This is a genomic window from Flavobacterium amniphilum (genome assembly GCF_023634845.1).
GTDB lineage: Bacteria > Bacteroidota > Bacteroidia > Flavobacteriales > Flavobacteriaceae > Flavobacterium > Flavobacterium amniphilum.
The window spans coordinates 1-57671 of the sequence record NZ_JAMLJL010000004.1; the positions used below are offsets into that span (position 1 = coordinate 1).

Genomic DNA, 57671 nt, shown 5'->3' on the forward strand with positions numbered 1-57671 from the left:
GTTCAAAGGGTTGGCAGAGGACTATTGCGCTATATAAGTAACGAGCTTGGCGGATTTGATAGTTCACCTCTGCTTTCCTTTGAAAAAGATAATCATTTTTTATCTAAGACAAAGTAAAGGCGGATTTGCACCCGAGCGTAGCGAACTGACGCAGTAATCCGTGTTTTAAAAAATAATTCCCTCTTTTAACCTTTTTGATTCAACGATGAGTCTTTTTGATTCAATGTTGAGCCTTTTTGACTCAATGACGAGTGTTTTTTACTCAACGACGAGTCTTTTTTACTCAATGATGAGTCTTTTTTACTCAATGACGAGTGTTTTTTACTCAACGACGAGTCTTTTTTACTCAACGACGAGTCTTTTTTACTCAATGACGAGTCTTTTTTACTCAATGACGAGCCTTTTTGATTCAATCAAGAACCCTTTTGATTCAATCCAGAGACTTTACCTTCCTGCAAAAAAGAAAACCTTATCTTTTCGTATATTTGATTCAACTACAAACAACAAACGAAACACATGATCCCTATTATCAATGCAGAAGAACTGCTCAAACGTTACAAACAGGAAAACATACTAATTTTCGATGTTACCAATGGAAAAGATGCCAAGTTAAATTACGATACCAAACATCTTGATGGCGCCCTATTTGTTGACCTAAACACCCAACTCGCTAACATAAAAGAAGATGCTGCAAACGGCGGAAGACATCCTTTACCCAAAATTGAAGCATTTGCAGAAACCTTATCCAATCTGGGAATTAAACCGCAAAGTCATGTTGTTGTTTACGATGATAAAAACGGATCCAATGCTGCAGCTCGGTTTTGGTGGATGCTAAAAGCCGTTGGCCACGAAAAAGTGCAGGTATTGAACGGTGGAATTCAGGAAGCAAAAAAGGCTGGCTTTCCTGTTAATTCGGATGTCGTAACTATAACAAAACCTGAATCTTATCCGGTTACCAACTGGAAACTCCCAATTACTGATATAAACGAAGTCGAAAACGTTTCAAAAGACACGAACCATTTAGTTATCGATGTCCGTGAAGCTGCAAGATACAAAGGCCAGACCGAACCCATTGATTTAATTGCCGGTCATATTCCCGGAGCCGTCAACGTTCCTTTTGCCGGTAATTTAGATGAAAACGGGTTGTTTCTTCCGTCAGAAACCTTAAAAGAAAAATACAGCCAACTCTTCCAAGACAAAAACTCTGAAAATATCATCATGCATTGCGGCTCCGGTGTTACAGCCTGTCATTCCCTTCTGGCTGTGGCTCATGCCGGCTTGGAAATCCCGAAATTGTATGTTGGTTCCTGGAGCGAATGGAGCCGTAACGATAAACCGGTTGAAACATCAGCATCCTAAAAACAGTTTATTTAAATTTTAAGAAATAACGCACAATTTCTTTTGAAAAAAGTAAAAAAACACTAAGTTTACGACTGAATGATTTTTTTAAAATCAACTGGTTTTTAGTAAATTTGCAGAAGGAAATAAAATTTGAAACAATTCAAAACCAAAACTTTATGATTTACACGCCAAGACAGATAGCAGATTTTTTTCTTTATGTAGGTAAAGATGATCAATCCATGACACCAATGAAAATAATCAAATTGGTATACATAGCCCATGGATGGAGCTTAGGACTTTACAATAAACCCCTCATTACCGAATCTCCCCAAGCGTGGAAATATGGTCCGGTTATCCCGAGTCTATACGATGAATTCAGACAATACGGGAACCAGAAAATAGACATCCCTGTTCCCGAAAATCCAATCCAGGATGAAAAAACAAACAAGCTTTTGGAGAAAATCTGGAATACTTACGGCAAATATACTGCCATTCAGTTAAGTGCAATGACCCACGAACCGGAGACACCTTGGTCGATTACATGGGAAAAGGCAAAAAAACAATACAAAACTTTAAATTTAACGATTCCGGACAATCTGATTCAGGAACATTATACGGCTAAAAAAGCATAATCTTTAAAAATGGAAGAAAGCTTATTAGACCGAATACCGGAAAATGTCAAGTCATTGCCCGACGTTAAAGCATCGGCTGAAGAGGTTAGCTATGCCAACAAATCTGACCAACGATCAGAAACAAAAGATGAATTAAAAAATGCTCAAATCAAGAAGCTTTTATCTGAAAATGAGCGCTACAGAGAGGACACCTCTCTCCGGAAAGCATTAGCAACTGCTTTTACTATGATTATCACGTTCTGGCTTTTAGCAGTTCTTTTAATTTTGATTGGAAATCACTGCAACCATTTCAATCTAAGTGACAATGTACTGATCACTTTGCTTGTTACCACAACGGCAAATGTAATTGGTATGATGCTGATTATCCTACGGAATTTATTCCCGTCAAGTGATGCTCCGAATGACAAGTCATAAAAAATGCACAAATAAATTCACTACCTAAAAATAATCAACTCCCCTATTGTACTACACAGTCGGGGATTTTTTATCTTTGGGTATGAAAAAAACATTCTTATTATTCCTGCTCTTTCTTCTTAATTTTTCAGCAACACAAATCGGTTCAATCGAAAAAAGCATTAAAGAGAAAGACATTACACTTTTCGACAAAAAAAGAAACAGGGAAATCCCGGTAACATTATACCTTCCGGAGCATACAAAAAATGCACCATTGGCCATTATAAGCCACGGATATAGCCAGAACCAACTTGGAGCCAACAAAGGCTATTCCTTTATAGGCAAATCATTAGCAGCAAAAGGTTATTTTGTTGCCAGCATCCAACACGAATTACCAACAGACGAATTAATGCCTACAACCGGTGAAATCAAAATAGTCCGGAAACCATTCTGGGAAAGAGGTTCAGAAAACATTCTCTATGTTATCAATGATTTCAGAAAAAGATATCCTAAGCTTAATTTCAATAAAAACACAATAATTGGTCATTCGATGGGCGGTGACATTTCGGTTACTTTTTCAATAAAACATCCTGAATTAGTTGACAAACTGATTACACTTGACCAGAGAAGAGTGGCTTTTCCAAGAGTAAAACAGCCTAAAATCTATTCCTTACGTTCGAGCGACCAACCGGCTGATGAAGACGTAATTCCGTCTGAAACAGAACAAAAAGAATTGGGAATAACGATCGTCAAATTGCCGAACACCATCCATAACGTAATGAATGACCATGCTTCTGCAGAACAAAAAAAAGAGATGTTGTCATGGATTTCCAAATTCATTACCGAATAAAATATGCTTTTCTGGAATTCAAGTATTCTTTTAGCGGATACAAAACCCAGATATACTATGAATACTGCAATAATAAGAGATTTTCTTATCTTTGATTATGTCTAAAAACTGTCCACTTTGTCATCATTCCAGTACACTCTTTTGTGAATACAAAACCCGTTTGTATTATGAATGTTCTGCCTGTAAGGGAATTTTTCTGAATCCGAATCAGTACATGGATTTTGAAAACGAAGAGAAACACTATCGTTTTCACAATAATGATGTCAATGACAAAGGCTATCAAAACTTTGTATCACCAATCACTACAGGAATTCTTGCTGATTTTACAGATAGTCATTCAGGCTTGGATTTTGGTGCCGGAACAGGTTCTGCGATTTCAAAAGTTTTACTGGACAATGGTTTCCAAATAGTGCAATACGATCCTTTTTTTCATAATCATCCCGAGTTACTGGAAGCTCAATACGATTATATTGCCTGTTGCGAAGTAGTTGAGCATTTTCATCATCCCGCAAAAGAATTTGAATTACTTAAAAAACTGTTGAAACCAAACGGAAAACTTTACATCATGACACATTTGTATGACAAATCTGTTGATTTCACAAACTGGTACTACAAAAACGACCATACCCATGTTTTCATGTATCAACAGGAAACGATGGAGTGGATTGCCAAAACTATCGGGTTTCGTAAGGTGGAAATTAAAAACCGGCTGGTTATTTTTTCGAATTAATTCCGTTCCGGTAAAATTTTACCCGGATTCATGATATTATTCGGATCGAAAATATATTTGATCTGTTCCATGATTTCCAGATGGCTTTTTGAAAATGCCATGTCCATGTAGTTTTTCTGAACATACCCAATTCCGTGTTCACCTGAAAGAGTTCCCTTAAGAGACAATGTCAAATCAAATATTTCACGGATACCTTTCGGTACTTCCGTTTTCCAGTTTTCATCGGTCATATCGCCTTTTATGATATTCACGTGGAGATTTCCGTCACCGGCATGGCCGTAGCAAACCGATTTAAATCCGTATTTAGCACCAATGGTTTTAATCCCTTTCAATAAAACCGGTAATTCATAACGTGGTACAACCGTATCTTCTTCTTTAAACACCGAATTGGACTTAACCGCTTCTGCCACTCCCCTGCGCATTTTCCACAGCGCATTTTTCTGATCATCTGTATCGGCGAATAAAACCTCATCGATTTCGAATTGTTCCACTACTGTCATGATTTTTTCAGCCTCCAGCATTAAAACATCCGGATAGTTACCATCCACTTCGATTAGTAAATGTGCCTGATGCTCCGGTTTGACTTCCACACTAACACCTTCAATAAAGCGGACTGCCCAGTCAATTGCATCACGTTCCATAAATTCCAGTGCACTGGGTACAATTCCCGCCCTGAATATTGCCGAAACCGCTTCGCAGGCCTGTTCTGCCTTGAAGAAAGGAACCAGCATTAATACATTGTGGGAATTTTTGGGCCATAACTTGAGTACAGCTTTTGTTACAACCCCCAAAGTTCCTTCGCTTCCCACCATCAGTTGTGTCAAGTTATAACCTGTCGAATTTTTAAGCGTATTGGCACCAGTCCAGATAATTTCACCGTTAGGCAATACAACTTCAAGGTTTAGCACATAATCTTTTGTAACTCCATATTTCACGGCACGTGCACCTCCGGCATTTTCGGCAATGTTTCCACCAATGAAACAACTTCCCATACTGCTGGGATCTACTGGATAGAACAAACCTTTTTCCGCGACAGCATCACGCAGTACTTGTGTAATAACACCCGGTTCGGTAATAACCTGTCCGTTTTTTTCATCAATTTCGATTATTTTATTCAGTCTTTCCGTTGACAAACCGATTCCTTTCAGTATACACAATGCGCCACCGCTTAAGCCTGTTCTTCCGCCAATTGGAACTACAGCAGTATAATGTTCGTTAGCCAGTTTCATGATAGCCGATACTTCTTGTGCTGTTCCCGGCTTTACGACAACTCCGGGAGGAAACACATAATCTTCGGTTTCATCGTGACCATAATGATTACGGGTTTCTTCATCAGTAAAAACATAAGATTCACCAACTATTTCTTTTAATTTATGTAGTATTTCGGATGTGATTGTCATTTTAATTTATGCGTTGATTTTTAACAAATTTAAGAAACTTACTCTACGGATTGCAAGAGTTTCCGTCAAATTTTACACACCCTAGCCCTGATGGAAACGGCATCCTTTTCCGGTGGCTGAGGCTCCGAAGTCACCGGAAAAGATATAGTGTACAGCAGGAAATAGCTCCTTCTAAACAAATTTCAACACATAATACCAAAAAACAAGCGTTAGAAATGATACCGGAATTCCAAAACCCACCATCATCGAACTCAGTTTAGGTTTCAAACCGTAAGTAGAGGCCACAATAGTTCCTGTAATCATGGGTGCCATAGCCGATTCGAATAAAGAAACCTGTATTTCCGGGCCGTTCGCTTTTAAAATCAAAACATACAAAGTATAAAAGAAAGCAGGCATCAGAAATAACTTGAAGAATAAACCAAGACTCAGGAATTTCCAATGTTTACTTTTAAGGTCAAAATCCAATTGCATTCCAACCGCTACCAAAGCAATAGGTGTTACTGTACTGCCCAAACGCTGAAAAACAGATTGCAGAATTTCCGGAAAATCCATAGTAATACAATTCAATAAAACAGCAAATGAAAATGCAATGAATGGCGGAAAGAGAAGTACTTTTTTCAAAATTTCGCTTGAACTTGTTTTTCCCCTCGAGAAAAGTGTTGCCACTAAAATAGCCAAAGTAGATACCACAACAAACGAACCGGGCTGATCAACAATAATGGCCGTTTTTAATCCTTCCTTACCATAAACAGCTTCCACCAAAGGAAATCCTACAAAAGATGTATTCCCCAAACCGGCAGTTATGATTAAACAGCCTGTCAGTTTTTTAGACCAATTGAATAATCTGCCAAAAACAGAAAAAAACACAAATGAAAGTGCAAATCCAAGCCATGCAATTCCTAATGGGAATAACAGTTTTGTGCTGATTTCCAGTTTTGGAATATAATACAGCGCAATCGACGGAAGTGATATATAAATAACAAACTGATTGAGTGTTTTATAGCTTAATGGCGGAAATGCCGGATTCTTTCTGAGGAAAAAACCCAAAAACATACACACAAAGACCAAGAGAATGTTATCCATAATTATTCAACTGACTGACAAAATTAAAGGTAAATCTTATATTATACTGTTGATTTTTAAATTTTAAGTAAATTTATGATGCAGATTGAAATCTCTTCTTATATTTGCAATATATTTTATTACAGTTATGATATCCGGCAAGTTTGCAATAACCACTCACATTCTTACGCTGTTAGCCAAATTCCCAAATGAATTTCTGGCTTCAGAATATATTGCGGGCAGTTTGAATATCCATCCTGTATTAGTCCGGAAAGAAATTGCCAACCTTAAAAAAAACAACTTAATAGAAAGTAAAGAAGGAAAAAATGGTGGTGTAAAACTTACTGTTTCACCCTCAAGCCTTACTTTGGAAAAAATATTCAAGATCACTTTTGATAAAGCTTCATTGGGATTTTCGAAAAATGACCCTAATCCGAAATGTCCTGTCGGAAAAAAAATAAATGACAATTTGAGCAATCTATATGAAGATTTAAACCAAACCATCAGTGAGCAGTTGGCAAAAATCACATTGGAAGAATTTACAGAAAAATTTTAGACTATTTTTTTATCTAAAACTGTAACTAATTTTATTACATAATAAATTTTAAAATCATGAAAGTAGCAATTATCGGAGCCTCAGGATTTGTAGGCTCAAGCATTTTAGAAGAAGTAAAAAACCGTAATCATGAGGTAACGGCGATAGCAAGAAACGCTAAAACTAAAGAAACTGTAAACTGGATACAGGCAGATATTTTTGATTCAGATCAATTGGCCGAAAACCTTAAAGGACATGATGTGATTGTCAGTGCTTACAATCCGGGATGGGCAAACCCAAACATTTATGATGATTTCATTTCGGGGTCAAAATCGATACTGGAGGCTGTAAAAAAATCAGGGGTAAATCGATACATTACCATCGGTGGAGCTGGCAGCCTATATGTAGCTCCAGGAGTACAGGCTGTTGACACACCTGATTTTCCGAAAGAATATTACAACGCAGCAACTGCAGCCAGGGATTTTTTGAATTATATTAAAGAAGAAAAAGAATTGGATTGGACACTGTTCAGTCCGGCATTTGAAATGTTACCAACGACAACAACCGGACGAACAGGAAAATACCGTTTGGGCTTGGAAGAACCAGTATTCAATGACGAACAACGCAGTATCCTTTCGGTAGAAGATTTAGCAGTTGTGATTGCCGATGAACTTGAAAATCCGAAACATCATCAAGTCCGTTTTACTGCAGCTTATTAAGAAATGAAAAAGAAATGTGGGCAATACGCATAAATTTTGAACATTGTCCACTTTTTCTTTACTTTTACAGGGATGAGCAAACCCATTAAAAAATCGGCTTTAACAGAAAATGACGGTATTGAACCGCCAGAAATCATTAGTGCAGTATCGGTTCAGCAAATCCAGAAATTCAGAAGAGCACAACCCACTGCAGAAGAGCTGATTGCAGATATCCTTAAAGGAAATAAAACCGCATTAAGCCGTGCCATCACTTTAGTTGAAAGTACCAGTCCGGTTCATTTGGAAAAAGCAAATCAAGTTATCCAAGGTTGTCTGCCACATGCCAACCAATCGGTACGCATTGGAATTACAGGAGTTCCCGGAGTTGGTAAAAGTACATTTATCGAAGCTTTCGGAAAATATTTAACATCCCTTGGAAAAAAAGTGGCCGTTTTAGCAGTTGATCCAAGCAGTTCCATTTCTCATGGAAGTATTTTGGGAGACAAAACCCGGATGGAAGAATTGGTCAAAGATGAAGATGCTTATATCCGCCCAAGTGCATCAGGAGAAAGTTTAGGAGGAGTAGCCCGAAAAACGAGAGAAAGCATCATGTTGTGTGAAGCTTGCGGTTTTGATACCATTTTAATTGAAACCGTAGGTGTTGGACAAAGTGAAACAGCCGTTCACAGTATGGCTGACTTCTTCTTATTGCTAAATTTAGCCGGAGCCGGAGATGAGTTACAGGGAATCAAACGCGGTATTATGGAAATGGCCGATTTGATTGTCATCAACAAAGCAGATGGAGACAATGTCAATAAAGCGAAACTGGCAAAAACCGAATACAACAGGGCCTTGCATTTGTTTCCGATGAAGAATTCAGGTTGGTCACCAAAAGTCACAACTTGCAGCGCCATAAAAAAAGAAGGAATTGACAACGTTTGGGAAACCATCAGTTCTTATTTTGAACTAACACAGGAAAATGGCTATTTCAGTCAAAAGAGAAAAGAGCAAAATCAATATTGGCTATTGGAAACCATTAATGATCAATTGAAGAATAATTTTTATAATAATCCCGAGATCATCAAATTATTAGAAGAAAACAAAAGAGCAGTGCAAAACAATGAAAAATCACCCTTTGCAGCTGCTCAAATGCTATTAGAGAACTATTTTAAATAAACCAACTTCCTCTCTATTTTAGTGAATGTATAATGATTCTCTTTGGATAGAGATGAAATTCAAAGTTCCGTCCATCATTCCAGGTACTACTAACTGGTTTCTGAACACTGTAAAATCAGCCGGACCGCTGATCAATTCTGATAATTTTATTGATGAAACCTTATTATCGGCTAACGACATGGTTGCAATGATTCCTTTTTTCTCAAAAGCAATCCAATTAGAGAAATAAAGAACCCCATCATAAGCCACCATTCCGTCGTAGTAACCTTCAATTGGTGTAATTTGGGTAAACTTGTTATTATCAAAGTTAATATAACCAACAATTCCGTTAGGATTTCCTTCTGTACCGAAACCGTTTACATACAAACGTGATGCTTTTTTATCAACGTATAGACCGTTAATACCAGCAACTTCTTTATCCATAACAACTTCAACAAAAGTTTTATCAACTAAGTTCACTTTAAAAAGCTTGTTTTTATCTGTAGCAGAAACGTATAAAGTATTCTTGTCAAAAACTGCAATATCATTTAAAAAGAATGATGCCCCATTAAATTCAATCTCATACAATTTGTTACCGGTTTTTAAATCAAAAGCTAACAATCTGTCTATATCAGTAGCAAATAACACATCACCGTCAACAGTTAACCCTTTAGGCGCATTTAAAATTTCCTTGATAAAATTGGCATCAACAACTTTTCCGTTTTTATCTAATTTCAAAATTTTACCGTCTCCATCCTTATTCTTAGGTTTTAAAGCCGTTCCGATATCACCCACGTAAAGAAAGGTACCGTCATTTGCAACACTTTCGATATGATTAAAACCGCTCACTTTTCTTACTTCCTGCGCGTTTGATACCGTAATACCCAAAACAACAGTTAGAATAGCATAAATTTTTCCCATTTTTTTCATTACATTTTGTATTAATTAATTTTTACTTGTCGTTACCCTGCCTGATAACTTTAATGCTTCAACTCTTTCTTCAAAAGAAGTCAATTCGGTTAATGGATTTTCGATTTCGGAGAAAAGTTCCATTAATTCGGCAGAATGTATTGTACTTCGGTTGATTTTCAGATCATAGTGTACCAATTTAGTCCACAATATTGCTTTAATGTGTGTTTTCTGTTCGTCCCACATAATCGCTTCAATCAACAGACTTTTGTCATCAAAACTTAATAATTTGGACTGAATGGTCACTTTTTCCATAAGCATGGCCGGAAGTAAATAGGCAATCTGGTTTTGTGCCACAACCCAACTTCTCCCTTGCTCTTTTGCCAACTTATAAATATCAAAATCATAAAATTCCAGCAGTTGGTCTTCCCTGGCATTGATGATATAATCGATATATTTTGAATTGTTCAGATGATTGAACGGATCACAGTCCGGAAATCTGATTCTGGTCTGACTTTCAATTACTTTATCTAGTTTTTTCATCTTCTTTTTATTTATAAAAAATACCAAATGGTATATTTTTGTCTAAATTTTTTTACTTTTTCAGTGATAAAATATAACGTTCCAGATAATCCATGGATAAATTCATGGATGCCATTTTACGCGTAACCTTCGCCTGCAAAATTCCTCCCTGAATAATGGAAATAAATACTGAAATGAACTCATGCACATTAACATCAGATTTTATTTCTCCATTATTGATTGCGTTATTCAAATGATTTTCCAGTGAATTTTTCCAGAAATTATAAGCTCCTTCCACTTTTGCAGCCAGTAAAGGATGCGTATCATCAGCTTCTGTTGATGTATTCGTTATGGGGCAACCTGAAATTAGAATGGGATTTGTTAAAAAATTACGATAGGTTTCAGGATATACCAGTAATTTTTCAATCACCGAATGCTTAGTATCCATTATACCTCTCATATAAGTAACCAATCTTTCGAAATTATAATCAAAAGCAGCCAAAGCTACCTGATCTTTGTTTTCAAAATTGCCATAAATACTTCCTTTCGTCAGTCCGGTAGCCGCAATCAAATCATTAATAGAAGTGCCGGCATATCCTTTTGTATTAAAAATACAAGCCGTCTTTTCTATAATATACTGTTTTGTACGATCCGCTTTAGACATAGTAAGTCACTCATTATGTGATACAAATGTATAAAAAATACCAATCGGTATTAAAAATATTTTTCAAAAAAATTCAATATAAGATTTCAAAAAGTACTGAATCCCCAGCCTACAAAACGCACATACTAAAAAAGAGGGTGTTTTTCCTATTAAACTTTCTAAACAAAAATTTTACTTTTGTACGTAAAATAATATAAACAACTATGAAAACAAATCGAATTATTTTACTAACGGGGGCTTTACTTACCTTAACACTCATTTCATGCGATGCGTTGAAAGGAACAACAAGTGAAGTAAGAGCACCCCACAATATTATCCCCGTCAACAAAGGGATAATGATGAAGGATACGTACAAAAATGATGTACAGGCCATTATCGAAAGAAACAGGGAACAGGGAACTTATCAAGCAACCGAATTTGCATGGGTCAACTTAGATTCTTTGAAAAAATATATAGCATTGCTGGATAAAGTTTCGGAATTAAACAATAAGAAAGTTACGGGAATCCGGATTTATTTTTCACAATATCCTTCGAATGCAAATTACAGTCAGGAAGAACGTGACAGACTGATTCCGGGAAGAGAAACTCTTTTCTTTGCACCCACTACCCAAATAGCATCAACAAGATTATCTAAAATGTTTCCTGTTTTAGAAAATGTTCCGTTTAGCATTCAAAGTACCGGTGCTAATCCATATGTAGGTAATTTCAAAGTAATTTCCAGATTATTGGGAAGTAACGAGCAAATGCCAGTTGATTCAACAAGAGTTAACCGAAGCCTTACTACTGAGACAGAAACAAGCATACTATTAAACGAATTAGCTATGTATCCGCCTCCTAAAAATTAACAGCCTATATGTTTTTAAAAAATATTACAACAGAGGATATTAAATATTTCATGATGCTGTTGCAATTTGTAACAGCAATTATCGGAACCGTTTATTACTACAAGTACAAAAATACAGTACTTAAGATTTTTTTATTTATACTTTGGTATACTGCACTAAATGATGTGTTGGGTTATTTCTACCAAGATTTAACAAATGCTTCCAACAATTATTTCATTTATAATTTTTACCAAATTTTGCGGTTTTGCATAGTTCTTTACATATATAAATTCTATGTGGAGAGTGTGAGTTATAAAAAGTTAATCATTGGTTTTATCAGTGTTTATTGTCTCTCTGTTGTAATTAATTTTTTTGTAGAAGATTTCCTGAGCAGTTATTTCCTCAATACATTTATAATCGGCGCAACATTTATAGCAACAGCCGTTCTTTTATATTTATTTGAAGTATTGAAATCAGACAAAGTTCTCTACGTGACCGAATCATTGATTTTTTGGATCAGTTTTGCCCATCTGGTTTATTTTGTTCCTAATATTCCGTTTTATATTGTCAGAAAATATTACTCAGATTCAAGTACAATTCCGTATATTTTCATGATTAATTATTTACTGCTTTTAATGTATTATTTAATTCTAATTTTGGGATTTATATGGAGCAAACCGGAAACGAAGGAGTAATTTTTGCCATACTGGGCCTTACCGGGCTCTCTTTTGTCATTGTGTTATTGATAGTTATTTTCCAGAAGAAAAAAAATAAACTTATCACCAAACAACTCGAAGCACAAAAACATTTTGAAAGGGAACTTGTCGAATCACAAATCGAAATCAGGGAACAAACGTTACGGAATATCAGTTGGGAACTTCATGACAATATTGGCCAATTACTGACTTTAGCCAAAATCCAACTGCAAAAAATTAGTGATCAGGACACTACAGAACTAAATGAAAATTTAACTAACATTTTAAATGAAGTCAGGGTTTTATCAAAAGTTACCAACCCCGATTATGTAAGTAAAATAAGCCTTGAAGAAGCAGTTTCATTAGAAATTAACCGTTTTAACCGCCTGAATTACATCGAATCGTCATTAACAATGGATGGAGAATCCTTTGTCATAAATCCAAAATCGGAGACTATTATTTTCAGGATTTTACAGGAATTCTTTTCCAATACCATCAAACATTCGAAAGCATCCAAACTAAGTGTTTCGATAAAATACGAAGAGCCTAAAAAGAAACTCACCATAACCGCCGAAGACAACGGAAAAGGGTTTGACCCAACTGCTACAAACGAAAGAGGGATTGGGTTAACCAACATGAAAAAAAGAGGACATTTAATTGACGCAGAAGTCAATATAGATTCAGAACCAAACTCAGGAACACGCCTATCCATTATTTATCATCAAAAATAATCATGAAAAAAAATACAGTTGCCATAATTGAGGACCACACTTTACTATCGGAAGCAATTGCAGGAGTAGTTGAAAAATTCGATCAGTTTGAAGTGGCCTTTTTATGCAAGAATGGGGCCGATTTAATAGAAACATTAAAAAAGAAGCCCTTACCAAAAATTGTTCTGATGGATGTTAACATGCCTATCATGAACGGAATTGAAACTACTAAATGGTTGACTGAAAATCATCCTGAAGTATACGTATTAGCCTTGACTGTTGAAGAAGACGAAAGTACAATTTTAAAAATGATCAGGGCCGGTGCCAAAGGATATCTATTAAAAGATGTTGACAAAAAAACACTCGAATTTGCCTTATTAAAAACTATAGAAACAGGATTTTACCATTCCAATATCGTAGTGGATGTATTGGTAAATTCGGTTACGGGAAAAAACGGTCATATGGAAGTATTGAAAGATACCGAAATTGAATTCCTTAAATTGCTTTGTACTGAAATGACATACAAGGAAATTGCCAATAAAATGAACCTTAGCCCAAAAACCATTGATGGCTATCGGGACAACTTATTTGTGAAACTCAATGTCAAAAACAGAATTGGGCTAGTCATTTATGCCATAAAAAACAAGATTTTCACTTGCTAGGATTATTCTTCGTATCGCTCCATTTCGCGGTCATAGAATTCACCGGCAAGTGTAATCAGGTGTTCCATTTCTGATTCCAATTCGTGTTCATCCTCTTCATCCAGTTCTTCTAGAAATTCAACTGAATCATCTTTAAGGTTGATCAGAAATCTTGGGTATTCTAAATGAATGATGAAAATATCGTCCGGATAATCAGAGTTATCGGCCAGTACAAATTTTGGTAATTCCATATAAAATTATTTGTGGTGAATTATAAGTTTTTTAGTCAGTTTATTAAAGCGAATATACAAAAATAAAGCAGCAGTGGTAAGACCGGAGAGTAAGCCAATCCAAACGCCCATTGCTTTTAACTCGGTATACATTCCCAGATAAATTGAAATTGGAAAGCCAATAAGCCAATACGCAACAAATGTAATATACATTGGTATTTTAACATCCTGAAGTCCACGGAGAGCTCCTAAAACAGCAACCTGGATTCCATCAGACAATTGGAAAACCGCTGCAATAAGAATCAGTCCCGATGCTATCGAAATAACTTCGGAAGTATCGGTGATGGTTTGCAAATTCTCCGAATTGACAAAAAAGCCCGGTAATATTTTATGAAAAGCCACAAACAGAACTGCAAATGTTCCCTGTACAATAATAGCCAGTAAAAATATCGAACGTGCTACAATCTGAAGCTTTCTGAAATCTTTAATACCTTTTTGGTTTCCAACGCGTACCATTCCGGCAACACTCAGTCCCGATACAAACATAAATGTAAACGTAGCCAGTGTCAATGCTATTTGGTTAGCTGCCTGACTTGCCGCTCCGATTTTTCCGCTTAACCAGATTGCTCCTGTAAATAATGCGACTTCAAAAAACATCTGCATGGCAGAAGGAAAACCCAACTCAATAATTTTTTCAGTCATATTACGGCCAATTGCTTTCAAACTGAATCCATCAAAATACGGTTTGAATTTCTCTTTCGATTTTAGTGCAAAATGCATGTAGATTACCATTACAAAACGTGAAATCACAGTTCCGTAAGCTGCACCGATCATTCCCATCTTTGGAAAAATCCACACACCATAAATCAGGACAATATTCAAAATGAGATGCACCACGTTACAAAGTAAATTAGCCCACATCGCATACTTCGTTTCACTCTTACCATCGGCAAATTGCTTGTATCCTTGGAAAATAACCAATGGAATTAAAGAAAAAGCAACCAAATCCAAAAATGGTTTGGCCAATTCGACTACTTCTTTAGGCTGTCCCATAATCACAATCAAGGGTTTCGCCAGGTAAATCAAACCAAAAAGCGTGAGTCCCAAAACAGTACATAAAACCAATCCATGGTGAAAAATACTCCTTCCTTTCACCAGGCTGTTTTCACCGTCAGCTTCGGCAATCAATGGCGTGATAGCAGTTGAAAAACCAATTCCAAGCGACATACCCAGAAACACAAAACTATTGGCAAGGGAAACAGCCGCCAATTCATTGGTTCCCAACCTTCCTACCATCACATTATCAACAATACTCACTAAGGTATGTCCCAGCATTCCTAAGATTACAGGGTAAGCTAATTTGATATTTTCAGGAAATTCTTTGGTATAAACTGACCACTTCATGGCAAAAAAATTTTGACAAAAATACAATAATAAATACCGAATACGAGTTTAGTTTACTACCAATCTACATTAAATCAACATGAATTTTTTAAAAAACAATCTCGTACTATTTACTTTGTTATTATGTTCAACAGCTTTCTTCGCCCAAAAAAAGGCAGGTGATATGCGTTTGGGTTACGGATTCAGTGGTGGTATCCCTTTTAATGATTACAGTGGTGCCGTAGGGGTAGACGGTCGCTTCCAATACGATATCACTTTAAAAACTTCTCTTTTGGGAACAGCAGGTTATACGCATTTTTTCAGTAATGAAATCCCTGATTTAGCATATGCGCCAGTGAAAGTCGGTTTTAAATCACACATTGGCGAACAGGTTTATGTTCTGGGCGAAATCGGTGCAGCCTTCAGTACAACCGGCATGGGAATTTCTCCGGTTTGGAATCCGGGCATTGGTATTGCAACTAAGCATATCGACATTAGCCTCCGTTACGAAAACCTGAATAAATTCGACACATCGCAGGTAGCTTTACGCCTAGCTTACGGATATAAACTATAAGTTCTATTCCAACTGCTTTTTATATTCGGCAAAATTGGCTTTTACTTTTTCATCCAAAGCCGGTTCTTTAATGTCAGTATACTTCTGCATCTCATCCCAGATAATTTTCCCAACCATATAACGCGCCATTTCCTTGTCATCAGCCGGAATGATATACCATGGCGCATTGGGTTTGGACGTTTTATTAATGGCTTCTTCGTAATAATTCATATAATCATCCCAACGCTCACGTTCTTTTAAATCTCCGGGTGAGAACTTCCAATGGTGCTCTTCTTCTTCCAGCCTGCGCAGTAATCGTTTACGCTGTTCTTCCTTACTCATGTAAAAAAAGAATTTTAAAACAATTGTTCCGTTTTGGGTGATGTGTTTTTCAAAATTATTGATCTGATCAAATCGGTTTTCCCAAAATTCAGGTGTAATATCTTCCACTTTTTCAATTCCGGGCAAATTTTCATTCAGAATATATTCAGGATGTACTCGGGTAACCAAAACATTTTCATAATGGGTACGGTTAAAAACCGAAAACTTTCCTTTTTCAGGCAATGCCAGATAATGTCTCCATAAATAATCATGCTCCAATTCGGTTGAATTTGGTGTTTTAAAACTATGCACCACCACTCCACGCGGATTAAATTCCTTAAAAACTTCACGGATCAGGCTATCTTTTCCCGATGTGTCCATCCCTTGCAGGCAAATCAAAACGCCATAACGGTTGTGGGCATACATCACGTCCTGCAATTCACTCAACGGCTGCTGCACTTCATCCAGCATTTTTTCTTTCTCTTTATCTTTTAAAGCCGTTTCGATTTCCGTTAGAAAATCAACTAATTTAAAAGGCTTCGTAATCTTAAAATCCTCGGTGTTGAATGCAGCCATATCTTTTTAAAGTATATTTGTTGTTATTTGTAGCTATTTCCCGCTATCCGTTCTATCTTTTTACGCAGGCTTCGAGAGCCTCAGCCGCCGTAAAAAGGATGCCACTGCTATCGGGGCTAGGCCTTATCGTAAATATATGGAAAAAATTCAACTTATTGCTTTTCTTACCATTCAGGGCATCGGTGCCGCATCAGGATTGGTATTTCACAACAATTCATTATTTATTGTCAGTGACAATTCCGGTTATTTGTTTGAACAAAAACTGGATTCACCTCAATTAATAAAACATTCACTGGTAAAAGACGCATCAGTCAATATTGAAAAAAAACGGAAACCTGATTTTGAAGCCATAACCATAAAAAATAATAAACTTCACATATTCGGTTCCGGTTCTACAACAAACCGGAACCGCATGATGGCTTTCAACCTGTCAACAAATCAGGCAATTGAAAATGATTTTTCAGAAATCTATCAAAAATTAAAAAATCAGGCGCATATTTCTGACGACGACCTGAATATTGAAGGCGCTTTGTATTTGAATGGCAATTTGCATTTATTCCAACGCGGAAACGGCCTGAATGCACAAAACGGAATTTTCATAATTGATTCAAATCAAAACATACAATACCACCCAATAAAGCTGCCCAAAATCAAACATGTTGAAACCAGTTTTACAGATGCCATCGTGTTTGAAAATAAAATTTATTTTCTGGCAGCAGCCGAAGACACCGTATCGACCTATGAAGATGGTGAAGTTCTGGGAACCATTATGGGAGTAATGAATTCTAAAACATTTGAAATTGAAAAAACAATTCAGTTGTCACCTACACACAAACTGGAAGGATTAACACTATTTGAAAAACAAGGCGACGACCTTACTTTTCTTCTTTGTGAAGACAATGACACAGAAGATTTGAATGCCACCATCTATAAACTGAAAATAAATTTTAAAAAATTTCAATAGCTTCCCAACCTTTTTATAAAAACTGTTCTCTTTAGTATAAAGACATTGATTGTGATAGACGAAAAATTAATACAAGCCTGTAAAAAAATGCACCGTGACGCCCAGCGTCAGGTGTACGAAATCATGGCGCCCAAATTATACCGGACTTGTAAACGGTACCTCAAAAAAGAGGAAGAAATAGAAGAAGTACTTGCTGATGCCTTTTATACCATTTTCACCAAAATGGATCAATTAAAGGAAGCGGGCGCTTTTGAAGCATGGGCCAGAAAAATAACAGTGAATCACTGCTTGTATCAATTGCGCAAGAATGTAAATTTCAACCTATACCTGGAAGATACCAAATTGCAGATACAGCCACAAAGTGCAGAGGAAACACCTTTGGAAGAAGAAGATTTGCTCAAATTACTCAATTACATCCCGGAAGGATGCAAAACGGTTTTCAATCTGTTTGTAATTGAAGGATACGGACATAAAGAAATTGCTGCCATGCTGAATATTTCAGAAGGTACATCAAAATCACAATTGAATGCAGCAAAAACCAAATTGAAGGACTTGATCAACAATTTGTATTATCAACAAGCAAGATAAGTAATGGAACATCAGGATAATATATTCGAAAAGTTTAAAAAAGCGGCAGAAAATTCAGAATCGAACGACTTCCCGGGGTTGGAAAAAGTCTGGTCCCGTGTGGATGCGAAATTGAATACCCAAGCCTATCAAACACAGAAAAAAGCAAATTCAAGTTGGAAGAAATTTGCAGTAGCAGCATCGGTAGTGGTTGGAACCGCTTTTGCCTATCAGTTTTTTGGTTACCGTCTTTTTAAAGAAGCAAAAATCAAACCAACAGTCGAAAGCACTGTCAAAGCTGTTGACCGGGTTAACAAACAATCCATAGATACAACTGTAGCCTCAAATGACACTATTGAAACAACAAAAGCAGTAACCATTGTAACTTCAAAAGAAGCTAAGAGAATTCTTGAAACACATGTTAATTCACTCAATCAGGTTGCAGTGAAAGAACCTTCCGGAAGTACTATAAAACACGATACAATTACACTTCTGAAACAAGCAGCAATCTCAAAAACGACTATTGAGACAGAGAAAAGAAATACGGGAAGAATGCTTAGGGAAAAAGCGTTTCAGTCAACTGGGGTCAAACGCTATAAAATTGAGGATGATAACGAAGAAGAATATCCAATTAAACAGGAAACAACCGAAAGTAAAAAAGTAACATTAAAAAAAGCTCCACCCTTAATTGTCGTTGACGGTAAAGTGGCCAAAACACTCAAAGACGCAGAAGAAGGTGAAACCATCATGGAACTGGAAGAACCGTTATATATAGTAAACGGTGTCGAATACAGCGAAAAAGAAATGTTTGGTCCTAATCCAACATCACCTTATTACCCGTTAAACAAGCAGGATATAGAATCAGTGGTGATATACGAAGGAAAAGAAGCTATTGAACGTTTTGGTCAGAAAGGTGCAAAAGGAGTTGTTATTGTCAGAACCAAAGACGGAAAACCTGCAGTTTTAAAAAAATAGGTTAAAAGAATCATTTCAAACATCTTAAAAAACAAACTATGAATAACGCTAAATGTATTTCATCAGGTATTCTTATGCTTTTTTGTTTTACATTATACGGTCAGAAAAATGGCTGTATCCCAAAAAATGTAGTAATGCGTTGTACATTATCCATACAATCTCAAAAAGACACTATATACACTCTAAATAATATTATTGTTGAAAAAAATACAATCAACAAATTAAACCCAGAAGATATAATCTCAAAAACGATTTTAGATAAGCAAAAAGGTTATGCATTATATGGATCACAGGGAAAAAATGGTGTAGTTATAATCAAAACCAAATTATCCAGACGGAAGATTACTAAAATAATCCGGGAGACGGAAGAAGGAACAAGAGCGGAAAAAATAATCGATACGATACAATAACATTAAAATCTGATTACAATACAAAACATCATAAAGCAAATAATGTTTCATAGTGTGTTTTTTGTTTGGTTGTAAACTCTGGATCTCCGGGGTTTGCTTTTTAAAACCTTATGAATACTTTGGTTCCTTCATCCGGAATACTTTCAAAATCAATTGTACAGCCGTTCAGTTCGGCGAAGCATATGACCAACTGCAACCCCATTCCGATACCTTTTTCATTTTCTGTCCCATTAGTTGAACTACAGTTATTCTCTTTAATACTATTGATTTTTTCTTCAGACATTCCAACTCCAGAATCCTGAACAACCAATGCATTATCTTTGTAATATATCGATATATCACCACCGGTTGGTGTAAATTTAATGGCATTGGACAGTAAGTTTCGGATGATGACCGTCATAATTTCCAAATCACAGTCTTTGGTTGAAAAACCTTGTAAATTAATTTGCACATTTATGCTTTTGTTCTGGATCATGCTGCTGTAACAATCAACAACATTCCGGGCCAGTCTTTGATAATCAATGGCAATGGGAACTATCGAAATCGTGTTAAAATTAAGTCTCGTCCAATTAAGTATTGTTTCAATCATCCCCAGCAGCAAGTTGGACTCCTGGTAGATTACTTTGACCATTTCCTTGAACTCTTCATTTGTGATATCATTTTCTGTCACCATGGAAGAAATAGCAGACAGATTAGCGATGGGATTTCTCAGGTCATGACCTAAAATGGAAAGCATCCGTTCGTTATTGTGATTGATATCGGTTAATTTTTGCTGCAGAATAACCTCATTGTTGATATCGACAAAAGCAAGAACGAAAAAGTTTTCCATGAAGAACGTTTTGACTTCGTACCATTTTTCATCTCTGTCTTTAGGTTTTAAACGGACTTTGATTTTGACTTCTTTTTCGTTATTTATGATGGCTTTCTCAATCTTCTCATTCCATACCTGTCTGATTTCGTTGCGGTAATTTTCGTCAGGGTACAACAATTCGTACCAGGTATCCACATCGGGTATATCCTGAACAGTATAGCCAAATTCCTTCACCAGATTTTCATTAAAGAACAAGCTTTCGAAACTCGTATCATGTGTTTCGATTTCTGTAATGATAAACGGATAAGGTAAAAAATTGGCTACTTTTATGACATCTTCTTTTGACTTAAAAATAGGCTCCATAACTATTTTTCAAAAACTCCATTCTAAAATTAGTGATAATTCCTATAAATGGAAAAGAATCAAGTTATGATACCCACTTAAACGACTAAAAGCAATTTGATACTGATAACCTTACAAAATAAAAGGGACAAACCATAGAATTTGTCCCTTTTCGTTATTTGTTATTTATCTATTATTTTTCAATTTCTTTCAGGTTTTCCATCTTTTTGTATGCCAGGAATCCTTTGATGTCTTCGAAATGTTCTCTTACCCGTTTGTGACCAAATTCGAAAACCTTTTCAGCAAGACCGTCAAGGAAATCACGGTCGTGGGAAACAAGGATCAAAGTTCCGTCGAAGTCTTTCAAAGCATCTTTGATGATGTCTTTGGTTTTCATGTCCAAGTGGTTTGTAGGCTCATCCAGAATCAGGACATTCACCGGTTCCAACAATAATTTGATCATAGCCAGACGGGTTTTCTCACCTCCCGAAAGTACTTTAACTTTCTTCTGGATATCATCCCCTTTGAACATGAAGGCACCTAAAATATTTTTAATCTGTGTACGGATGTCACCTTCGGCAATGCGGTCGATGGTTTCAAAGATGGTTGCTTCACCGTCTAATAAGGCAGCCTGGTTTTGGGCAAAGTAACCTATTTGCGAATTGTGTCCAATCTCCAGCTTACCGCCGTTAAAACCGATTTCTTTCATGATCGCTTTGATCATGGTTGATTTACCTTCACCGTTTTTACCAACGAAAGCCACTTTTTGACCACGTTCGATTACCATACTGGCATTATTGAACACCACATGATCTCCATATGATTTAGACAATTCTTCCACGACGACAGGATATTGACCTGAACGCGGTGAAGGAGGAAATTTTAATTTCAAAGCAGAAGTATCTACCTCATCAACTTCAATAGGAACAATTTTTTCTAACATACGCACACGTGACTGCACTTGTTCCGTCTTTGAGAAAGTTCCTCTAAAACGTTCAATAAAAGCCTGATTATCGGCGATGAACTTTTGTTGTTCGTCGTACGCTTTCTGTTGGTGAACCCTTCTGTCTTTACGCAATTCGAGGTAATCCGTATACTTCGCTTTATAATCATAAATACGTCCCATGGTTACTTCAATGGTACGGTTCGTAATGTTATCGACAAAGGCACGGTCGTGCGAAATGACCATAACCGCTTTGGCCTGAGTGATCAAAAACTCCTCCAGCCATTGGATACTTTCCATGTCCAGGTGGTTTGTAGGCTCATCCAAAAGAATCAAATCCGGTTTTTTCAAAAGGATTTTGGCCAATTCGATACGCATTCTCCAACCTCCTGAGAATTCAGAAGTCTTACGGGTAAAATCTTCTCTTTCGAAACCTAAACCTTTTAATACTTTTTCAACTTCAGCTTCGTAATTCACTTCTTCGATTGAATAGAATTTTTCGGAAAGTTCAGAAACACGTTCAATCAACTTCATGTACGCATCACTTTCATAATCGGTACGGATCGTTAATTGCTCGTTGATATCATCAATTTCGGCTTTCATCCCCAACACAGCGGCAAAAGCTTTAGAAGCTTCTTCCATAACAGTTGAATCATCATTTAACAACAAATGCTGCGGTAAGTAAGCAATTACAGCATCACTTGGAGCCGAAATACCACCGCGTGACGGTTTGTTTTCACCGGCAACAATTTTCAACAAAGTCGATTTACCCGCTCCGTTTTTACCCATAAGGGCAATTTTGTCATTTTCATTAATTGCAAAAGTAACGTCACTAAAAAGTGTTGTTCCGCCAAATTCAACGGCGATATCATTTACTGTAATCATTTTTCCAGACTGTTAGATTGATAGATTGTCAGATTAATGGATGGTCTGACAAGCTGAATTTTGAAGGTGCAAAGATAGTTTTTTTAGTAATTAGTAACTAGTGATTAGTGAAGAGTAATTAGTGACTGGTAGTTAGTGATTGTCAATTAGTTTTTTTAGTTCTTCTTGATACTTTATATTATCGTTCATACCCAGATGACCTTGGTCTTCCAACAGAAAGAGTTTGTCGGATTTCTTTAAATATTGCTGTAGCTTTTCCGAATTTGCGGCAGCAATCATTTGGTCATCAACACCATGGAAGATTGTAATTTGTGATTTCGTTTTACCGATGTATTGATTGGTAGCAAAATCGAACTTTTTAAGAAAATCAGGAAAGAAAGGTGCTTTTTCGCGGGTTAATTCCAGAAAATTAAAATAGGGAGCCTGCAAAATCAATTGGTTGGGATGGTATTTTGAAGCCAGGAATGTGGCAGGACCAGTTCCGATGGAATAACCAATGACAATTACATTTTCATACCCTTTGCTTATCTTTTCATACACCAGACTGGCATCGTTTAAAACCTGTTTGCTGTTTTCGACAGCGCCGTCACTTTTTCCGAAACCGCGGTAATCCATGATAAAAAAATCATAGCCCAGATTTGTATACTGATTGGCGATTTTGCCCCAGGTATCGAGGGCACCGGCATTTCCGTGCAGGTAAAAAACCAAGCCTTTTGGGGCATTTGCTTTAAACAACAAGCCATGGATATTTGTATTTGCTTCAACGGGCGTATTGATTTCGGTGAAGTCACCGTCAAAATCAAAGGAGTAATTCTTGTCCAGTTTATAATGTATGAAAACCATTTCCTGCTGATTGAAGTAGACATAGGAAACATATAACAAATACAGTCCGCCAAACAAAACGGTCAAAGACAATAGAATAAATCGGATTAATTTCATTGGTAATTTTAAAAAAATAAAAGTACTTAAAAATAAATACTAAATAATGTTGGCTGTACAATAAAACATATTGGCTCCACAAGCAGCAATATTAACTTCACAATAGACAACAGAGGCTTCACAAGCAGCAATATTGACTTCACAATAGACAACAGAGGCTCCACAAGCAGCAATATTGACTTCACAATAGACAACAGAGGCTCCACAAGCAGCAATATTGACTTCACAATAGACAACAGAGGCTCCACAAGCAATAATAGAGGCTCCACAAGCAGCAATATTAACTCTCGACCCTATTAAATTAAAAAAGCTACCCTAAAGTAGCTTCTAATAATTGAATTGATTTTGTATTTCCTTTGAAACAGCAATAAAGGTTTAGCAAATCCTCAGATTTAAAGCACTTGCAATTTCTTTGGCCTTCTCCATATCTGCCTGCGCAACATACACATCGACGGTTTGGTTAAAAATTCCGAAGCCTGCAGAAATGGCTGACTGCACATTGTTTTTGGTCCAGCTCGCTATGCCTTCATCCTCCAGTTTAACCTGTAACGCCTGCGCGAGGATTTCACTTCCCGAAAAGATTTTCTCTGATTCCATTTCTATTCTTCTTCGTCTTCTTCATAATCATCGACTCCGAAAAGGAACGGTTCGATCATGATTTTATCGGCCATTACCTCCACCCTTTCTGTCAATTCTGCCGAAAAAAACAAGCGCTGTGTTTTTTCCACACTCAATGAAAGGCGTTGGATAATTGGTTCGTGTCTTAATTTGAAGATTTCATTAGCATCATCCACCACAAAAATCTTAACCGTATTCATGTTAAAACCGGCTGAAGAAAACATGGCATTGATTTTATTGGGTGTTCCGATCAGGACATCCATACCGGCCGAGATGATATTTTTCTCTTCGTCGATATCTGTTTTGTCATTTACCCCAATTACTCTAAGATTAGAGTACTTCCCGAATTTTTCGAATAGCTCCACCATTTCGAGTACTGCTTCTTTATCATTTACGACAATTAAAGCACGGGTAGATTCACCTTGTGGCTTTTCCAGTTTTTGGATAACGGTATAAGCGATGGTTGTTGATTTACCTTCACCATCCGGCATAATCACAACTGCATCGGCACCACTTTTCAGGGTACCCCAGCAATCTGCCTGCACATCTGTTGGATCTGTCAGACCGCATTCGACCAAGGCTTGTTGAAGATTTTGATTTATTTTTTTTAACTGCATATTACTTTTATTTTGACGCGAACAACTTCACGTCGTTTTCTGAAATTTCGCTACCGCCAAGAATGATAAGGCGTTCCACTACGTTTCTCAATTCACGGATATTCCCTGTCCAGTCGTATTCCTGTAGCAATTTAATCGCCTGTTTAGAAAACGTTTTTCTGGCACTTCCCTGTTCGTCAGCGATTTTAGCTGCAAAATGTTCGACCAAAGCCGGGATATCATCCCTTCTGTCATTCAGCGCAGGCACTTTCACTAAGATAACCGCCAGACGGTGGTATAAATCCTCGCGGAAGCGGCCTTCTTCGATTTCTTTCTTCAGATCCTTGTTGGTTGCCGCAACAACACGCACGTTTACTTTAATATCTTTATCGGCACCTACACGCTGGATCAGGTTTTCCTGCAATGCACGCAACACTTTAGCTTGTGCCGGCAGGCTCATATCCCCGATTTCATCCAGGAAGATTGTTCCGCCATCGGCAGCTTCAAACTTACCGGCGCGGTCTTTCACGGCAGAGGTAAAAGCCCCTTTAATATGTCCGAACAATTCACTTTCGATCAGTTCAGAAGGAATGGCGGCACAATTCACTTCGATGATTGGGCCTGAAGAGCGCTCACTTTTTTCATGGATTTGGTGTGCGACCAATTCTTTACCTGTACCGTTTGGCCCGGTAATCAAGACACGTGCTTCTGTTGGTGCCACTTTATCGATCATCCCTTTGATTTGGTTGATGGCTTCACTGTCCCCGATCATTTCGTAATTTTTCGAAACTTTCTTTTTCAGGATTTTGTTTTCCACCACCAGTTTTTTGCGGTCAAGCGCGTTTCGCACGGTATTTAACAAACGGTTCAAATCAGGTGGTTTGGAGATATAATCGAATGCACCCAGGCGCATTGTATTGACTGCTGTTTCCAGATCACCGTGGCCTGAAATCATGACCATTGGGATTTCCGGTTTGATTTTTTTTACGGCATCCAATACCTCGACACCGTCCATTTTAGGCATTTTGATGTCACATAAGATCAGATCATAGTCTTCATTTTTGACTTTTTCAAGTCCTTGTGCGCCGTCTTCTGCTTCCTCAACTTTATATGTATCGTTTTCCTCTGAAAGGATTTTTACCAAAACCCTGCGGATAGCCGCTTCGTCTTCAATGATTAGTATTTTCGACATTATATGAATCTTAATTTGTTGTAACTTTTCGTTTTACTCCTATTCCGGAATAAATAATGGTACTGTACTTATGGCTTTTCTCAAAATCAGTAATAAATAACAATCCGGCTTCTGTTTGACCTTTACCTTTTTTCACTCCGATTACCATATCACAGCATTTTTCTTTTGCCCTTGCCTTCAATTCTTTCAATACATCTTCATCGTTAGAATCGATTCCTCCTTCGGATTCTATCAAACCTATCCGTTCGTATTCAAAGTTTACCGGTTCACCTTCAAATAACAAATTAACTTCCAGTGTTGAATTTAAACAATTTTCTTCGGCAGGCTTAGTCCCGTCATTTTTTTTATCACTTAAATCGGTAAAAGAAGCATAAGCCCCATAACCAACACAAGATGTTAAATTAACCAATACGAATAATGCGGCTAATTTTTTCAGAATAACTTTCATTTTAATTTTTAATTTTTCAGCTGTAAAGATAAAAAGAGAAAAGGACAAAAGATAAAAACCTTTACATCCTTTTCCCTTGAAATTATTTAGTGACTGGTTAGTATTTTAACCATTTATACAATTCTTTCCAGGTTGGTTTTTTTCCGTACATCAGAATTCCCACGCGGTAAATTTTAGATGCGAACCACACTACGGCAAGGAACGTACCGAAAAGCAATACAATCGATAAAACCAATTGCCATACCGGTACTCCGAACGGGATGCGCATCAGCATTACGATAGGTGATGTTAGCGGAATCATGGAAAAGACAGTAGCTACGGTTCCGTGCGGATCATTAATAACGGTAAAGAAACCAACATAAACACCCAGCATCAAAGGCATGATGATAGGCAATAAAAACTGTTGTGAATCGGTTTCCGAATCGACAGCCGCACCAATGGCCGCATATAAAGAACTATACAGAAAATAACCTCCCGTGAAATAAACAAGGAAGAATAACACAGTGCTTAAAACCGGTATTTCATCATAATATAATTTTGCCTGGGCGGTTAGCGATGCCATAAAATTTCCGTTCCCCTGCATTTGACCCATTGCTTCGGCAGTGGCATGACTGTCCATTCCTGAACTGAAGAACAGAGAAGCTCCGAAGAACAAAATCAAAGCCAGCACAACCCAGATCATAAACTGCAGGATTCCTGCCAATGAATTACCGATGATTTTCCCCATCATCAATTGGAACGGTTTCACTGAAGAAATGATTACTTCAATAATCCTTGATGTTTTTTCCTCAATAACACTACGCATGACAAAATTTCCGTAGATGATGATAAACATCATGATCAGGTAACCGAATGAACCTCCGAAGATAACTTTGGTAATGTTTAAATATTTCAATCCTTCTTCACCTGAAAATTTAGCGATATGCAAATCCGAATCGACTTTGGCTTCTTCTATTTTTTTAGCGTCAAACCCAAGAGACTTCAGGTTATTTTTAGTTAACTGATTATCGATTACTTTTTCAATATCCGACACAAACTCAAGGCTTGGACTGTCATCGGAAATGTATTGAACCTTTGTTTTCAGTTCATTTGTATCGGCAACTTTCGGCACATATATTAATCCTTCATAATTTTTTGAAGCCGTATCTTTTGCCAGTTGCAAAGGCATTTTTGACAAGTCGACATATACAATTTCCTTAGTGTTTTTGAAATCAGGTTTTAAGATTCCCGCTTCATCATGAATAGCCACCTTAGTCACTTCATCTTTATTCATGTTAGCCAGATACCCTATAAAGAAAGACAAACAAACCATTAACAACGGACTCAGGAAAGTCATTACGATAAATGATTTATTACGCACTTTGGCAATAAATTCTCTTTTTATGATAAGTTTTAATACTCCCATTAGATCTGATTTGTAACTGTTTGAATAAAAATATCGTTCACACTTGGAATGTTTTCAGTAAAATGAGTCACCTGACCGTTTCGTGTCAGTACATTCAACAAATCATTCTGGGTATGGTTACCCAGGTCGATTTCCAATTTCAAATCCTCATTCAGTGATTTAAAAGTAGTTTGTCCCACGGTGAATTTTTGTGTCAGGTCATACATTAAGCCTTCCACATTTGAGCTCAAAATACCCACCTGGAATTTATTGGTACGGTATTCCTTTTTCACATCACTCAATTTACCTTCAATAAGCTTGTTTGATTTGTGGATCAGGGCAATATAATCACACATTTCCTCTACGCTTTCCATGCGGTGTGTTGAGAAAATGATTGACGTTCCTTTTTTATTCAATTCGATGATTTCATCCTTGATTAAATTAGCATTAACCGGGTCAAATCCAGAGAAAGGCTCATCAAGGATTAACAATTTAGGTTCGTGCAAAACAGTCACAATGAATTGGATTTTTTGCGCCATCCCTTTAGACAGTTCCTGGATTTTTTTATTCCACCAGCCTTCAATTTCAAATTTTTCAAACCAGTATTTCAGTTGTTTTTTAGCCTGGTCATGTGGCATACCTTTCAGTTGGGCCAAGTACAAAGCCTGTTCCCCTACTTTCATGGTTTTGTACAAACCTCTTTCTTCCGGCATGTATCCGATATACTGAACATGATTTGGTGCTAATTTTTCACCATCCAGAAAAACCTCTCCGGTATCCGGCATTGTAATTTGGTTGATGATACGGATTAACGAAGTCTTTCCGGCTCCGTTAGGACCCAATAATCCATAAATACTGCCTTGCGGTACTTGCAGTGAAACTGAATTCAAGGCGGTATAATCACCATACTGTTTCACTACATTTTTTACTTCAAGAATATTATTCATTGTCAAAGTTTGATTTGATTGAAGATTAAGCATTAAAGCCTTATTATTGTAAATTTACAGAAATTAGATACAGAAGTAGTCCTTTTGTTACAAAAAATCCCAACATTTTACAGTTGGGATTTAAATTATATCTGATTCAGTCTTTTAAGAAAACATATCTTTTACTTTCTCGAAGAATGATTTTTCTGATTTTTCAGGTTTCGGAATAAAGTTGGCATCTTCAAGGTTACTTTCGAAAAATTTCTTTTGCTCTTTTGAAAGGTTTTTCGGTGTCCACACATTAACATGCACTAATAAGTCACCGTTACCGTAACTGTTTAAACTAGGGATTCCTTTTCCTTTCAAACGGAGGATCTTACCTGACTGAATACCTTCTTCCAGTTTAATTCTCACTTTTCCGTTTACGGCATCGATATCTTTTGAAATACCTAAAACTGCTTCAGGATAGCTTATATACAAGTCATAATGAAGGTTTTCACCTTCACGTTTTAAGAATTCATGTTCCACTTCTTCAATGGCAACAATCAAATCTCCCGGAATACCGTTCCCCGGAGCATCATTACCTTTACCGGAAACTTTCAATTGCATGCCGTCAACTACACCTGCTGGGATTTTGATTGATACAGTTTCATCTTCAAGAATCATTCCCTGAGCATCTGCATTATTCGGCTTAGAATCGATGGTTTGACCTGTTCCGCCACATACATTACAAGGAGAAGCCGTTTGCATTCTTCCCAAGATTGTGTTCGTCACTCTTACAACCTGACCGGTACCGTTACAGGTTGGACATGTTTTGTAGCTAACTCCCTGAGCCTGGATTTTACGTTTTACCTTAACTTTTTTCTCGACACCGTTTGCGATTTCTTCCAAAGTCATTTTTACTTTGATGCGCAGGTTACTTCCTTTGGCTCTGCGTTGACCACCGCCACCGCCGAATCCACCGAATCCGCCACCGAAAGCGCTTCCGAAAATATCACCGAACTGACTGAAAATATCATCCATGTTCATATGATGACCGCCACCGAAACCTCCTGCACCGTCAAATGCAGCATGACCATACTGATCGTAACGTGCACGTTTATTGGCGTCGCTTAAAATCTCATAAGCTTCAGCTGCTTCCTTAAACTTTTCCTCAGCTGCTTTATCGCCCGGATTTTTATCAGGATGGAACTCAATCGCTTTTTTGCGGTAACCTTTTTTGATTTCAGCTTCAGTAGCTCCTTTGCTAACACCTAATATTTCGTAATAATCTTTTTTGCTCATAATATCTTAAAATTCCAAATTCCAATCTCAAAAACTCAAAATTCCTTTTCTTTTGGATCTTGGTTTTGGGATTAGTTATTTTTAGTTTCCTATTACCACTTTTGGGAAACGGATGATTTTGTCTCCTAACTTGTATCCTTTTTCCACTACATCAACGATTTTACCTTTCAAATCGTCACCTGCCGGAATTTGTGTAATTGCTTCTGCAAAATCAGCGTTAAACACATCGCCAACATTGATATCAACCAACTCCAATCCTTTGGAAATCAATGTTGATTTCAGTTTTTCCTGGATTAATTCAACTCCCTTCACCAATGCCTCATCTTCAGATTTAGAGATTTGTGACCATGCTCTGTCAAAATCGTCCAAAACCGGTAACATTGCCTGTAAAACTTCCTGTCCGGCAGTTTTGAAAAGCTCAATACGTTCTTTTGAAGTACGTTTCTTGTAATTTTCAAACTCTGCAAATAAACGCAAAAATTTATCTTTTTCAGCTGCTAATTCTTCCTGTAATTTTTCTTCAGCTGTCATTTCAGGATTAGTAATCTCTTGATTAGCAGAAACTTTTTCATTTTCCAATGCCTCTTTCTCGATATTTTCAGTTCCTTCTTGGCTCATATCTATTGATTCTTTTTTAACAATTATAATTCTTGTTTTCTGATTGCAAAAGTACTGCCAAAGCTTTAAAAATGCCAAATTGTCATTACTATTTTTATCAAATTCTTGTGAAGACCGATTAACTTGACTAACTTAGTGACAATAAATCTGTTGCAAGAATTTTTCAACCTCAAAAAAACACAACTATGAAAAAATTTTTTTTAAGCCTCGTTTTAATTTCGCTAATCACACTCAATTCCTGTAAAAAAGAAAAGACTGAAGAACAAAACAACACTGCCGTCGAAAGCAAAATAACCGCTGACGGAATTAAGTATACTATTGATTTGAACAATTCGATTGTAAACTGGTCAGGTTCAAAACCAACCGGAAAACATACCGGAACGATTAAATTCAAGGAAGGTTTTGTCACTGTTAAAGACACAGCCATTACTTCAGGAAGATTTTTTATTGACATGAACACTATTACAGTAACCGATTTAAAACCCGAAGAAGGAAAAGCAGATTTAGAAAACCACTTAAAAGGAACAGCAGAAAAAGACAAAAAGGATCATTTTTTCAATGTAAAAAAATACCCGACTTCTGATATCAAAATCACAAAAGTTGTTGAAAAGGATGGAAAGACACACATCTATGGTAACTTATCAATTAAAGGAGTAACCAAAGCAGTTAATTTCCCTGCCAAAATAAGCATAACTGAAAACGAAGTAATTATCAACAGTGAAAAATTGGTTTTAAACCGAACCTATTTTAATGTAAATTATGCCTCAAAATCACTTTTTGCCGATTTAAAAGACAAATTCATCAATGATGAAATCGAAATACAGGTTGATGTGAAATGCCATAAATAAAAAAAGCGCCTCAGGCGCTTTTTTTATTATTATTTATGAAACAGATTCTTTAAAGCAAAATCAAGGTCTTCAAACTGAAAATCAAATCCTGCATTTTGAATTTTGTTAGAACTGACTTTCTGACTTTCAAGCAGCAATGTATGCATTTCCCCAAGTATCAATTTTAAAAAGAATTTAGGAACATTGGGCAATAAAACCGGAACATCCAAAACTTGCGCTATTTCTCTGACTAACTGAGCATTGCTCACCGGATTAGGTGCAACCGCATTAAAAACCCCTGACAACTGGTTTTCCAAAGCGAATAAGAAAATTTCAGACAAATCCTTAATATGAATCCAAGACTGCCATTGCTTCCCTGATCCAAATGCCGATCCAAATCCCATGCTTATTGGCTTACTCATTTTAGGCAATGCACCTCCCTGAGCAGACAAAACCAAACCGATACGTATTTTACAGACTTTAATACCCAGTCTTTCAATTTGAGAAGCAGCATCTTCCCATTTTATCACAACATTTGACAAAAATGAATTTTCAAAACCTGTAAAATCTTCCGAATAAGTAACATCGGAATTACTGGGATACACACCTATCGCTGAAGCAGTAATAAAATGTTTAACCTGATTGGGATTGTTTTTCAGTGCGTTGTAAAGAAGATTAATGGCATTCGTACGACTTTCAACTATTTCTTCTTTATATTGCGATGTCCAGCGTTCCGAAATATTGGCGCCGGCTAAATTAATAACGGTTTCGACATCAATGAAGCAGTTTTCATCTATAATCCCTTCGGTGGGATTCCAGTAATAACCACGATAATTAGGCTGATGCTGGATTTTATCCTGAGATGTGGTCAGATAATTCACCTTTAAGCCATTTTTCAATAGCAATTCGGTAATTTCATTTCCTACTAATCCTGTCGCTCCTGTAATTAAAACCCGCATGTGTGAATTTTATTTCAAAATTACGACAGGAAATTCTTAACTAAATATTAATTGTAAGGATTTTAACTTTTGCTTTCTTACTTTTTAATCCGGATTGTCCATTCAAATTCCAATACAGAAACTTGGTCGCCTTTTTCATCAATTCCTATGGATTTCATCCAGAAAGTCTGCCCTTCACCTGTGTCAATTGTTTTTTGGATTGCATCAGTAATCAAATGTCCATCAGTACAGGTAAATGTTAAACGCCCGGTTGCTTTTTTAGTAAAAGTTGCTTTGTTGTTCGCCACCAACATGGAAATATTCTGTTTACTCTTCTTAATATGCAACATTACTAATGCACCGGTAGACAATTCTGCCGCCATGGCCTGAACTGCAAAATACATCGAATTAAATGGATTTTGATTAAACCACCTGTGCTTTACAGATACCACACATTGGTTTTCATTGATCACTTTTGTCCGTACACCACACCAAAAAGCGGATGGTAGTTTAAAAAATAGGAAAGTATTTAATTTCGACGGTGTAAATTCCATAACATTAGATTTTTCGCTAATCTACAAAAAAATACTATGCATGCCTAATATTTTTAATTGTTAATATTTTGTTAAATTACACTACTTTGTTTTACATAATACCTTTTTTTAGATTTATCTTTGCATAAGAAATTAATAGTCTAAAGAAAGTATTATTGAGTTTCAATCATCAATCAAACGAATAGTAAACAAAATCATCAATTCAAAAAACAACGTCATGGAAGCATTAACAGTAAGAAACAACGAGAAAAATTTTGCAACACTTATCCATTTAAGTGCTTTAACAAAATACTTCATCCCTTTTGGAAATTTCATTTTACCAATCGTATTATGGGGAAGTAAAAAAGGAACATCAGAATTTATTGACCACAACGGAAAGCAAGCCATCAACTTTCAATTAAGCATGCTAACCTATTCATTAATTCTTTTGATAATTTCTGTACCGTCATTCATTTATGGATTAGTAAACAACGTAAATCTGGATGATAATAACAACGGAAGAGAAATCATCAGAAACATTGCAGAAGGAAACTTATCGAATGTAATCTTTATAGGTGTGGTTGCCGCTCTTATATATGGAATAATGAAAGTGGCCGAATTTTTCATCATCATCTATGAATCAATAAAAGCGAATAACGGCGAACAGGTTCAGTATCCGTTCACAATCAATTATTTGAAATAAAAATCAATCATCATCAATCATCATCAATCATCATCAATCATCATCAATCATCATCAATCAAAAAATGAACAGTTTAACAAAAAAATGAAATCCTATGAACATTGAGAACACAAAAGCTCAGATGCGTAAAGGAGTTTTAGAATTCTGCATCTTATCTGTTTTAAAAGAAAAAGACGCATATACCTCTGAAATACTTGACACACTGAAAAACGCAAAGTTGCTGGTAGTTGAAGGAACTGTGTATCCACTACTAACAAGATTAAAAAATGACGGACTTTTAACGTACCGTTGGGAAGAATCAACTTCGGGACCACCAAGAAAATATTATGGTTTAACCGAAGAAGGACAAGAATTTTTAAAAGAATTAAGCATAACCTGGAACGAACTTGCAGGTGCAGTAAACACAATAACTATACAAAACTAACGAGCCATGAATAAGACAGTAAATATGAATTTAGGTGGTTATTTCTTTCACATTGACGAAGACGCCTATCAAAAATTGAATCGCTACTTCGATGCCATCAAAAGATCTTTATCTGATGAAGCACGCGACGAAATCATGAGCGATATTGAAAGTAGAATTTCGGAACTGTTTTCAGAAAAACTGCAGAACAATAAACAAGTGCTTAGTTTAAGTGATGTAGACGATGTTATTGCAATCATGGGACAACCCGAAGATTACAAAATAGAAGATGAAAACAACGGAAACCAGGCAAATTATGCTTATTCAGGAACCGGACGCAGCAAAAAACTATACCGTGACAAAGATACCGGTATCGTTGCCGGGGTTTGTTCAGGTTTAGGACATTATTTCGGAGTAGATCCGGTTTGGATCAGAATCATCCTTGTATTATTGGTTTTTGCTGGTTTCGGAACAGGAATATTAGCTTATATCATCCTTTGGGCGGTTACTCCTGAAGCGGTAACAACAAGTGAAAAATTAGAAATGACAGGCGAACCGATTACTATTTCAAATATCGAGAAAAAAGTAAAGGAAGAATTTGAAGGCGTTTCTGAAAAATTTAAAAACGCCGACTATGGCCAAATGGGAAGCCATGTTAAAACAGGAGCCCAAAAGGTTGGAAGCTCAATCGGTGATATTCTTGTAACATTGATGAAAGTTTTCGCTAAAGCCGTAGGTGCTTTTATAGTATTGATTTCATCAGTAACAATCATCTCACTTTTAATCAGCTTATTCACATTAAGATCAACATCTTTTTCTGATGTGCCTTGGATTGAATATTTCAACTCATTCAATTACACTGACACTTCATTGTGGTTCATCGCTTTAATGTTCTTCTTAGCTATCGGAATTCCTTTCTTCTTCTTGTTATTACTTGGATTAAAAATTTTGGTAAACAACCTGAAATCAATCGGAAACATTGCTAAATACACTTTATTGGGAGTGTGGATCGTAGCCGTTGGAATCATCATCACTTTATCTGTAAGAACTGCAAGTGAAGTGGCATTTGATAACAAAGTTGTGGAAAAAGCCGTAATCAACATTACTCCGGCAGACACTTTGAAAGTTAAATTCGTACACAACGATTTTTACACAAAAGATATCAACCACAGAGATGAATTCAGATTAGTGGAAGATCAGGCAGGTCAGGAAAGTATTTACTCAAATGATGTAGATTTTGAAATAATGCCAACAGATGAAAAACAACCTTACGTTCAAATCGAGAAAAATGCTAACGGAAGTTCTTTCAGCGAAGCAAAAAAGAAAGCTGAAAAAATCAGATACAACTTCAAAATTGAAGGAAATCAGTTAATCTTAGACAACTATTTCTTAACTGAAGCAAAAAGCAAATACCGCGGCCAGGAAGTTACCATCTATCTTTATGTACCAAAAGGAACTTATTTGAAATTAGACGAGTCTGTTCAGGATTATGACGTATCTGATAACGATTTCTTTAACTTACACTACAGCTCTGACGATTATGTTTACAAAGTGGAAGAAGAAAAAGTAAAATGCTTAAACTGTCCGGCTGACGAAGACGAATGGGACGATACAGACCAAGAACACAAAATAATAATTGATGAAGATGGTGTAACCATTGAAAAAGATACAGTTATCTCTAATTCTAAAGAAATCAAGGAATTGAAAATCAACGAAGACGGTATCATCATCAAAACCAAATAAAAACCATGAAAGCATCAATCATCACATCAATAACAATCGGTCTAATCAGCCAACTGGGGTTTTCCCAAACTATTGACAAGCAAAAGCTGGATACTTATTTCAGCCAACTCGAATCAAATAATAAATTCATGGGAAGTGTTGCAGTGTCCCAAAACGGGACACTGCTTTACACCAAATCCATCGGATATACAGATGTAGAAAAAGCAGTAAAATCAAACGCAGATTCAAAGTTCAGAATTGGTTCAATTTCAAAAATGTTTACTTCGGTACTAATTTTAAAAGCAGCCGAAGAAAACAAAATCAGTCTTAACCAAACCATCGACAAGTATTTTCCGGCTATCACAAATGCCAATAAAATCACAATTACCAATTTATTATCACATCGTAGCGGAATTCACAATTTTACCAGTGACGAAACGTATCTGACGTGGAATACAAAACCAAAAACAAGAGAAGAATTGGTAGATTTAATCACTAAAGGCGGAAGTGATTTTGAACCGGACAGCAAATCAAGTTACAGTAACTCCAACTTTGTTTTATTGACTGTCATTTTGGAAAAAATGTACAACAAACCATACGCAAAGTTATTGGAAACAAAAATCATTCAGCCGTTGGGTTTAAAAAATACATTCTTCGGTGGAGCAATTGACACAAAGAAAAATGAGGCTAATTCATATGACTTTGAAAACAAATGGAACAAAGAAACTGAAACTGATATGTCAATTCCATTGGGAGCCGGTGCAATCGTTTCGACTCCGTCAGATTTAACAAAATTCGGTGAAGCACTTTTCAACGGAAAATTGATTTCAGCGCAAAGTCTGGAGGAAATGAAAACTTTAAGAGACAAATACGGCTTAGGTTTGTTTAGCATTCCTTTACTTGAGAAAAAAGGTTACGGTCACTCAGGAAGTATTGATGGTTTCAAGTCACATTTAACGTATTTTCCTGATGAAAAAATTACTGTGGCTATTACTTCAAATGGTGAAAATTACGACAGTAAAAATATTGTGACCACTTTAACAAAAGCTGCTTATAAACAGGAATTTGAAGTTCCGGATTTTAAAGCCTACAAAGTAGAATCAAAAGATTTAGATCAATATTTAGGAACATATGCTACAACTGAAATTCCTTTAAAACTGACAATAACAAAAGAAGGAACTGTATTATTTGCTCAGGGAACCGGACAACCTTCATTTCCGCTTGACGCCACAGGTAAACACAAATTTACTTTTGACAAAGTTGGAGTTGTGATGGAATTCAACCCGGAAACCAAAACATTATTACTAATACAAAGAGGAAAAGAACTAAAATTCACAAAAGAATAATAAATGAAAATCATCAATCAAATCAATCAATCAATTTCTTTATTTATCTTATTTTCAGGGATGACGGTATTGGCTCAGGAAAACATCAAAATAACACACAAACCTGAACAGCCATTAATCGAAAAAGTTAATAATTTACAAGTAGCCAACTTCGATTTCATTATTGAAAACACATCAAAGGATACTTTAAAATTAACTAAACTGGAAGTACGTCATTTTGACCAAAACAATGTGTTGGTACAGCAAAAATTCTTAGACAATAACGGAACAGCTCCAAGTATAAAAACCATTCCTTCAACCGAATGGAACGGAGTTTCGAGAAAATTAATCTTCAATCCGTTCCCGGAACTGAATGAAGTTACAACCCGACTGGAATACATCTTTACGTTCAATGACTCTATCGAAATCAAACAAACCATAAACCCTAAGGCATACAATCAAACCAAAGATTTCATCTTACCATTAAAAGAGAAACTACTGGTTTACGACGGTCACGATTTCAATTCGCATCACCGCCGTTTTGATTACGAGTTCGATTTCATTAAACAATTGGGGTTTTCAGCTAATTTCATGCGTTATGCTTATGATTTTGCAATTGTAAACAACGAAAACAAGCAGTTTACCGGTAAAGGAGAAAACAATTCGGATTGGTTTGGTTTTGGCAAAGAAGTAATTGCTGTTGCCGATGGTGAAGTAATTGCAGTTGAAACATTACAGGCCGATGACAAAAATTTTGATGTTCCTTCCCTTAAAAACAATCCGTTAGCGCTTTACGGAAATTATGTGGTAATCAAACACACTGACAATGTTTTAAGCATGTATGCACATCTGAAAAACAAAAGTTCAGAGCATTTAAAACCGGGAACAAAAGTGAAACAAGGACACAAAATAGGACAAATCGGAACATCGGGAAGTTCATTCTTTCCACACCTTCATTTTGAAGTCCGAAACGGTATAACGCATCAAGCAGAGGGAATTCCGTCATATTTCAACAATTATTCACTATTTTTAGGCTCAACAAAAAAAGAAATAAAAAAAGGAACAGTAAACACTGGGGACATTTTACAATCTAAATAAAAAACAAACTAATAAACTGATTATGATAAAATTAATGATTCACGTAGTAAAAATAGTAATTGCAACCGTAATTGCTCTGTTATTCGGATCGTGCAAATTTGACGCAAGTGATTTGGGTAAAAGTATCACAGGAAGTGGTAATGTGGTATCAAAAGACAGAAATATAAGCGACTTTACAAAAGTCGAAGTAGAAAAAGGACTGGATTGCGAAATCGTACAATCCAAAACATTCAGGGTTGTTGTCGAAGCCGATGACAACTTACAGGAAGGCATCGTTACCCAGGCATTGAACGGAACATTGACCATTACATCGAAATACAACCGTTATAAAAATGTAAAAGCAAAAACAGTAAAGGTTTTCATGCCAATAATTGAAGTTCTTGAAACAACCAGTGGATCAAGTTTAAAAACAATCGGAGTTATTAAAGCTAACAATATCCATTTGAAATCAAGCAGCGGAAGCTCCCTTGATGCCGAAGTAGAATCTGAAAAAGTAACATTGGAATCTACAAGCGGAAGTGACCTAAATGCTTCAGGAAAAGCAATTTCATTGATTACATTATCTTCAAGCGGTAGTTCTATCGACGCTAAAAAACTATTGGCAAATGATGTAAATTCACAATCGTCAAGTGGAAGCAGCACTGATGTAAATCCAATCTTAAAGTTAAATGCACAGGCTTCGGGCGGTTCAAGCATTGAATATTTCAATACCCCAAAACAAATCTCAAAACAGATTTCATCAGGAGGAAGTGTTTCAGCCGACTAAAAAACATACAATATTTCATTTCACAAAAATCATTCGCATCACGCGGATGATTTTTTTATATTTGTGCTAGACAAAAGAATTTGAAGAACAAATAAAACATATATACCCAATGAAAAAAATTACTTTTTTAGCATTAGCCCTACTTTGGACTACACTAACATTTGCACAGAAAAAGGAGAAAGTAAAAGGAACCAAACTGGTGACTGTTGAAAAAAGTGACATTGGGAATTTCGACCAACTTGAAATTGAAGACAATGTGGAAGTTCTTTTAATCAAAGGAGACAGAAACGCCATCGAGGTTGAAGCCGATGATAATTTACACGCAACCATCAACAAACAAATTTACGGAAGCACATTGCGCATCAATACAAACAAAGAAGTTTCTTCATTTAAAAAATTTGAAATCCGCGTATTTTACAATGACAGTTTAAAATTAATTTCGGTAAAACATGAAGCCAAATTAAACTGCATGCAGGAATTGAAATTACCTTCAATAACCATTAAAACATACGATTATTCAAAATCGTTCCTGAATGTCAGTTCGCCTAACTTTGCCATTATTGCAACCGATAAGTCAAAAGTTGAATTGAACCTGAAAGGAGGAGACGATTCTTCTATCGAAATGAATAAAAATGCTGAAATCAAAGCACTCATTTCTTCCAATAAGGTAAAACTGGATATGTACCAGAAAGCAGAAGCCAATATTGAAGGAGACGCCAGTGATATGAAGATGCGTTTGGACAACAACAGTAAATTCATCGGTAAAAACTTAACGGCTAAAACCTTAATGATAACTGCCGAAAGTTATTCAAATGCTCAGGTACGCGCTAAAGACAATCTATCCATATCGGCTTCAGGAAAATCCGAAGTCTACATTTTTGGTGATCCGAAAATAGAAGTTAAAAAGTTCGCTGAAGACGCTACCTTGTACAAGAAATCAAAATAATACCCATAAAAAAACCAGCTTGAAAGCTGGTTTTTTTTATCTATAACCTAAAATTATCAATGACCTTTAGCAGCTAAATATCTTTCAGCATCCAAAGCAGCCATACATCCCGTTCCTGCAGCAGTAATCGCCTGACGGTATACATGATCAGCAGCATCACCTCCCACAAATACACCCGGAACATTGGTTTTTGCCGTACCCGGTTCGTTAACGATATATCCGGTTTCATCTAATGTAAGGTAATCTTTAAAAATATCTGTGTTTGGTTTATGACCGATAGCCACAAAGAAACCGGTTGCAGGAATATCAATCAATTCACCTGTTGCTTTATTTTTGGCACGCACTCCTGTTACAACGTTCCCGTCTCCTAAAACTTCTTCAGTTTCAGTGTGCATCAAAATTTCAATGTTTTCTGTTTTACGAACACGGTCTTCCATGATTTTTGAAGCTCTGAATTGCTCACTACGAACAAGCATTGTCACTTTTTTACACATTTTAGCTAAATAATGTGCTTCTTCACAGGCACTGTCTCCTGCTCCAACGATCACTACCTCCTGGTTTCTGTAAAAGAATCCGTCACATACTGCACAGGCAGAAACACCTCCACCCATATTCAGGTAATGTTGTTCAGAAGGCAATCCTAAATATTTTGCCGATGCACCTGTAGAAATAATTACTGTTTCACAGTGCAATTCAATTGAATCATTAATCCATACTTTATGGATATCACCCGAAAAATCAACTTTTGTAGCCCAACCGTCACGTACATCTGTTCCGAAACGCTTTGCCTGCGCTTCTAATTGCACCATCATTTCCGGACCGGTAACTCCGTCAGGATAACCCGGAAAGTTTTCCACTTCATTTGTTGTTGTTAATTGTCCGCCCGGTTGTGTTCCTTGGTATAAAACCGGATTCATACTGGCTCTGGCTGCGTAAATTGCTGCAGTATACCCTGCAGGTCCAGAACCTATAATAAGACATTTTATCTTTTCAATTGAGTTTGACATAACATGTAATTTTTGTGGGTCAAAAATACTTAATTTATAACCGAAAAACCGAAACCAGGATTACACTTTTCAATAGTTTTATAAACAATTTTGATAATCCCTTCAAAAAAAAATTAAAAACACTTTTTTTACTAAAAAAACTTCTTATATTTGCACCCGCTTTCGGGGTGTAGCGTAGCCCGGTCATCGCGCCTGGTTTGGGACCAGGAGGTCGCAGGTTCGAATCCTGCCACCCCGACGAAAGTAAATCCTCTTTGTTCTGCAAAGAGGATTTTTTTATTTAAAAAATACCTGAACCCGTTCAAAGGTATTTTTAAATAAAAAAAGACTGCGGGTTTGCAAAACCAGTTAAGGATTTACTTTCAGCAACAAACCCAAAATCAGGATATCTAATCCTGCTCTCTCAATTCAAAATATTCTTAAATAAAAAAACGACGGTTTTGCAAAAACCGGAAAGGCTTTACTTTCAGCAACAAACCCCTAATCAAGATATCCAATCCTGCTTTTACAACCCAAAACATTTCCAGATAAAAAAGCCGACGGCTTTGTAAAAACCGAAAAGGATTTACTTTCAGGAGCAAATCTCTTTCAGAATATCTAATCCTGCCTTAACTCTCAAAAAATATCCACGAGCAAAAAGGCTGTAGATTTAAAACCCAGTTATGGATTTACTTCCTGAAGCAAAGCCACAATTTATTCTCATCCATTCCAAAATATCACTCAAAAGAATAAAGCAAAAAAGCATCAATAGCGATCTCAGGATTCATAACTCTGCTTTCTTCGGCAAAAAACTGTTCAAAACAGCAAACTTTTCCGGCTTTTGAATACTTCTCAAAAAACATTACGGCAAACAAAAATATCTCTAAAATAATTTCCTATTTTTGCCATTTAGATTCAACAAAATTCATATGTTAATTATTGGTATTGCAGGGGGCACGGGCTCAGGAAAAACAACGGTTGTTCATCAAATTATGAATGAACTGCCAGAAACTGAAGTAGGGATTATTTCACAGGATCATTATTACAAGGAGACCAGTGATTTATCTTTGGAAGAACGTACAAAAATTAATTTTGACCATCCCCGCTCAATAGATTTTGAACTTTTAGTACAACACTTAAAAGACTTAAAAAACGAAAAAGCTATTGACCAACCGGTGTATTCTTTCGTAAAACACAACCGTACTGGTGACACTATCCATACTTTACCAAGAAAAGTAATGATCGTGGAAGGCATTCTGATCCTGACTAATCCTGAATTGAGGGAGATGTTTGATATCAAAATTTACGTACATGCCGATTCAGATGAAAGACTGATCAGAAGATTAAAACGTGATATCGCAGAACGCGGACGTGATATGGAAGAAGTTTTAAACCGTTACCAAACTACTTTAAAGCCAATGCATGAGCAATTCATTGAACCTACAAAAGCATACGCAGATATCATCATCCCCAACGACAAATACAATACGGTTGCAATCGACGTGGTACGTGCGGTTATCAATCAGAAAATAGCTTAACTTTATGAAAGAAAGAGTCACTAACTTTTTAGCAGAACATAACTGGCTGAAATTTTTGGGAAATAAATATTTCCTGGTGACTTTATTTTTTATCATCTGGATGTTGTTCCTTGACAACTATTCTTATCTGGATCACCGGATCTTAAATAAAGACATTGAAGAATTAAAGGACAACAAAGCTTATTATCAGGATGAAATCAGAAAGGACAAAGAGCAGATTAAAAAGCTAAAAAGTCCGAACGAAATTGAAAAATATGCGCGTGAAAAATATTATATGAAGCGCGAAAAAGAAGATATTTACATAATAGAATTTGAAGGGGATTCCATCGAGGAAGCCCAATAAAAAACATACAAAACCGACGCAGTTCAGGGATTGTATTTGGAATTTCAAGTCATGAAAGAAAAACTATTCAACGAATTCAGTGCCGTTTCATCCAAACAATGGAAACAACAGATCCAATATGAACTGAAAGGTGCTGATTACAACGAAACACTGGTTTGGGAAAGTCCGGAAGGAATCAAGGTAAAACCATTTTACCACCGTGATGAGGATAATATCATCAAAACATCTTCAAACCAAAACCATGCCTTCAAAATTGTTCAGAATATTTTTGTCTTTGACTTGGAGAAATCCATTAAGAAAGCAAACAATTCGTTAAGCCGTGGAGCAGAAAGCATCCGTTTCACAATTGAAAACGATTCGGTTGACATTCAAAAGCTACTTGGCGAAATTGACATCAAAAATCACACAGTTTATCTTAATCTTAAATTTCTTTCGGCTGAATTTCTTAAAAAAGTAAATCAGATTGCCAAAGAAAAAGACACACTGATGTATTGTTTGATTGATCCGATACATCAATTGGCTTTTGACGGAAATTGGTACAAAGCTGAAGAAAAAGACAATTTCGAATCACTTTCGTCACTAATTACCGGATGTCAAAACATAAGTTTTATCAACATTAATAGTTCTTTATACCAAAATGCAGGTGCGAACATGGTTCAGCAATTGGCTTATACGCTGGCGCATGCAAATGAATATTTCAACACAATAGAGAATTACACCCAACCTATTACGATTGAAGTTGCCGTAGGAACCAATTACTTTTTCGAAATAGCCAAAATCAGGGCATTGCGTCAATTATTCAAAACCTTGGCATCCGAATACAATTTTACAGGAGAACTTCATATAATCGCCACTCCTACCCGACGCAACAAAACGTTATATGATTACAACGTAAACATGCTCCGTACCACAACCGAGTGCATGAGTGCCATTTTAGGAGGTGCCGATGCCGTTGCAAATCTGGCTTATGATGCACTTTACCACAAAGACAACGAATTCGGAGACAGGATTTCAAGAAATCAATTATTGGTTTTAAAACACGAAAGCTATTTTGATATCGTACAAAATGCTTCGGACGGAGCTTACTATATCGAAAACCTGACTTCCCAATTAGCTGAAAAAGCATTAATTCTGTTCAAAGACATTGAAGCGAATGGCGGTTTGCTAAAACAACTGAAAGAAGGAACCATCCAAAAGAAAATACAGGAAAGCGCACAAAAAGAACAGGAATTATTCGATTCCGGAAAGGAAATTTTATTGGGAACCAACAAATATCCTAACAAAAACGATCATATGTCAGGTGATTTGGAATTGTATCCTTTCGTAAAAATCAATCCGAGAAAAACATTAATCACACCGGTAATCGAAAAACGATTAGCGGAAAAAATGGAGCAGGAAAGACTTGCTTCGGAAAACCAATAAACAACCAACCATGAAAAAACTACTGTCACTTGCCTTACTATTGCTTTCACTAACGGTTTTTAGCCAAACCAGAAAACTGGAAGCCACGCACAAAGAAAACGGAAAAGCATTTACGTTCACTGAAGGCCAAAGAGTAAAAGTAACCACGAGTGACCGTAAAAAATTAGTGGGGGTTTTAGTGATAAAAGATGCTCAGACACTTAATATTGAGGACACCGACATTAAAATTGAAAACTTAAGCAGTATCAAATTCTTTCCTAAAAAAGGACGTACTGCCAAAAACATTTTATTCGGGGTTGGTGCCGCTTTATTAGCGACATCCGGAGTTTTGGCAGCCGATAACAACGGAGCTGCCTTTACAACATTTGCAGGAGGAACCACTTCAATTGTTGTAGGTGCATTGGTTAACAACAAACATAAAACACTGATTCACCGTCATTATTTATATAAGATTGTAGAATAGTAATGAGAAAAAACATTCAACATATTACTTTGGAAAATTCCAAAGATCAAACTTCAAATTCCAACAATCAGGACCTAAACTTTCTGACTGCAGAAGGCATTGAAGTTAAACCGAATTATTCTGAAGCTGATTTAGAAGGTTTGGAACATTTGGATTTCGGAGCAGGATTTGCACCAAATTTACGAGGCCCATACGCTACCATGTACGTACGCCGTCCCTGGACCATCCGTCAGTATGCCGGTTTCTCGACCGCTGAAGAAAGTAATGCTTTTTACCGCCGTAATCTGGCTGCCGGACAAAAAGGTTTATCGGTTGCTTTCGACTTAGCCACGCACCGCGGTTACGATTCAGATCACGAAAGAGTTGTGGGTGACGTAGGAAAAGCCGGAGTGGCAATCGATTCGGTTGAGGATATGAAAATCCTTTTTGACCAAATCCCTTTAGGCGAAATGTCAGTTTCGATGACCATGAACGGTGCCGTTTTACCCATCATGGCCTTTTATATTGTTGCTGCCGAAGAACAGGGAGTAGCACCCGGTTTATTATCGGGAACCATCCAAAATGACATTCTGAAGGAGTTCATGGTGCGTAATACTTATATTTATCCGCCAACACCTTCCATGAAAATCATTGCTGATATTTTTGAATACACCAGTAATTTCATGCCAAAGTTCAACTCGATTTCCATTTCAGGTTACCATATGCAGGAAGCCGGTGCCACAGCCGATATTGAATTAGCTTACACCCTTGCCGACGGTTTGGAATACATCCGTACCGGATTAGCAGCGGGGATGGATGTTGATACTTTTGCTCCAAGACTTTCGTTCTTCTGGGCGATTGGAATGAACCATTTCATGGAGATTGCCAAAATGAGAGCCGGACGTATGCTTTGGGCCAAACTATTGAAACAGTTTGAACCGAAAGATGAAAAATCATTAGCATTGCGTACCCACTGTCAAACATCTGGATGGAGTTTAACCGAGCAGGATCCGTTCAATAATGTAGCACGAACTGCCATTGAAGCGACAGCTGCAGCATTTGGGGGAACCCAATCATTACATACTAATGCTTTGGACGAGGCCATTGCCTTACCTACCGACTTCTCAGCACGTATTGCCCGTAATACCCAAATCTTCTTACAGGAAGAAACCAAAATCTGCAAAACGGTTGACCCTTGGGCCGGTAGTTATTATGTAGAAAGCTTAACAGCCGAAATCGCTGAAAAAGCTTGGGCTCTAATTGAAGAAGTGGAAGCATTGGGTGGTATGACCAAAGCTATTGAAGCCGGAATTCCGAAACTAAGAATTGAAGAAGCGGCAGCAAGAAAACAAGCCCGTATTGACAGTGGACAAGACATTATTGTAGGGGTGAACAAATACCGATTGGAGAAAGAAGATCCGTTGCATATTTTAGAAGTAGACAACCAAACCGTACGTAAACAACAAATCGAACGTTTGGATAACATAAAAGCATCCCGTGACAATGCCAAAGTACAGGAGTGTTTAGCCAAGCTGACCGCCTGTGCCAAAGGTGAAGCCGGGAACTTATTGGATTTAGCAGTAAATGCCGCACGTAACAGAGCCACTTTAGGTGAGATCAGTGATGCATTGGAAACTGTTTTCGGGAGATACAAAGCACAAATCAGAAGTTTTAGCGGCGTGTACAGTAAAGAAATCAAGAATGACGAAAGCTTTGAAAAAGCAAAACAATTAGCAGACGAGTTTGCTAAGAAAGAAGGACGACGTCCCCGTATCATGATTGCCAAAATGGGTCAGGACGGACATGACCGTGGCGCCAAAGTAGTGGCTACCGGTTATGCCGACGTAGGATTCGACGTAGACATTGGGCCCTTGTTCCAGACGCCTGCCGAAGCAGCCAAACAAGCGGTAGAAAACGACGTACACATTTTAGGTGTATCTTCATTAGCAGCCGGACACAAAACATTGGTACCGCAAGTGATTGAAGAACTTAAGAAATATGGCCGTGAAGACATCATGGTGATTGTGGGCGGTGTAATCCCGGCGCAGGATTACCAGTATTTATTCGATGCAGGAGCGGTAGCGGTTTTCGGACCGGGCACCAAGATCAGTGAAGCAGCCATTACTATTTTGAAAGTACTGATTGAAGATTAATTCAATACGATCATAAAATAAACAAAACCAGCCTTGAGGCTGGTTTTGTATTTAAAGTTAATTGGAAAATTCATTAGTAAACTCTTCCAGGATCATTTCGACATCGTCTTCATTATATTTTCGGGAGAAATGAACCGGAATAGCATTTTGAACATTGCATTTTTTCATAACCCGGGCCGATTCAAGTGAATAACTGTGGAAATTCTGTTGGGCCTGTTCTTTATCTTCCGCTTTATAAAAACTTTCTATATATACCGTATTGCAGTTTTCAAACACTTTTGTGATGGCTGCATGATTATCCTGATGAGCAGCATGATCCATAATAACCCCAAGACTATCTCCTTTTTTTATCTCCAGTAAATGGTACAGATCTTTAGCTTTGAATTCGTTGGCATCAATTTTAATTACGGTATCGTCCTGTTTAGCCATAAAGGCATTCTTCAGTTCATTTACCCAGGCACCTCCTTTAAAATCAGACTTATTAAGATCAATTTTTACGGTATCCCTTTCTTTAAAAAGATAAGCGACCGAACTCGTTTTATGATCCAACTGCACAAATTCAACCGTGAATTTATCATTACTGTATAAACAGTCGAGTTCCTTTGTAAGCGGTGTAATTTCCCATGAAGCCGGTTTTATTTCGGAGCAAACAATGGAATTATCTTCTTTAATTTCCCTAACCTCATATAGGATAGCATCATCACTGATCAAATTCCATTGATAAGCCTGTATTTTTGACTGGACTTGTTTAGTAATTCCGGCAGGTCCGCAGATAATTACCCTTCTTTGGATACCAATCTGGTGTCTTAAAATCGTATCAAAGTTGGCAAAATGATCAATATGTGTATGACTTATGAAAACAGCTTCGGTGTTTTGACATTCCTTTACTGTTAGTTCACTGGCATCCCCACACTCACAAATAAAATTATAGGAATAATTATCGGGTTTAATCAAGAGACAGATATCCTCTCCTCTTTTACTTTTTATTTCGGATGTAAACATTTTTCAAATCAATAATTAAATATTACAATCAGTCACTGTCCATAAATTGGCAGAAAAAATACTTTCCCACCCCCTTTTAAACAACTTCCGATAAGCCTTACAAATGTAATTTTTTATAGTTTCATATTAAACCTTCATATTCTTATATCCGGTCAGTACTTTTTATAAATTATTTCCTACAAAAAATACAACAAAAGCACTACTTTTGCATCTATTTTCAAAATATCAAACTAAACCTACATGAAAACTAAAATTACTCCCAGGTCAAATGCTTTATTCTTCGGTAAAGTATTCCAAATTACATTACTGCTTGTCACCTTTTCCGTAACCTCCCAGAAAGCCAGCCAACCTATTGAAAACATAGTAAAAGAAGGCCGGATAGAAGAAGAACGGTTTATCACCATCAACGGAATCGAGCAATGGGTAACCATCAAAGGCGAAAGATCCAAACCGGCCATATTATTCCTGCATGGCGGACCGGGAAGCCCTATCAGTCCGTATTCCCATATTTTATACGGACCATTGGAAAAAGATTTCATCATCATACAATGGGACCAAAGAGGCGCCGGGAGAACTTATGGACGTATAGCTCCGGCCGAATTAACCCCAGCCTATTTAAAAGCAAACCCTTTGACAGTTGACCAAATCACCAATGACGGGATTGCACTTACCGAATACCTGACCCAATACCTTGGCAAACAAAAAATAACACTATTCGGGACATCGTGGGGTTCTGTTCCGGGAGTAAGAATGGCGGCTAAACGTCCGGATTTATTTACTGCCTATGTGGGCCATTCCCAAGTTGTGAACGAAACAGGCAATGATGTTACGACCTATCTGAAAGTAACCGATATGGCACAGGAAGCAAATGATCAGGAATCGTTGGAAATCCTGAAAACAATTGGCCCACCCCCTTACAGTCAGGCGAAAAATACCGGTATATTTTACCGTGTTATCAAAAAATACGAAAGAAAAAATGCTGTTCCTGCCCCCGATTACTGGTTTATACTTGCCCCGGATTACGACAATAGCAAAGACAAACAAAACAGTGCCGACGGTGATGATTACTCTTTTGTCAATTTTGCAGGCGACAGCAAACTGGGCGTTCAACCGATGAGTGTTACCATTAACAATATTAGGGATTATACAGATTTCAAAATACCCGTTTATTTCATTCAGGGAGAAGAAGACATTTTAACTCCGGCAGAAAGTACCAAAACCTATTTTGAAAAAATCAGCGCACCTAAGAAAAAATATATTGAGCTGGCGAAAACAGCACACGGTTTTAATCAGGCTGTACTTGATGCCCAGTACCAACTCTTCAGAACCATCAACCGATAATACAAAATAAACAGTAAAACATTCAATATCAATACTTTTTAGTATATTAGGGGTTCTAAAATCAAAGACAACAAACTTAAAGCCCGGCCGTTTAACCTTTAAACGCGTCGGGTTTGTCTATTAAAATCAGCCGAAATCTTTATAGGCCACAAAAAAGTACTCAGTTCATAGAACAAAGTCCCTTCCGTATAAAACAAAGTCACCTACACATAAAACAAATTCCCTTCCATATAAAACAAAATCACCTATCCACAAAACAAAGTCACTTCCATATAAAACAAAGTCCCCTACCCATAAAACAAAGTCACTTCCATATAAAACAAATTCACCTACTCATAAAACAAAGTCCCTTCTGTATAAAACAAAGTCCCTTCCGCATAAAACAACTTAGGCAATAACAAAAGAAAAGAATCATAATGAACATAAAACCCGGTCAATTCCATGAGAGAACTGCCGGGCTTATTGATTTCAGCCACTCAACAACACAAGGCTGAAATTCAGTTTATAGTATCATTTAATCATTGTGCAACAGACCTTGGGGTATTCAATAGCGCTTTGGCCAAAATCCATACCCTCCTTATCCTTACCTGTACCCGTTTACTCGGTTTATAATTGGCACTATTAGTGAGCAAAACGCCGGACAGGATAACAAAAAGTCCCAGTAATTGGTTACTTCCGATTTGCTCATTAGCGATGAACCATCCCAACAAAACAGCCACAATCGGGTTGATATAAGTATGCGTACTCACCAAAACCGGATCTTTCACTCCGAGCAACCAGATGTAAGACATATAAGCCACAATTGACCCGAAGAAAATCAGGAAAGCGAGTCCGAACCAGGCACCGGAGGTCACTTCAGTCACCTCAAACGTCTGCCATTCCCCTTTCAACAAAGCGATGAAGAAACTCGCCACACCTGCCGCGATAAGTTGTTGCGCCGTATTCATGAAAGTGGGCTGGTTTGCCGGATTACGTTTCGAATACAAAGAACCCAACACCCAGGAAATTGAACTTAAGGTCAGTACACCAAAGGCTATGATACGCTGAGTGCCGTTTGCATTAAGATTTTCCGTAGACACACTTCCCTTCAGGAACAGAATCAAACCGATGAAACCGATAATTAACCCCAGGACAATTGGCACATTCGAGAAATAATGCTTCCAGTTTTTCTTATCCAAAGCCACAAACCAGAACGGTCCGGTTGCGATGGCGATAGCTGCTTCGGTCGAGGAAACATATTGTTCCCCCCACGCTACGAGTCCGCTCCCACCAGTTAAAATCAGAATTCCCACGATTGCATTCTTCCGCCAGTTAACAAAAGAATTCCCTTTATGTCCTTTGGAACGCTGCCATACAAACAAAATCAGCCCGGCGGTAAAGAACCGCAAACCTGAAAGTACAAAAGGCGGAAAACTATGCAATGCAATTGCTATGGCCAAAAAAGTAGATCCCCAGATTATGTAAATACTCGCAAAAGCGATGAGAACCTGTATTGTGAATTTAGTATTAGATATTGACATTTTTGATGATTTTAAGATTTAAAAAAAAGACCCTTTTCCATGGCGTTGAAAAAGGGTCTGTTTACAATTTGATTTAACTTGGTTACAGCATAATTTTCCAACAACAGCGCATTCGCATGATGCAAATACAATTATTCTTGACGATGTTTTTTTGAATTAAAGCTTTCATAACAGTTAAATTTAAGATTAAAAAAAAGAGCCGCTCAACAAATGAACGGCTCTTGGTGATATAAAATATACAATTATTTTCAGGCCGTTACATTCCACGAGATTTGCTTGCGACATACCATGTTGCATACACTATTCACGTTATTTAGGCTCTTGTTATTCATAATTCTTTGGCAAAGATAAAGTCATATTTTCAAGCTTTCCAAATAAAATTGCAAAAATTCTTACCCGTATACTGAAGATAATGCAACATTTCCCTTGTTATCCCTGATTAAAAAACGGAAAACACAATAAAAAAACACCAACGTTCCGGTTGGTGTTTTAGATATAAAAAGTTTAATTACATGCCCAATCCAGGGATTCAATTATGATGTATGACCGGGACATCCTGCCATTTTTTGGCCAGTTGTGTCATATTCGCTTTCATCAAATCTTCCGGGGTCATGGCGATTCTGAATTCGCAGTGCGCTTCAAAATTTAAAAACCAAGGTTCAGCAATGGCCGGGATAGCAGAAGCATCGGCTACCTCAACAATCATAACCGCACCACGGTTACCTTCCTGTTCTGAAAAATAAATACTTTCAGGCTTAATATCTTCCACAACCCTATTGAGAAGTTCACCGGCAACGCCATTTCGAACCAATGTATTGAAAGGTTCAATAGGCATGATAACATTAACTAACATTTTCATAGCAATTGATTTAGAATTAACTCCCAAAGGTACAAAATCAACACGGCATAACATATTGCAATCAACTAAATATCAACACATTAACAACTATAAAATTGTTACCAAAAAATCAAACACAAAACTGTATCAAATGTTAAATTTTTAAATTTTTAAAAAAAATCCATTGTCAATTCAAAATAACTTCTCAAGTTTGCAGTAACGAAAAAAGTAAGAAAAAAATGAAATTAATGATTTGCAATATGTGTTGTTCAGTGTGGAAGACTTCTGCAGGGAAACCTATTGCATAAATTTTAATTTTTAAAATATATCCAATTAACCTCTGCACACCGCAGGGGTTTTTTTATTCCCAAAACCAAACCAACCAAACTAAAAAAGAAAACCATTTAAATTCAATAATCATGTACACAACAGCAAACACCCGAATGAGTATTTCCATGATGAACACCTTGTGTTGCATTCGATGTTGCCGTTGCCAGAAGATACTGAAAACTTAGTCTAAGTTGATATACTTGTTTTTGTAGTCCTTCCGGTAACACACCTCCGGAGGGACTTTTTTTATGCAATGCATACCCCCTTAAAGTCTGGGGATTTTAAACTTTAATAATCAAAATTCGATAACATTTTTAAAAAACATATACCATGAGTACACAAAAATTTGCAACAAACGCTTTACACGCAGGACATGACGTAACTAAAAATGCAGGAACCAGAGCTGTCCCCATTTACCAAACCAGTTCGTATGTATTTAATAATTCGGAACATGCCGCCAATTTATTCGGATTGGCCGAAAGCGGATTCATTTACACCCGCTTGAACAACCCGACCAACGATATTTTGGAACAACGTCTGGCAAAACTCGAAGGCGGCGTTGGTGCAGTTGTTACCGCATCCGGAACCGCTGCGATTGCCACCACATTATTAACACTTTTAAAAGCAGGAGATCACATCGTTGCTTCCAACAGTTTATACGGCGGAACCTACAATCTTTTGAGCGTGACCCTACCGAGACTGGGTATCACCACTACCTTTGTTGATCCGTCAAAACCTGAGAACTTCACTAAAGCCACCAAAGAAAACACCCGTGTCTTTTTTGCAGAGAGCTTAGGTAATCCCAAGCTCGATGTATTAGACTTAAAAGCCATTTCCAAAGAAGCAAGAAACTTCAAAGTGCCTTTTATCGTTGACAATACCGTGGCCACACCTTATCTTTTAAATCCTATTCAATACGGAGCCGATATTGTAATCCATTCATTGACCAAATACATTACCGGAAACGGAACATCGCTTGGCGGAGTGATTATCGATGCCGGTAACTTTGACTGGAGCAACGGTAAATTCCCTGAATTCACAGAACCATCGGCGGGCTATCACGGATTGAAATACCATGAAGCCTTGGGGCCGATTGCTTTCATAGCCAAAGTACGCATCGAAGGGTTGAGGGATTTCGGCGCCGCATTAAGTCCGTTCAATGCTTTTCAAACCATTCAGGGATTGGAGACATTGGAAATCCGAATCAAGAAACATAGTGAGAATGCACTCGCTTTGGCCAAATGGTTACAGGCACAGGAAGAAGTGGCATGGGTAAATTATCCCGGATTAGCCACTTCGGATTATAAAAAACTGGCCGAAAAATACCTCCCGGAAGGACAAAGCGGTATTGTGACCTTTGGACTGAAAGGCGGCTATGAAGCAGCGAAGAAAGTAGCCGATGAAACCAAATTATTCTCACTGTTGGCCAATATCGGTGATACCAAATCACTGATTATCCATCCGGCCAGTACGACCCACCAACAATTATCCGAGACCGAGCAATTAACAACCGGAGTAACCAAAGACCTCATCCGCTTATCGGTGGGACTGGAAGATATTGAAGACCTGAAAGCCGATTTAAAAGAAGTGTTTGCTAACATCAAAACACCTCAATTGGCGTAAAAACATCAGGCAGCGGCTGGTTGAACTGTCTGATTTGATTTGGAAAAGGGAGACTGTGAAACCCCATCTCCCTGTTTCCATTTCTTCAACCAACATAATAAAAACAGAATAAATACTTATACTATGTCTGCGATCAGAATCAATATAGTGCTTTTCGGCATTGGGAATGTGGGAAGCAAATTAATCAGTCAAATACTGGAAAGCCAAAAGTTCTTTCTGGAAAAAAGAAACATAGAATTGCGTTTTCCAGTGATTACCAATTCGACTTTGGCCTTTTTTGAGAAAGACGGAATCGCCAACCAATGGGAAGCCGACTTCAGGAGATCAGCTTTTCCTTATACGTTTGGCGACATCATCAGTTATGTGCAGGAACAGCAGTTGGACAACCTTATTGCCATAGATGCGACCAACAGTGATACCTTGATTAAGAATTATATTTCTTTGGTCCAAAACGGATTCGACATTGTATCAGCCAATAAGAATGCCAATACCGTGCACATTGACTTTTACAAGGAACTCCGCCGCAACCTGAAAAAATTTGACAAAACATTTCATTACGGAGCATCAGTTTCGGGCGGATTACCCATACTCGATACCATCAGGGATTTATACTTATCCGGAGAAGAAATCACCAAAGTGAGGGGTGTGTTTTCGGAATCCTTAAGTTATATTTTCAATAGGTTTTCAAGGGAAGATGTTTCGTTTTCAACCTTATTGGAAGAGGCCGAAAAACTAAAATTGGCCCCGTCTGACTCGCGCTTGGATCTGGCAACAGCAGAAGTCGCTGAAAAAGTACTGATTCTCGCAAGAGAACTTGGTTTGGAGGCCGATTATACGGATGTGCGGATTAATTCCCTGCACTATCCGAATGCGAACCATCCGCAATTAAAGCCGGATTCAACCATTCAGAAAAAGCTATTGGACAGCTCGTATCAGGTAGCCAAGCTCAGCCAGTCGAGAAGCCGTGTTTTGCGGTACATTGGGGAGATTGATTTGAAAGAAAAAACAGTTGAAGCCAAGCTTGTATCAGAATCGGAAGTCACACCGATTGGACAACTGAACGGAGCTACTACCTTGGTTGAAATATATACCGGTTCAAATCCGGACAACCCTATCGTGATTCAGGGTTCGGGAACTGAAAGCAGCAGTATTGCCAGAAGTATTCTGAAAGATATTCTTAAAATCGCCGAACAAGTTAAGGTTAGGGAGGCGGTTTGGGCCTAAAAGCCTGTTTTTGTTTTTTATTTAGTAAAACCTGACTGGTTATGGGGACCGGTCAGGTTTTTAATTATTTATAGGTTTACCTTAGTTGGTTTCCACGGCAACATCCATAGCTTCCACTGCTTCGATGGCTTGTATAAAACGGATGGGTTTTACTTCTTCGAAGAAATCTATTTCTTTTGTATGCGGCAGGAAATCAGAAATAATCCTGACAATAAAGTCCTGCGGGTTCTTGAGGTACATAAAGGTGTAATCTTCCATGTTGACTACGGTTCCGGTGTTTAGATCGGTCGTTCGTACAAACTTATCGGAGGTAAGTGAGGATAAACATGGTAATTGTAACTTGTTGCCAACTTCTATTGGCTTGCCGTTTTCGAACAGTCCGCCTTCATAGCCGTACAGCGAGGCATTGGTAATTTCGATGGGCATCCCGAAGCCGAGCTCCTTCGGCAGTTCTTCTTCTGTTCCTACTATGGCGGCGAATCCCATTAATATGCATAGATCGTGCTGTGGTATGTTTAACATGGCTTTGGCGGTGCTCTCCCGCCCTATTCCGCTTACAATCACTTTATAGGTGTGCCTCGGATTTTCGAGTGTAGCAATGGCAGCGAGAATTTTTTCGCGCTCGATGTCCATGGGGGTTAGGATGAGGATTTTCAAGGTTTTTTTGATGGCAAATTTAAGTAAATTGAAAGATTACGTATTTATACTGAAAGGAATTTGTGGGGGAATTGGTTAATTTACGTGCTGATTAGTTTAGAAATGTTTACACTAAAGTTTATATTAATTCGTATTAATGCTAATTAAGTTTATATTTTATATATTTTTGTTTAACAACCTTTCATTAAGTCTGGAAAAGACAGAGTGGAAAAATCTATCTGCAATTAAAAAACACCTCTATGTTTTTAGCTATTGCCACAAACAAAATTATAATATCATTAAATTACAAGTCAGTCTAATGCCTCCAATACCAATTATAGATGTTTTCGCTGGTCCCGGCGGTTTGGCAGAAGGGTTTTCTTCGTTACTCAATGAAAGAAATGAGCGAATTTTTAAAATAGCTCTTTCCATTGAGAAAGATGAAACCGCACACAAAACACTTAAACTAAGAAGTTTCTACAGACAGTTCCCCGTTGGACAAGTACCGGATGAATATTACGAGTTCATCCGAGGAAACATTACTATCGAACAATTATACCAATTATATCCCAACGAAAAACAATTAGCTGAAGAAGAAGCCTGGTGCGGTACATTAGGCACACCAGATGAAAAAGATAAAAACGGAATTTCTGACGAAGAAGTTGACATAAGAATAAGACAGGCTCTCAATGGCGAAGCCAACTGGGCACTTATTGGCGGCCCTCCCTGTCAGGCATATTCCTTGGTAGGAAGAGCAAGGAGACAGGAACTGACATTAAATGCAGAAACCGACAAAAGGGTTAATCTTTATAAAGAATATCTAAGAATAATTGCCGCTCATAATCCCTCTGTTTTTGTGATGGAAAACGTAAAAGGTATGCTTTCGGCAGAAACGCAGCATACCAATGTATTCCAGAAAATTCTGCGTGATTTGAAAAAGCCGAAGTTTGCCTGCGAGGCAGAAGGCATCTATATCAATAACGAACAGAACTTCCAATACAGAATTTATTCACTTACAACACCTCCAAGAGATTTTACAGAAGAAGAACCCATTTTCAGGCCTCAGGACTTTATCATAAAAGCAGAGGATTATGGGGTCCCACAAAGAAGACATAGAGTTATCTTACTGGGTATTAGAGAAGATATCAACCAAGAATTCGAAGTTCTGACACAAAAAGAACAAGTAAGCCTAAAGTCATTAATCAGTAATTTACCAAAAATAAGAAGCGGAGTTACCAAATCATTCACACACAGTGAAATTGTCTTTGATGACTCAGGAAAACCTAAAAAGAAAAGATATTATAAGGGATTAACTGACTCTGAAACTGAATGGAAGAAACATATCACAGGTCTCAATAAAAAATTAAATTCTTTTCTGCCACGTTTTGAAATTCAAGAAAAGGAATTGCCTACATCATTAGGATCAGGCTTCATAGAATCAAACAATTTCAACTTAAATGACAATCACCCATTAAGAAATTGGTTTGCAGACGACAGACTCAATGGGGTTTTACACCATAACTCCAGAAAACATCTGCTGGAAGATTTAAAAAGGTATTTATTTGCATCACGTTACACACAAATATATAATGATTTCCCACGACTGGAACATTATAAAAAAGCGAGTGAAGATTTATTGCCTGATCATGAAAATACGAATTCTGGTAAATTCACAGACCGTTTCCGAGTGCAATTACCGAACATTCCGGCCACAACGGTTACGAGCCATATTTCAAAAGACGGTCATTATTTTATTCATTATGACCCTGTCCAATGCAGAAGTTTAACCGTTAGGGAAGCAGCCAGAATACAAACTTTTCCGGATAATTATTATTTCTGCGGTGAAAGAACCAATCAGTATCATCAGGTTGGAAATGCTGTACCGCCTTATCTGGCTTTTCAGATTGCGGAAGTTGTTTCGGGGATTTTTGAAAATCAGAATGTAAATAACGAATATTTAATAGAAAGAATTAATGAATAAAGAAAATTTTAAAGCTTAGCAAAAAACAGAATATACAACACAGATTAATAAGAGTATCAAATCAAAAGCGCTTAACAGGATAAAAAAAAATATTATGTCAGTAGAGTTAACAAATGGTTACTATAAGATAAGACCTGCCGCAAGATTAATTCATACTATTGGAAGCGATCTAATTGGAGACTCATATGCAGCTTTAGTAGAGTTAGTTAAAAATTCCTATGATGCTGACGCTTCATTTGTAAATATAATTTTTGAATATAAAATAATTGACGGTCAAAATTCATTATTAATAAAAATTACTGACG

At 37.2% G+C, this 57671-nt stretch carries 61 protein-coding genes and 1 tRNA gene (1 of these 62 running past the window's edge); 36 read left to right on the top strand and 26 right to left on the bottom strand.

The features are described 5' to 3' along the window. Positions 1 to 516: 516 nt before the first annotated feature. From NAT51_RS05525 to NAT51_RS05545, 5 genes are all read left to right on the top strand, one after another. Positions 517 to 1359, top strand: coding sequence for a sulfurtransferase (locus tag NAT51_RS05525; protein ID WP_250596255.1), 843 nt, complete (start codon positions 517 to 519; stop codon positions 1357 to 1359). Between the two features lie 158 nt (positions 1360 to 1517). Continuing rightward, positions 1518 to 1973 carry a Panacea domain-containing protein gene (locus NAT51_RS05530; RefSeq protein ID WP_250596257.1) on the top strand — a complete coding sequence of 152 codons (456 nt, stop codon included), beginning with the start codon at positions 1518 to 1520 and terminating at the stop codon, positions 1971 to 1973. Between the two features lie 9 nt (positions 1974 to 1982). Further along, complete coding sequence (locus tag NAT51_RS05535; RefSeq protein WP_250596259.1) at positions 1983 to 2387, top strand: hypothetical protein; 405 nt, start codon at positions 1983 to 1985, stop codon at positions 2385 to 2387. An 82-nt stretch (positions 2388 to 2469) separates the two neighbouring features. Beyond that, entirely contained in the window at positions 2470 to 3216 is a 747-nt protein-coding gene (locus tag NAT51_RS05540) for an alpha/beta fold hydrolase (RefSeq protein ID WP_250596261.1), read from the top strand. A gap of 97 nt (positions 3217 to 3313) precedes the next feature. After that, positions 3314 to 3946, top strand: a complete 633-nt coding sequence (locus NAT51_RS05545) for a class I SAM-dependent methyltransferase (RefSeq protein ID WP_250596263.1) — start codon at positions 3314 to 3316, stop codon at positions 3944 to 3946. On the opposite strand, the gene NAT51_RS05550 is transcribed toward NAT51_RS05545, so the two are convergent. Continuing rightward, entirely contained in the window at positions 3943 to 5346 is a 1404-nt protein-coding gene (locus NAT51_RS05550) for an FAD-binding oxidoreductase (RefSeq protein ID WP_250596265.1), read from the bottom strand. The genes NAT51_RS05545 and NAT51_RS05550 overlap by 4 nt on opposite strands. A gap of 171 nt (positions 5347 to 5517) precedes the next feature. Then, the gene (locus tag NAT51_RS05555) at positions 5518 to 6429 is read right to left on the bottom strand and encodes an AEC family transporter (RefSeq protein ID WP_250596267.1); all 912 of its coding nucleotides are present in this window, start codon (positions 6427 to 6429) and stop codon (positions 5518 to 5520) included. Between the two features lie 127 nt (positions 6430 to 6556). Between NAT51_RS05555 and NAT51_RS05560 the strand changes: the two genes are divergently transcribed. The 3 genes from NAT51_RS05560 to meaB all read left to right on the top strand — a co-directional run bounded on the left by NAT51_RS05560 (position 6557) and on the right by meaB (position 8817). Further along, positions 6557 to 6964, top strand: coding sequence for an Rrf2 family transcriptional regulator (locus tag NAT51_RS05560; protein WP_250596269.1), 408 nt, complete (start codon positions 6557 to 6559; stop codon positions 6962 to 6964). 56 nt (positions 6965 to 7020) lie between these two features. Continuing rightward, complete coding sequence (locus NAT51_RS05565) at positions 7021 to 7662, top strand: NAD(P)-dependent oxidoreductase (protein ID WP_250596276.1); 642 nt, start codon at positions 7021 to 7023, stop codon at positions 7660 to 7662. 72 nt (positions 7663 to 7734) lie between these two features. Beyond that, positions 7735 to 8817, top strand: coding sequence for a methylmalonyl Co-A mutase-associated GTPase MeaB (gene meaB, locus NAT51_RS05570; protein WP_250596278.1), 1083 nt, complete (start codon positions 7735 to 7737; stop codon positions 8815 to 8817). An 18-nt stretch (positions 8818 to 8835) separates the two neighbouring features. Here meaB and NAT51_RS05575 read toward each other — a convergent pair whose 3' ends face one another. Genes NAT51_RS05575 through NAT51_RS05585 form a run of 3 tightly spaced genes read right to left on the bottom strand, consistent with a single transcriptional unit; the run spans position 8836 to position 10891 of the window. After that, positions 8836 to 9717: an NHL repeat-containing protein gene (locus NAT51_RS05575; protein ID WP_250596280.1), complete on the bottom strand. Its 882-nt coding sequence runs from the start codon at positions 9715 to 9717 to the stop codon at positions 8836 to 8838. A 24-nt stretch (positions 9718 to 9741) separates the two neighbouring features. Further along, positions 9742 to 10248, bottom strand: a complete 507-nt coding sequence (locus tag NAT51_RS05580; RefSeq protein WP_250596287.1) for an acyl-CoA thioesterase — start codon at positions 10246 to 10248, stop codon at positions 9742 to 9744. Between the two features lie 52 nt (positions 10249 to 10300). After that, positions 10301 to 10891 (bottom strand): TetR/AcrR family transcriptional regulator, encoded by a 591-nt coding sequence (locus tag NAT51_RS05585; protein WP_250596289.1) that lies wholly within the window; start codon positions 10889 to 10891, stop codon positions 10301 to 10303. 203 nt (positions 10892 to 11094) lie between these two features. Between NAT51_RS05585 and NAT51_RS05590 the strand changes: the two genes are divergently transcribed. The 4 genes from NAT51_RS05590 to NAT51_RS05605 are packed head-to-tail and all read left to right on the top strand — an operon-like array spanning position 11095 to position 13782. Beyond that, positions 11095 to 11736: a hypothetical protein gene (locus NAT51_RS05590; protein ID WP_250596291.1), complete on the top strand. Its 642-nt coding sequence runs from the start codon at positions 11095 to 11097 to the stop codon at positions 11734 to 11736. A gap of 8 nt (positions 11737 to 11744) precedes the next feature. Next, positions 11745 to 12410, top strand: a complete 666-nt coding sequence (locus NAT51_RS05595; protein WP_250596293.1) for a hypothetical protein — start codon at positions 11745 to 11747, stop codon at positions 12408 to 12410. After that, positions 12383 to 13141: a sensor histidine kinase gene (locus NAT51_RS05600; protein ID WP_250596295.1), complete on the top strand. Its 759-nt coding sequence runs from the start codon at positions 12383 to 12385 to the stop codon at positions 13139 to 13141. Before NAT51_RS05595 ends, NAT51_RS05600 begins: the two co-directional genes overlap by 28 nt. 2 nt (positions 13142 to 13143) lie before the next feature. Further along, positions 13144 to 13782, top strand: coding sequence for a response regulator transcription factor (locus NAT51_RS05605; protein WP_250596297.1), 639 nt, complete (start codon positions 13144 to 13146; stop codon positions 13780 to 13782). Positions 13783 to 13784: 2 nt separating this feature from the next. Here NAT51_RS05605 and NAT51_RS05610 read toward each other — a convergent pair whose 3' ends face one another. Together NAT51_RS05610 and NAT51_RS05615 are read right to left on the bottom strand one after the other, a co-directional pair. Continuing rightward, positions 13785 to 14012, bottom strand: a complete 228-nt coding sequence (locus NAT51_RS05610; RefSeq protein ID WP_250596299.1) for a hypothetical protein — start codon at positions 14010 to 14012, stop codon at positions 13785 to 13787. Positions 14013 to 14018: 6 nt separating this feature from the next. After that, complete coding sequence (locus NAT51_RS05615; RefSeq protein ID WP_250596301.1) at positions 14019 to 15395, bottom strand: MATE family efflux transporter; 1377 nt, start codon at positions 15393 to 15395, stop codon at positions 14019 to 14021. A 79-nt stretch (positions 15396 to 15474) separates the two neighbouring features. Between NAT51_RS05615 and NAT51_RS05620 the strand changes: the two genes are divergently transcribed. Further along, positions 15475 to 15948 (top strand): hypothetical protein, encoded by a 474-nt coding sequence (locus NAT51_RS05620; protein WP_250596303.1) that lies wholly within the window; start codon positions 15475 to 15477, stop codon positions 15946 to 15948. 3 nt (positions 15949 to 15951) lie between these two features. Here the strand turns inward: NAT51_RS05620 and NAT51_RS05625 are convergent, their stop codons facing one another. After that, positions 15952 to 16824 (bottom strand): PPK2 family polyphosphate kinase, encoded by an 873-nt coding sequence (locus NAT51_RS05625; protein ID WP_250596304.1) that lies wholly within the window; start codon positions 16822 to 16824, stop codon positions 15952 to 15954. 136 nt (positions 16825 to 16960) lie between these two features. Between NAT51_RS05625 and NAT51_RS05630 the strand changes: the two genes are divergently transcribed. From NAT51_RS05630 to NAT51_RS05645, 4 genes are all read left to right on the top strand, one after another. Beyond that, on the top strand, positions 16961 to 17788 hold the full coding sequence (locus NAT51_RS05630; RefSeq protein WP_250596306.1) for a DUF6929 family protein: 828 nt from the start codon (positions 16961 to 16963) through the stop codon (positions 17786 to 17788). 87 nt (positions 17789 to 17875) lie between these two features. Continuing rightward, positions 17876 to 18376 carry an RNA polymerase sigma factor gene (locus NAT51_RS05635; RefSeq protein ID WP_250596925.1) on the top strand — a complete coding sequence of 167 codons (501 nt, stop codon included), beginning with the start codon at positions 17876 to 17878 and terminating at the stop codon, positions 18374 to 18376. Positions 18377 to 18379: 3 nt separating this feature from the next. Next, a complete protein-coding gene (locus tag NAT51_RS05640; RefSeq protein WP_250596308.1) occupies positions 18380 to 19330 on the top strand; it encodes a hypothetical protein in 951 nt (316 codons plus the stop codon). A gap of 38 nt (positions 19331 to 19368) precedes the next feature. Next, positions 19369 to 19740, top strand: coding sequence for a hypothetical protein (locus NAT51_RS05645; protein ID WP_250596310.1), 372 nt, complete (start codon positions 19369 to 19371; stop codon positions 19738 to 19740). Positions 19741 to 19840: 100 nt separating this feature from the next. Here the strand turns inward: NAT51_RS05645 and NAT51_RS05650 are convergent, their stop codons facing one another. The 11 genes from NAT51_RS05650 to NAT51_RS05700 form a co-directional block, all read right to left on the bottom strand. Then, positions 19841 to 20914 carry a sensor histidine kinase gene (locus NAT51_RS05650; protein WP_250596316.1) on the bottom strand — a complete coding sequence of 358 codons (1074 nt, stop codon included), beginning with the start codon at positions 20912 to 20914 and terminating at the stop codon, positions 19841 to 19843. 172 nt (positions 20915 to 21086) lie between these two features. Next, entirely contained in the window at positions 21087 to 22721 is a 1635-nt protein-coding gene (locus NAT51_RS05655) for an ABC-F family ATP-binding cassette domain-containing protein (protein ID WP_250596317.1), read from the bottom strand. A 132-nt stretch (positions 22722 to 22853) separates the two neighbouring features. Continuing rightward, a complete protein-coding gene (locus NAT51_RS05660; RefSeq protein WP_250596318.1) occupies positions 22854 to 23660 on the bottom strand; it encodes an alpha/beta hydrolase in 807 nt (268 codons plus the stop codon). Positions 23661 to 24035: 375 nt separating this feature from the next. After that, entirely contained in the window at positions 24036 to 24257 is a 222-nt protein-coding gene (locus NAT51_RS05665) for a putative signal transducing protein (protein ID WP_250596320.1), read from the bottom strand. Positions 24258 to 24259: 2 nt separating this feature from the next. Further along, positions 24260 to 24895 carry a DEAD/DEAH box helicase gene (locus NAT51_RS05670; protein WP_250596328.1) on the bottom strand — a complete coding sequence of 212 codons (636 nt, stop codon included), beginning with the start codon at positions 24893 to 24895 and terminating at the stop codon, positions 24260 to 24262. Positions 24896 to 24902: 7 nt separating this feature from the next. Then, positions 24903 to 26066 carry a sigma-54-dependent transcriptional regulator gene (locus NAT51_RS05675; RefSeq protein WP_250596335.1) on the bottom strand — a complete coding sequence of 388 codons (1164 nt, stop codon included), beginning with the start codon at positions 26064 to 26066 and terminating at the stop codon, positions 24903 to 24905. Between the two features lie 10 nt (positions 26067 to 26076). Continuing rightward, positions 26077 to 26514, bottom strand: a complete 438-nt coding sequence (locus NAT51_RS05680; protein WP_250596337.1) for a hypothetical protein — start codon at positions 26512 to 26514, stop codon at positions 26077 to 26079. Positions 26515 to 26611: 97 nt separating this feature from the next. Continuing rightward, positions 26612 to 27919 carry an ABC transporter permease gene (locus NAT51_RS05685; RefSeq protein ID WP_250596344.1) on the bottom strand — a complete coding sequence of 436 codons (1308 nt, stop codon included), beginning with the start codon at positions 27917 to 27919 and terminating at the stop codon, positions 26612 to 26614. Continuing rightward, on the bottom strand, positions 27919 to 28845 hold the full coding sequence (locus NAT51_RS05690) for an ABC transporter ATP-binding protein (protein WP_250596346.1): 927 nt from the start codon (positions 28843 to 28845) through the stop codon (positions 27919 to 27921). The genes NAT51_RS05685 and NAT51_RS05690 overlap by 1 nt, the downstream gene beginning before the upstream one ends. A 144-nt stretch (positions 28846 to 28989) precedes the next feature. Then, on the bottom strand, positions 28990 to 30108 hold the full coding sequence (gene dnaJ / locus NAT51_RS05695; RefSeq protein ID WP_250596348.1) for a molecular chaperone DnaJ: 1119 nt from the start codon (positions 30106 to 30108) through the stop codon (positions 28990 to 28992). Between the two features lie 81 nt (positions 30109 to 30189). Next, on the bottom strand, positions 30190 to 30726 hold the full coding sequence (locus NAT51_RS05700) for a nucleotide exchange factor GrpE (protein WP_250596350.1): 537 nt from the start codon (positions 30724 to 30726) through the stop codon (positions 30190 to 30192). A gap of 185 nt (positions 30727 to 30911) precedes the next feature. Between NAT51_RS05700 and NAT51_RS05705 the strand changes: the two genes are divergently transcribed. After that, the gene (locus NAT51_RS05705; protein ID WP_250596352.1) at positions 30912 to 31574 is read left to right on the top strand and encodes a YceI family protein; all 663 of its coding nucleotides are present in this window, start codon (positions 30912 to 30914) and stop codon (positions 31572 to 31574) included. A gap of 29 nt (positions 31575 to 31603) precedes the next feature. Here the strand turns inward: NAT51_RS05705 and NAT51_RS05710 are convergent, their stop codons facing one another. Further along, positions 31604 to 32512, bottom strand: a complete 909-nt coding sequence (locus NAT51_RS05710; RefSeq protein WP_250596354.1) for a TIGR01777 family oxidoreductase — start codon at positions 32510 to 32512, stop codon at positions 31604 to 31606. A gap of 77 nt (positions 32513 to 32589) precedes the next feature. Continuing rightward, positions 32590 to 33045 (bottom strand): DUF4442 domain-containing protein, encoded by a 456-nt coding sequence (locus NAT51_RS05715; protein WP_250596356.1) that lies wholly within the window; start codon positions 33043 to 33045, stop codon positions 32590 to 32592. Between the two features lie 217 nt (positions 33046 to 33262). Here NAT51_RS05715 and NAT51_RS05720 point away from each other — a divergent pair, with 217 nt between their 5' ends. The 7 genes from NAT51_RS05720 to NAT51_RS05750 all read left to right on the top strand — a co-directional run bounded on the left by NAT51_RS05720 (position 33263) and on the right by NAT51_RS05750 (position 39987). Continuing rightward, entirely contained in the window at positions 33263 to 33727 is a 465-nt protein-coding gene (locus NAT51_RS05720) for a DUF4870 domain-containing protein (protein ID WP_250596358.1), read from the top strand. A 94-nt stretch (positions 33728 to 33821) separates the two neighbouring features. Continuing rightward, positions 33822 to 34151 (top strand): PadR family transcriptional regulator, encoded by a 330-nt coding sequence (locus tag NAT51_RS05725; RefSeq protein WP_250596359.1) that lies wholly within the window; start codon positions 33822 to 33824, stop codon positions 34149 to 34151. A 6-nt stretch (positions 34152 to 34157) separates the two neighbouring features. After that, the gene (locus NAT51_RS05730) at positions 34158 to 35873 is read left to right on the top strand and encodes a PspC domain-containing protein (RefSeq protein ID WP_250596361.1); all 1716 of its coding nucleotides are present in this window, start codon (positions 34158 to 34160) and stop codon (positions 35871 to 35873) included. A gap of 5 nt (positions 35874 to 35878) precedes the next feature. After that, the gene (locus NAT51_RS05735; protein WP_250596368.1) at positions 35879 to 37198 is read left to right on the top strand and encodes a serine hydrolase domain-containing protein; all 1320 of its coding nucleotides are present in this window, start codon (positions 35879 to 35881) and stop codon (positions 37196 to 37198) included. A 3-nt stretch (positions 37199 to 37201) separates the two neighbouring features. Beyond that, on the top strand, positions 37202 to 38275 hold the full coding sequence (locus NAT51_RS05740) for a M23 family metallopeptidase (RefSeq protein WP_250596369.1): 1074 nt from the start codon (positions 37202 to 37204) through the stop codon (positions 38273 to 38275). 34 nt (positions 38276 to 38309) lie between these two features. Continuing rightward, a complete protein-coding gene (locus NAT51_RS05745; RefSeq protein ID WP_250596371.1) occupies positions 38310 to 39041 on the top strand; it encodes a head GIN domain-containing protein in 732 nt (243 codons plus the stop codon). Between the two features lie 109 nt (positions 39042 to 39150). Then, positions 39151 to 39987 carry a GIN domain-containing protein gene (locus NAT51_RS05750; protein WP_250596373.1) on the top strand — a complete coding sequence of 279 codons (837 nt, stop codon included), beginning with the start codon at positions 39151 to 39153 and terminating at the stop codon, positions 39985 to 39987. Positions 39988 to 40043: 56 nt separating this feature from the next. On the opposite strand, the gene trxB is transcribed toward NAT51_RS05750, so the two are convergent. Next, a complete protein-coding gene (gene trxB / locus NAT51_RS05755) occupies positions 40044 to 40994 on the bottom strand; it encodes a thioredoxin-disulfide reductase (protein ID WP_250596374.1) in 951 nt (316 codons plus the stop codon). A gap of 163 nt (positions 40995 to 41157) precedes the next feature. On the opposite strand from trxB, the gene NAT51_RS05760 reads away from it, so the two are divergent. The 6 genes from NAT51_RS05760 to scpA all read left to right on the top strand — a co-directional run bounded on the left by NAT51_RS05760 (position 41158) and on the right by scpA (position 46871). Beyond that, positions 41158 to 41232, top strand: a tRNA-Pro gene (locus NAT51_RS05760). 670 nt (positions 41233 to 41902) lie between these two features. Next, positions 41903 to 42511, top strand: a complete 609-nt coding sequence (gene udk / locus NAT51_RS05765; protein ID WP_250596375.1) for a uridine kinase — start codon at positions 41903 to 41905, stop codon at positions 42509 to 42511. Positions 42512 to 42515: 4 nt separating this feature from the next. Then, positions 42516 to 42854 (top strand): FtsB family cell division protein, encoded by a 339-nt coding sequence (locus tag NAT51_RS05770; RefSeq protein ID WP_250596376.1) that lies wholly within the window; start codon positions 42516 to 42518, stop codon positions 42852 to 42854. A gap of 51 nt (positions 42855 to 42905) precedes the next feature. Further along, positions 42906 to 44276 carry a methylmalonyl-CoA mutase subunit beta gene (locus NAT51_RS05775; protein WP_250596377.1) on the top strand — a complete coding sequence of 457 codons (1371 nt, stop codon included), beginning with the start codon at positions 42906 to 42908 and terminating at the stop codon, positions 44274 to 44276. A 10-nt stretch (positions 44277 to 44286) separates the two neighbouring features. Further along, entirely contained in the window at positions 44287 to 44739 is a 453-nt protein-coding gene (locus NAT51_RS05780) for a hypothetical protein (protein WP_250596379.1), read from the top strand. 2 nt (positions 44740 to 44741) lie between these two features. Then, complete coding sequence (gene scpA / locus NAT51_RS05785; RefSeq protein ID WP_250596380.1) at positions 44742 to 46871, top strand: methylmalonyl-CoA mutase; 2130 nt, start codon at positions 44742 to 44744, stop codon at positions 46869 to 46871. 57 nt (positions 46872 to 46928) lie between these two features. Here the strand turns inward: scpA and NAT51_RS05790 are convergent, their stop codons facing one another. Beyond that, positions 46929 to 47873, bottom strand: coding sequence for an MBL fold metallo-hydrolase (locus tag NAT51_RS05790; RefSeq protein ID WP_250596382.1), 945 nt, complete (start codon positions 47871 to 47873; stop codon positions 46929 to 46931). Positions 47874 to 48113: 240 nt separating this feature from the next. Here NAT51_RS05790 and NAT51_RS05795 point away from each other — a divergent pair, with 240 nt between their 5' ends. After that, positions 48114 to 49214, top strand: coding sequence for an alpha/beta fold hydrolase (locus tag NAT51_RS05795; protein WP_250596384.1), 1101 nt, complete (start codon positions 48114 to 48116; stop codon positions 49212 to 49214). A 518-nt stretch (positions 49215 to 49732) separates the two neighbouring features. On the opposite strand, the gene NAT51_RS05800 is transcribed toward NAT51_RS05795, so the two are convergent. Then, positions 49733 to 50734, bottom strand: a complete 1002-nt coding sequence (locus tag NAT51_RS05800) for an EamA family transporter (protein ID WP_250596386.1) — start codon at positions 50732 to 50734, stop codon at positions 49733 to 49735. Between the two features lie 529 nt (positions 50735 to 51263). Further along, the gene (locus NAT51_RS05805; RefSeq protein ID WP_250596388.1) at positions 51264 to 51593 is read right to left on the bottom strand and encodes a panthothenate synthetase; all 330 of its coding nucleotides are present in this window, start codon (positions 51591 to 51593) and stop codon (positions 51264 to 51266) included. 639 nt (positions 51594 to 52232) lie between these two features. Between NAT51_RS05805 and NAT51_RS05810 the strand changes: the two genes are divergently transcribed. Then, positions 52233 to 53525: an O-acetylhomoserine aminocarboxypropyltransferase/cysteine synthase family protein gene (locus NAT51_RS05810; RefSeq protein WP_250596396.1), complete on the top strand. Its 1293-nt coding sequence runs from the start codon at positions 52233 to 52235 to the stop codon at positions 53523 to 53525. A 123-nt stretch (positions 53526 to 53648) separates the two neighbouring features. Next, the gene (locus NAT51_RS05815; protein ID WP_250596398.1) at positions 53649 to 54749 is read left to right on the top strand and encodes a homoserine dehydrogenase family protein; all 1101 of its coding nucleotides are present in this window, start codon (positions 53649 to 53651) and stop codon (positions 54747 to 54749) included. Between the two features lie 81 nt (positions 54750 to 54830). Here NAT51_RS05815 and NAT51_RS05820 read toward each other — a convergent pair whose 3' ends face one another. After that, a complete protein-coding gene (locus NAT51_RS05820) occupies positions 54831 to 55382 on the bottom strand; it encodes a hypothetical protein (protein WP_250596400.1) in 552 nt (183 codons plus the stop codon). A gap of 322 nt (positions 55383 to 55704) precedes the next feature. Here NAT51_RS05820 and NAT51_RS05825 point away from each other — a divergent pair, with 322 nt between their 5' ends. Together NAT51_RS05825 and NAT51_RS05830 are read left to right on the top strand one after the other, a co-directional pair. Next, positions 55705 to 57366, top strand: a complete 1662-nt coding sequence (locus tag NAT51_RS05825; RefSeq protein WP_250596402.1) for a DNA cytosine methyltransferase — start codon at positions 55705 to 55707, stop codon at positions 57364 to 57366. Positions 57367 to 57460: 94 nt separating this feature from the next. Next, on the top strand, positions 57461 to 57671 hold the beginning of the coding sequence (locus NAT51_RS05830; protein ID WP_250596404.1) for a sensor histidine kinase. 1982 nt of this gene lie beyond the right edge of the window; the window shows 211 of its 2193 coding nt (coding positions 1-211); its start codon is at positions 57461 to 57463; its stop codon lies beyond the right edge, outside the window.

Coding starts and splice junctions, on each gene's coding strand:
- NAT51_RS05525 (WP_250596255.1), top strand. CDS start 517: ATGATCCCTATTATCAATGCAGAAGAACTGCTCAAACGTTACAAACAG.
- NAT51_RS05530 (WP_250596257.1), top strand. CDS start 1,518: ATGATTTACACGCCAAGACAGATAGCAGATTTTTTTCTTTATGTAGGT.
- NAT51_RS05535 (WP_250596259.1), top strand. CDS start 1,983: ATGGAAGAAAGCTTATTAGACCGAATACCGGAAAATGTCAAGTCATTG.
- NAT51_RS05540 (WP_250596261.1), top strand. CDS start 2,470: ATGAAAAAAACATTCTTATTATTCCTGCTCTTTCTTCTTAATTTTTCA.
- NAT51_RS05545 (WP_250596263.1), top strand. CDS start 3,314: ATGTCTAAAAACTGTCCACTTTGTCATCATTCCAGTACACTCTTTTGT.
- NAT51_RS05550 (WP_250596265.1), bottom strand. CDS start 5,346: ATGACAATCACATCCGAAATACTACATAAATTAAAAGAAATAGTTGGT.
- NAT51_RS05555 (WP_250596267.1), bottom strand. CDS start 6,429: ATGGATAACATTCTCTTGGTCTTTGTGTGTATGTTTTTGGGTTTTTTC.
- NAT51_RS05560 (WP_250596269.1), top strand. CDS start 6,557: ATGATATCCGGCAAGTTTGCAATAACCACTCACATTCTTACGCTGTTA.
- NAT51_RS05565 (WP_250596276.1), top strand. CDS start 7,021: ATGAAAGTAGCAATTATCGGAGCCTCAGGATTTGTAGGCTCAAGCATT.
- meaB (WP_250596278.1), top strand. CDS start 7,735: ATGAGCAAACCCATTAAAAAATCGGCTTTAACAGAAAATGACGGTATT.
- NAT51_RS05575 (WP_250596280.1), bottom strand. CDS start 9,717: ATGGGAAAAATTTATGCTATTCTAACTGTTGTTTTGGGTATTACGGTA.
- NAT51_RS05580 (WP_250596287.1), bottom strand. CDS start 10,248: ATGAAAAAACTAGATAAAGTAATTGAAAGTCAGACCAGAATCAGATTT.
- NAT51_RS05585 (WP_250596289.1), bottom strand. CDS start 10,891: ATGTCTAAAGCGGATCGTACAAAACAGTATATTATAGAAAAGACGGCT.
- NAT51_RS05590 (WP_250596291.1), top strand. CDS start 11,095: ATGAAAACAAATCGAATTATTTTACTAACGGGGGCTTTACTTACCTTA.
- NAT51_RS05595 (WP_250596293.1), top strand. CDS start 11,745: ATGTTTTTAAAAAATATTACAACAGAGGATATTAAATATTTCATGATG.
- NAT51_RS05600 (WP_250596295.1), top strand. CDS start 12,383: ATGGAGCAAACCGGAAACGAAGGAGTAATTTTTGCCATACTGGGCCTT.
- NAT51_RS05605 (WP_250596297.1), top strand. CDS start 13,144: ATGAAAAAAAATACAGTTGCCATAATTGAGGACCACACTTTACTATCG.
- NAT51_RS05610 (WP_250596299.1), bottom strand. CDS start 14,012: ATGGAATTACCAAAATTTGTACTGGCCGATAACTCTGATTATCCGGAC.
- NAT51_RS05615 (WP_250596301.1), bottom strand. CDS start 15,395: ATGAAGTGGTCAGTTTATACCAAAGAATTTCCTGAAAATATCAAATTA.
- NAT51_RS05620 (WP_250596303.1), top strand. CDS start 15,475: ATGAATTTTTTAAAAAACAATCTCGTACTATTTACTTTGTTATTATGT.
- NAT51_RS05625 (WP_250596304.1), bottom strand. CDS start 16,824: ATGGCTGCATTCAACACCGAGGATTTTAAGATTACGAAGCCTTTTAAA.
- NAT51_RS05630 (WP_250596306.1), top strand. CDS start 16,961: ATGGAAAAAATTCAACTTATTGCTTTTCTTACCATTCAGGGCATCGGT.
- NAT51_RS05635 (WP_250596925.1), top strand. CDS start 17,876: ATGCACCGTGACGCCCAGCGTCAGGTGTACGAAATCATGGCGCCCAAA.
- NAT51_RS05640 (WP_250596308.1), top strand. CDS start 18,380: ATGGAACATCAGGATAATATATTCGAAAAGTTTAAAAAAGCGGCAGAA.
- NAT51_RS05645 (WP_250596310.1), top strand. CDS start 19,369: ATGAATAACGCTAAATGTATTTCATCAGGTATTCTTATGCTTTTTTGT.
- NAT51_RS05650 (WP_250596316.1), bottom strand. CDS start 20,914: ATGGAGCCTATTTTTAAGTCAAAAGAAGATGTCATAAAAGTAGCCAAT.
- NAT51_RS05655 (WP_250596317.1), bottom strand. CDS start 22,721: ATGATTACAGTAAATGATATCGCCGTTGAATTTGGCGGAACAACACTT.
- NAT51_RS05660 (WP_250596318.1), bottom strand. CDS start 23,660: ATGAAATTAATCCGATTTATTCTATTGTCTTTGACCGTTTTGTTTGGC.
- NAT51_RS05665 (WP_250596320.1), bottom strand. CDS start 24,257: ATGGAATCAGAGAAAATCTTTTCGGGAAGTGAAATCCTCGCGCAGGCG.
- NAT51_RS05670 (WP_250596328.1), bottom strand. CDS start 24,895: ATGCAGTTAAAAAAAATAAATCAAAATCTTCAACAAGCCTTGGTCGAA.
- NAT51_RS05675 (WP_250596335.1), bottom strand. CDS start 26,066: ATGTCGAAAATACTAATCATTGAAGACGAAGCGGCTATCCGCAGGGTT.
- NAT51_RS05680 (WP_250596337.1), bottom strand. CDS start 26,514: ATGAAAGTTATTCTGAAAAAATTAGCCGCATTATTCGTATTGGTTAAT.
- NAT51_RS05685 (WP_250596344.1), bottom strand. CDS start 27,919: ATGGGAGTATTAAAACTTATCATAAAAAGAGAATTTATTGCCAAAGTG.
- NAT51_RS05690 (WP_250596346.1), bottom strand. CDS start 28,845: ATGAATAATATTCTTGAAGTAAAAAATGTAGTGAAACAGTATGGTGAT.
- dnaJ (WP_250596348.1), bottom strand. CDS start 30,108: ATGAGCAAAAAAGATTATTACGAAATATTAGGTGTTAGCAAAGGAGCT.
- NAT51_RS05700 (WP_250596350.1), bottom strand. CDS start 30,726: ATGAGCCAAGAAGGAACTGAAAATATCGAGAAAGAGGCATTGGAAAAT.
- NAT51_RS05705 (WP_250596352.1), top strand. CDS start 30,912: ATGAAAAAATTTTTTTTAAGCCTCGTTTTAATTTCGCTAATCACACTC.
- NAT51_RS05710 (WP_250596354.1), bottom strand. CDS start 32,512: ATGCGGGTTTTAATTACAGGAGCGACAGGATTAGTAGGAAATGAAATT.
- NAT51_RS05715 (WP_250596356.1), bottom strand. CDS start 33,045: ATGGAATTTACACCGTCGAAATTAAATACTTTCCTATTTTTTAAACTA.
- NAT51_RS05720 (WP_250596358.1), top strand. CDS start 33,263: ATGGAAGCATTAACAGTAAGAAACAACGAGAAAAATTTTGCAACACTT.
- NAT51_RS05725 (WP_250596359.1), top strand. CDS start 33,822: ATGAACATTGAGAACACAAAAGCTCAGATGCGTAAAGGAGTTTTAGAA.
- NAT51_RS05730 (WP_250596361.1), top strand. CDS start 34,158: ATGAATAAGACAGTAAATATGAATTTAGGTGGTTATTTCTTTCACATT.
- NAT51_RS05735 (WP_250596368.1), top strand. CDS start 35,879: ATGAAAGCATCAATCATCACATCAATAACAATCGGTCTAATCAGCCAA.
- NAT51_RS05740 (WP_250596369.1), top strand. CDS start 37,202: ATGAAAATCATCAATCAAATCAATCAATCAATTTCTTTATTTATCTTA.
- NAT51_RS05745 (WP_250596371.1), top strand. CDS start 38,310: ATGATTCACGTAGTAAAAATAGTAATTGCAACCGTAATTGCTCTGTTA.
- NAT51_RS05750 (WP_250596373.1), top strand. CDS start 39,151: ATGAAAAAAATTACTTTTTTAGCATTAGCCCTACTTTGGACTACACTA.
- trxB (WP_250596374.1), bottom strand. CDS start 40,994: ATGTCAAACTCAATTGAAAAGATAAAATGTCTTATTATAGGTTCTGGA.
- udk (WP_250596375.1), top strand. CDS start 41,903: ATGTTAATTATTGGTATTGCAGGGGGCACGGGCTCAGGAAAAACAACG.
- NAT51_RS05770 (WP_250596376.1), top strand. CDS start 42,516: ATGAAAGAAAGAGTCACTAACTTTTTAGCAGAACATAACTGGCTGAAA.
- NAT51_RS05775 (WP_250596377.1), top strand. CDS start 42,906: ATGAAAGAAAAACTATTCAACGAATTCAGTGCCGTTTCATCCAAACAA.
- NAT51_RS05780 (WP_250596379.1), top strand. CDS start 44,287: ATGAAAAAACTACTGTCACTTGCCTTACTATTGCTTTCACTAACGGTT.
- scpA (WP_250596380.1), top strand. CDS start 44,742: ATGAGAAAAAACATTCAACATATTACTTTGGAAAATTCCAAAGATCAA.
- NAT51_RS05790 (WP_250596382.1), bottom strand. CDS start 47,873: ATGTTTACATCCGAAATAAAAAGTAAAAGAGGAGAGGATATCTGTCTC.
- NAT51_RS05795 (WP_250596384.1), top strand. CDS start 48,114: ATGAAAACTAAAATTACTCCCAGGTCAAATGCTTTATTCTTCGGTAAA.
- NAT51_RS05800 (WP_250596386.1), bottom strand. CDS start 50,734: ATGTCAATATCTAATACTAAATTCACAATACAGGTTCTCATCGCTTTT.
- NAT51_RS05805 (WP_250596388.1), bottom strand. CDS start 51,593: ATGAAAATGTTAGTTAATGTTATCATGCCTATTGAACCTTTCAATACA.
- NAT51_RS05810 (WP_250596396.1), top strand. CDS start 52,233: ATGAGTACACAAAAATTTGCAACAAACGCTTTACACGCAGGACATGAC.
- NAT51_RS05815 (WP_250596398.1), top strand. CDS start 53,649: ATGTCTGCGATCAGAATCAATATAGTGCTTTTCGGCATTGGGAATGTG.
- NAT51_RS05820 (WP_250596400.1), bottom strand. CDS start 55,382: ATGGACATCGAGCGCGAAAAAATTCTCGCTGCCATTGCTACACTCGAA.
- NAT51_RS05825 (WP_250596402.1), top strand. CDS start 55,705: ATGCCTCCAATACCAATTATAGATGTTTTCGCTGGTCCCGGCGGTTTG.